Raw genomic sequence first — 57,516 nt, 5'->3', positions numbered from 1 at the left:
GGCATTGGGGTTGGTGCTACAGCGATCTATCTGTCGCCGAGCGCATTTTCGGCCGCGATAGCATGCGCACGCAGCAGCGTCTGCTTCTATGAAATGGGTGTGATGCTGGCGGACGCTGCGGCCGGTGAAGCTATCGGCGGAGCCAGCTTCGGTGTCAGTCTTGCGGTCGCGTCCGGGCAACTCGTCCTTCGCAAGGGTGATCAGATCATCGGCGTAATCGATCAGGCGACCGGGCGCCCCATTCAACTCACCGAGGATGGTCTTCAGGCACTGCGCGCGAAGCTCCCACCGGTGGGAGGGGAACTCACTGGGACCCGCACAGCGATACCGCCTCGTTCCGATGCAGCAACGAGACGCTCGCTGATAAGAGAGAACGAGAGCGCGGAGCTATTGGCGCAAAACGGATTTAAAGTTGAACAAAACCCAGTCATCGCCGGTCCTAAAGAACCAGATTACCGAATTAACGGAGAGATATTTGACAACTATGCGCCCTCTACCAGCAATGCTCGGAATATAGCATCTGAAATTGCGAGAAAAATAACGAACGGCCAAACGGAAAGGGTTGTCGTCAATCTGGCTGACAGTTCTGTATCACCCGCTGCACTGGAAGCTCAACTAACTGCCTACGCGATCCCAGGGCTTAAACAGGCTATCATCATTGACCGTTCAGGTGGCTTTAAGATTATAAAATTCGGGGAGTAGCGTGATATGGCAATCGATCTTTTTTGTTATGTGGCCGAGCCGTGTGAAGTTGCGAAGCACGTTGTTACTCAGCTTTTGCTACGGCACCCCGGACTGTTTGAATCCCGGTTCTTGATTTCTAAGGTCGATGCCACGAACGAAATTGAGAATGAAATTGCCGGCGAGTATGGCTTTGCCGCCCGCAGCATCTTTTTGGTCAGCCTCAATGACAAGAGTTATGCAGATATTTTACCCGCGGTGGAGGACGTGGTGAAGTATGCATTCGGTTCGGGCAAAGTACTCATATTGTTCAATAATGAAATCTTGCGCTAGAGACAATAAACGCGACGCGTGCCGCCTCGTTTATAGATTAGATAGGAACTGCGGTGGGTCCGTGTTCTCGCACCAGTACGGGGATTTCGACGGCCGCTTGATATTACTGCGGTAGTTGGGTTCAAAGACAGACACCGGATATGTCCGGTCATAATCTCATATGCGTGCAGCATACGCAGATTGGTTAGGCTGCCGTTCGCTCCCGCATTAGTAATCATTTCGGCGGCCATCGCCTATAGCAACCCTGAATAGCCCCGAGATTTGTAGACGCCTTCTTCATGAGCAAATCGACAGTGAAGACTTTAAGCGTGACGCAGTGCGCCAGGTAACGGAGCGAGGCTATCCGGTTGCGGAGGTTTCGCAGCGTCTCGGCGTCAGCCAGCATTCGCTTTACGAAAGGAGGAAGAAGTTTGCTGCGTCGAACTCCAAGGGCAACGACGAGGCCGAGGAGATCAGACGGCTGAAGAAGGAACTGGCTCGCGTCACCGAGGAGCGAGACATCCTAAAAAAGCGGCCGCGTATTTCGCCAGGGATGCAAAGTGAAGTACGCGTTCAGGTAGGGGATCAGACCTTTTCGTGGTTGGGGCCGTAGCGCACTTTTCGAGCCAAACTTCGGTGGCTTGCCTTCCGAAGCCATTGGAAAAGAAGTAGCGTGACTAAAACTGCAGCGAAGCGCTCACGAAAAATAGATCCCACGTCGTCGTGTCGGCTGTGCTATTTCGTTTCCAATCTGCGGGCGACTGACTTCCAATTGTCATGCCCCATAGTTCCAATCGTCAGAGAATCGGAAACAGGCATGTACGAGAGGCTCATCAAGCATCGGGTGGTGGAAGCCCTTTCAGACACCCCGGTGGTCCTGATCGTGGGACCACGCCGGGCGGTCTGCTAAACCTTAAAGGTAGCCAAACGCTTCTTCTGACATAAGAGTGGCTGCCAAATTGCGCCTATAAATTACAATTTATAGTTGCAAATCGCATAAGTTTCATGGATGTTTCGAGTCTGGAGACTGAAGAGAAATTCCCACGCGCTAACGCCACAACGCCGAAATTGGTACGGCGGACAGGCGTTCCCCGAACGGGACCACCTTGTCATGGTCGTACAGGACAATGCCTGAAACAAACCGCTCCCCACATGCTTCGGCCAACATTCGCAATCCGGTAAAATCGGAAGTTGAGACGGATGCTGCCGCTTTTATCTCGATACCGACGACCCTCCCTCTTCTGTCTTCGATGACAATATCGACTTCGTTCTGCTGCTTGTCACGAAAGTGCGAAAACTCAAAGCGGGTTTGTCCGCTGCTTGCGAGTTTAAGGATCTCGCCAAAAACGAAAGTCTCCAGCAGCGCTCCGAACGCCCCCCTGTCATCCCGGAGTCTCTCGAGAGAGAGGTCACGAAGGGAGGCGAGAAGACCAGAATCGAGGAAATGTATTTTGGGGGTCTTGGTCAGGCGCTTCAGTTTGTTGGAAAACCAGGGTTGGATCGTTCTGGCGAGGAATAGGCTCTCGAATATGCCAACGTATTTTTGCGTTGTGATGTGGTTCATCCCGATGACGGAGCCAATTCCGGAATAGTTCACGAGTTGTCCCGAATGTTCTGCTAGAATGCGTAGCAGACGCGGCATCTGCGCGATCTGCTCGATTTGCGCAACATCGCGAACGTCGCGTTGAACGATCGCTTGGATATAATCCGCATACCAGTCCTGTCTGCGGTTTAAGTTTTTGCGACCTAGTGCCTCGGGATACCCACCTGCCAGAACTGCAGCCATCAGGTCGCCGCCGATGATTGGTTCTCCGGCTTTAGCTTCGTTTCGGAAGGCGTCGACCAAAAAGCTTCCAGCGGCCGTTCGAATTTCGCTTTGAGCGAGCGGCAGCAATCGGACGACTTCCATGCGCCCTGCGAGCGAGTCTGCCACGCGTGGCAGCGTCATGAGATTGGCTGAGCCGGTCAGGAGGAAACGCCCTGGACGCTCGTCGGTATCCACGCTTTCCTTGATCGCCAACAACAGCTCGGGAGCGCGCTGAATTTCGTCGAGAATGGCGCGATCCATTCCTCTTACAAAGCCAACTGGATCCCGTCGCGCGGCGTTGAGCGTCGTCGCATTGTCCAGCGTGTAATACTCCATCCCCTCGTTGGCCATCTTCTTGGCCAGCGTCGTTTTTCCGGATTGGCGAGGACCCACGATCAGCACGACCCGCGTATCTAACATGGCGTTGGCAATGCGTTGCTCAACGAGCCTTGGATACAGCGGCATAGCTTCATTCCTTTGATGACCGTTTGAAACTATGATAATGACCGATTGAAAGTCAAGGAATGACCAATTGAAATCAACATGGCGACTGATTGAAACCTGAGCCCAATAAAGGTGGCACGTCAGGTTGCGGCACGAGGGCGGCGAGAGGCCACGTGGGCACTGCTGAACCTTCGCTGATTGGTCACCGGAACCGATCTAGCTGATCCTCACGGAGGGATATCCCCAGAGCGAAGCGAAAGCAAATTGTGCATATCTTTCTCACGCCGCCAAGCCGGCCAGCTTCTAACAACCGGAGGGAATGCAGATCTTGCGATAAACTCTCCGAGCGCGACCTCTGGAACGAGACATGACGGACCTGTTTCAGGAGCCTGAGGACGCAGCACCCCTTGAACCGCAAGAGCGAGAGGGACTGCTTCAGACATGGATCACGCACCGCCGTGATCTCAACGAGGCGGAGCAGGAAAACATCGTCGAGGGTGCGGCCTGGGCGCGCGGTCGCCGGCGCGTATCGCTTGAGCGAATGCTCAGCGAGGACTTCATGCGAACACTGCACAAGCGGATGTTTGGCGACGTCTGGGAATGGGCCGGCACCTTCCGAACGACGGAGCGCAACATCGGCGTCCAAGCCTACTGTATCGGAGTGGAGCTCGCGAGCGTGTTAAGAGACGTCGGCTATTGGGTTGAACATGAGACATTTCCGTCGGACGAGATAGCGATCAGGTTCCACCATCGCCTGGTCGCAATACACCCCTTTCCAAACGGAAATGGTCGTCACGCTCGCTTGGCAGCTGACCTTCTGGTCGAACGTCTTGGCGGCGAGCGTTTCAGTTGGGGCGGTGGAACGCTCGCCGACGTTGGTGAATTGCGCACTCGCTACGTTACAGTCCTTCGCGCAGCCGACAACCATGATATCGCGCCGCTGCTAGAATTCGCGCGCACCTGAGAGGCGGCGCCGTTCGCCTTGAACGGATGTGAACCTGAAATCTCGAGACAAGAAAAGGAAATCATTGAATTTCTGGTGTTTTCAACCTCCACCCAGGGTACTGTGTCATTAGTTAGCACATGTGCTTTGAAAGCCGATCATAGAGCCAACGTCAAATGTATCTTGGACCAATTATGACTCACGGCTTTGCCGGTTTGATGTGATGTGGAATTGGGCAGACATATGCCCTTCCCTCGGCTTTCTCGGCCCATTCGTGTTTCGCCGCAGCCAGTAGCTCAGATGATTCAATCAGAGATAGCCCCGTCGCGGCCAGCGTCTTGGCGGCGTGTGCCATCGCCTTGTGAGCCGCAGGGCTCTTGCCTTGTGCAACAACCTGCCATGTGTGCGGATTGGTGCCGATCGCCCAGGCCGGCGTCCAACATTGCGCCGTCGGCACAACCCAGCTGACATCGCCGACATCGGTCGAACCTGCGCGAAAATGCGACTGCCTTTCGAAATCCCTGAGGCCGAGATGCAGCGGGGTGGAGCCATCGACCCTGGCGTTGGAAAAGGCATCGCCCTTGATCTGGTAAAGCCGGATGCTGCTCTTGATCGCCTCGTCGGTAAACGTGTCCTGGATCGACTGGGCAAAAGCGATATCGGCCTCGTCGAAACGGATCGGGCCAAGCAAAACCATGTTTTCATGCATGGCCGTCTCAAGGGCGATATTGGGCAGGAGATTGGTCGCTGCCGTATCGAAGACGATCTCGACCTCGGTCTCGGTCATCATCGCGGCACCGCGTGCCACCTTGTGGACACGTTCGACGAGATCCAATGCCTGCGGCATTTCCGGTGCGCGGATCAAGTAAAGCACTTCCGCCTTTGCCTGAACCACATTCGCAGCCTTGCCGCCGGCATCGGTGATCGCATAATGGACCCGGCAATCCTGCGGCATGTGCTCACGCAGGAAATTGACCCCGACATTCATCAGTTCGACGGCATCCAGCGCCGAACGGCCGAGATGAGCAGCATTCGACGCATGCGCCGCCATACCCTTGAAACGGTAATAGTATTCGATGACCGCGAGATTGTTCGTAGAGCGGACGCCGTTGAAGGGGGCCGGATGCCAGGTGAGCGCGGTATCGACATCATCGAAAAGGCCGGCGCGCACCATGAAGGTCTTGCCGGAACCACCCTCTTCTCCGGGGCAACCATAATAACGCACGGTGCCGCGGAGACCGTTTTCCTTCAGGTGCTGCGCCAATGCGATTGCCGCCATCAGGGATCCGACGCCGAGAAGATTATGGCCGCAACCATGGCCCGTGCCATCCTCGTCAAGCGGCTGGGCCTTTGCGAGGCCCGCGACCTGGCTCATGCCGGCCAGCGCATCGAACTCGCCGAGAAAGGCAACCACCGGCTTGCCTGAGCCGATCTCGCCGATGAATGCCGTTTCCATCTCGGCAACGCCGCGGCACACCGAGAAGCCGTTTGCCTCCAGAACCTCGGCCAGAACCGCCGAAGAGCGCTGCTCCTCGAACTTCAACTCGGCGAAATCCCATATCCTGTCGCTCAGCCGGGCAAAGTCGGGCTTCATCTCTTCGATCCGGGCGGCAATCGCCTTCACGGCGTCGTGGCTCATGGCATTTCCTCAAATGAAGCCCTGAAACGGGCACAGGTTCTCTCTCAGAGGCGATGCCGCCGCTGCTGGTTGTGGCAATAAGAAAAAAAGCCGCGCCATCGTTTGCCGATGGCACGGACATGCGGTCAGTCGACAGAGACTTCCCAGAGTCGGGCGTTGGACTGCCAGACAGGCTGCCCCTTAAGCGTCTTCGCCGCGCCCCAGACGTCGACCATGTCATAGAGGAAGATGCCCGGCATTTCCTTCAGCATCAGTTCGTGGAATTCGTCGAACAGCTTTTGCCGCTTGGCCTGATCGGCCTCGACATAGGCGGCCTTCATCAGTTCGACGGCCTTCGGATCGTCCCACATCAGCGAGGCGTTCTTGTCCTTGTCGCCGACATAGAAGGAATACATCAGTGCCGGGTCGAGGCGCGGCGCAACGGACTGTGAGATGACCTGGTAATTGCCGGAACGGCGGCGATCCACCTGCGTCGCATAGTCCAGAACCTCGATCTGGATGTTGAGCCCGGCCTGCTGCATCATGGCCTGCGCCATCACGGCTGCCGGGAAGCTCGGCACGTTGCCGCGCTTGTTGGCGATGATCGAGATCGGCTCGCCCTTGTAGCCGGCAGCAGCCAGTTCCTTCTTCGCCGCCTCGATATCGTAAGGCAGGCGCTTCTTCTGGGTTTCGTCGAAATAGACGCTGTCCTGCGAAACCATGGAGCCGTTCGCCTCGCCGGTGCCGTTCGAAGCGGCGGCGACGAGCTCGTCCAGATCGAGCGCCATTGCCATCGCGCGGCGGATATGCGGATTGCTCAGAACCTTGTCGCGCGTCTGGATATAGAAGAGGTTCTTGCCGTTGTTGCGCGCCACAATGAGCTGCATTTTCGGGTTCGTCTTGATTTCCGGGATCAGGTCCGGCGAAACTTCGGCCGTGTCGAGCACGCCCGATTCAAGGCCCGCCTTGATGGTCGACGGATCAGGAATGACCATGAACTTGATGCCATCGGCGAGCGGCCGCTTCGAGCCGACCATTCCGTCCGGCTTGCCCTCATTTTCCGGCGAGACATAGTCGGCGAATTTTTTCAGGTGGATATATTCGCCCTTCTTCCACTCGTCCCACATGAAGGGGCCGGTGCCGATCGGCTTGGCAAAGCTGCCATCGGCGGCAACACTTTCCGGCGAGATCATGCCGGTATAACCGCATTCCGGGCGTGACATCAGGCCGAGGAAGACGGCGGAAGGCTTTTCGAGCGTGATGGTGACGGTCGAGGCATCGGTCGCCTTCACATCGGCCACAGCCGCGGCGCCGCCCTTGGCGAAATCGCTGAGGCAGGTCCATTTCGTGTCCGGCTTCAGGTACCGGTTCCAGTTCCACACCACGTCGTCGGCCGTCATCGTCTTGCCATTGTGGAATTTGACGTCGGTTCGCAGCTTAAACGTATAGGTCAGCCCGTCAGCCGACATGTCGACGCTTTTTGCGAGCAGCGGCTTCACCTCGCCGCTGTTGTTGTAGCCGACGAGGCCCTCGACGATGTGCAGGATGACACCATCGGTATTGCCGTCGCGGTTGACGCCCGGATTGGCGCTGCGCAGATCCGAACTCTGGGCGACGATGATATCGCGCGCTGCCGCGACATCGGCCAGAGCAAGCAGGGCAACGCCCGCCATAAGAAGCTTTTTCAATGTTCTACCCTCTTTTTGATTGTTGATCGTCACTTTGAAAATCCATCCCAGCAGGCACGCGACAGCCTGCCGATCGTCTCCAGCGACATCGTGTAGCCCGGCGTGCCATCGGCCATGGCCTGGGGCACTTCGTCGGTGAAAGCGGAGATGATGTAAAACGGCGCGCCCTCGCGATAAACGATGCCGGTATTCATGCGCCCCCGCTTACCGGTGCCGCCCTTGTGCGCCACGACGGTGCCGAACGGCAGGCGCGAGGGGATGGCATAACGCAGGATCTGGTTCTTCAATGTCTGCAGCGCATAGGCTGCCAGCTCACCGGAGATGCCGAGTTTCTGGCGCGTGTCTTCCGATGTCTGTGCATCGAGGATCATCTGCAGCAGTGCGGTCTGGTCGCTTGCCGTCGTCGTCGTCACGGATTTCAGCGTATGGTCCGGCGACAATGCCAGCGGCGGGATGAGGAAGCGGTGATGGGTGCCGGAAAGTCCGATCGACTTGCAATAGGCATCCACCTCTTCCAGCGTCAACCGCTCGAACACCATCTTGGTGCAGACATTGTCGCTCAAGACCATCATGCCGGTGATCGCGTCGCGCAGCGAAATGACGATACCCGGCGTCAGGTAGCGGAACATGCCACTTGCCACTTCCTCGGCAAAGCGCGCCTCGTAGGTGATCGCCTCGTTAAGATCGAGACGACCGTCCTCAACAGCCTTCAGGGCCGCCATCATGATCGAGGTTTTTCGCGTGCTGGCAGACGGCGTCTCCTCGTCTGCACCGCGTTCGATCGTCTCGCCGGTCAGAAGGTTGCGGACCGAAAACCGCGTCACGAACGGCTGTGCGTCGCAGATTTCCGCCAGCATCCCGGCGACCGGTTTGGCACTGGATATCGTATCCATCTCAGCTCGCATCTCAGTTCTCCAGGCGCCATTTCAGTGTCACGCCGCCCTTGTCGTTCTGATCGAGGGCGGGAATGGCCGAGAGAAGCCGGCGCGTATAGGCCTCTTTCGGCTGGTCGAAGATCGTATCGCGGTCGCCCTCCTCGATGATCCGGCCGTCCTGCATGACGACGACCCGATCGGCCACCTGTTCGACGACGCCGAGATCGTGGCTGATGAACAGGCAGGAAAAGCCGTAGCGCTTCTGCAGGTCGGAGAAGAGGTCGAGAACCTGTGCCCGCACCGTGACATCAAGGGCAGACACCGGCTCGTCGGCGATCAAGAAGCGGGGCCGGCGCGCGACGGCGCGGGCAATCGCCACACGCTGGCGCTGGCCGCCCGAAAGTTCGTGCGGATAACGCTGGGCGTAATCGGCACCGAGCCCGACTTCTTCCAGCGTCTCCAGTGCGCGCTTACGCTTGGCAGCCGCGTCGAGGCCCGGCACCAGCCGCAGGGCTTCCTCGACGAGGGCCAGAATGGTCATGCGCGGATCGAGCGAGGAATAGGGATCCTGAAACACCATCTGGCAGTTCAGACGGTAATCGGTCCAGTCCGCGTCGCGGGTGCGGCCCTGGAAGCGGATCTCGCCTTCGCTTTCCCGGACGAGGCCGGCAATCGTGCGTCCAAGCGTGGTCTTCCCGGAACCGGACCCCCCGACCAGCGCCACGACCTCGCCTTCATGGATCTCGATGCTGACGCCATGCAGGGCGCGCTTCGGCTTTGCCGTCTTGAACAGCGATTTGCGGCCCGGGTAATCGACGACGATATTCTGCGCCGAGATCATCGGCGCCTTTGCCGTTTCGATCACACGCGCAGCACCGCGGAAGGGCAGCGAAGAGAGGAGCTTTTTCGTATAGGGATGTTGCGGCGCATCGAGCAGATCCTCGGTGCGGCCCTGTTCGACGATCGTGCCCTTTTCCATGACGACGATACGGCTCGTGTAACGTGCGACCATTGGCAAGTCGTGGCTGATCAGAAGCACGGCCGTGCCTTCGGCCCGCGTCAGCTCGACCATCAGTTCCATGACATCGCGCTGGATGACGGCATCAAGCGCTGTCGTCGGTTCGTCGGCGATCAGCAGCGCCGGTTTGAGCAGCATGACGGAGGCAAGCATGATGCGCTGGCGCATGCCGCCGGAAAATTCGTGCGGATAGGCGGTAAGCGCGCCCTCGGGATCGCGGATGCCGACACGCCGGAGCATGTCGAGAATGCGGGTCCGGCGCTCTTCCGGCGAAAGCTTCGCGTGAAGGACAAGCCCCTCCTCCAGCTGCCGGCCGATCGTCATCGACGGATTGAGCGAAGTCATCGGCTCCTGGAAGACGACGCCGATCTCGGCACCACGCAGGCGGCGCAGCGCCCGATCCGGCATGGACATGACATCCTTGCCTTTGTAGGTGACCGACCCGCCGGTGACGCGGATCGCCGGTGGCAGGAGCGAGATCAGGGCGCGGGTCGCCAGCGTCTTGCCCGAGCCGCTTTCACCGACAATGCCGAAGATCTCGCCGGGAGCGATGTCGAAGCTGATGCCTTTGACCACCTGATGGCCTGTCCCTGCGACTTCGAGCGACAGGTCGCGAACGGTGATGAGCGGTTCGTTGGTCATTTCAGGCCCCTCATGCGCGGGTCGAGCTTGTCGCGGAGCGCGTCGCCCAGAAGATTGATGCCGAGCAGCGTCAGCGCGATGCAGAGGCCGGGGAAAAGGCCGAGCCACACAGCCTGCTGGATGAGCGGGCGGCCCGCCGCCAGCATATTGCCCCAGGTCGGCGCCGGTGGCGGAACTCCGAGGCCGAGGAAGGACAGCGCGCTTTCCGAGAGGATGGCCCAGCCGAACATGGAGGTGGCGAGCACGGTGATCGGCGCAAGGCAGTTGGGCAGGACATGCCGGAACATCGTATAGAGCTCGCCATTGCCCATGACCCGCGAGGCTTCGATGAATTCCCGCTCGCGCACGGACAGGACCGCTCCACGCACGACACGCGCCATGGAGGGCGTATAGGCAATGCCGAGCGCGAAGATGATGCCGTACTGATTGGCACCGAACACCGCGAGCAGTCCGAGCGCCAGAAGGATGCCGGGAAAGGCGAGAAGCGCGTTGTTGACCGCCATGATCACGCCATCCACCCAGCCGCGGGCATAACCGCTGACGAGGCCGATCAGCGTGCCGAAGAGCGTGGCGAAGAACACCGTCAGGGCGCCGATCCAGACGCTGGCGCGGGCGCCGATCATCAGGCGGCTCAGCACGTCACGGCCGAATTCGTCGGTGCCGAGCAAGTGCTGGGCACTCGGCGCGGCAAGGCGCGCCGTGAAGGAGAGTTTCATCGGATCGAAGGGCGTCCAGACGAGACCGATCGCGGCGGTGATGAGCAGGACCGCGACGAGAATGCCGCCGATCAGCCCGTTGAGAGCAAACTTTTTCATTCGGCCACCACGCGCGGATCGAACAGGGGATAGAGCAGGTCGATGACGAGATTGACCAAGACATAGGACAGCGACACGAACAGCAGGCATCCCTGGATCACCGGGTAATCGCGCGCAAAAATGCTGTCGACCATCAGCCGGCCGAGGCCTGGAATGGTGAACACCGTCTCGATGACCGCAATGCCGCCGAGCAGGTTGCCGAGGATCAGGCCGATCATCGTCCAGGTCGGGCCAAAGGCATTCTTGAACGTGTGACGCCAGAGGACAGCGCCTTCGGAAAGCCCCTTGGCACGGGCATGGGTGATATAGTCGAGACGCAGCACTTCCAGCGTCGAGGCCCGCGCCATGCGGATCAGCACACCCATTTCGTGGATGACGAGCGTCATCACCGGCAACACGAGATAGAGAAGGCCACCCGCTAGATTGTCGCCGATCGAGACATAACCGAGGACCGGCAGCCAGCCGAGCGAAAGGCCGAAAAACAGGAGCAGCAGCAGGCCGAGCCAGAAGGTCGGGATCGACAGAAGCACCGTTGCCGTGCCGACCAGCGCAAGATCGGTCAGGCTGTTCTGCTTCCAGGCGGCGATGACACCGGCCGGCACTGCAATCAGGCTCGCCAGCAGAACCGCAAACACAACAATCTCGGCGCTGACAAGAAAGCGCGATGCGACGAGCGGCAAAACCGCCTCACCATTGACGATCGACTTGCCGAAATCCCCCTGCAGGACATTGCCAGCCCAGATGACAAATTGCTGCGGCAGGGACTGGTCGAGGCCGAGCTCGGTGCGCATGGCGGCGATCTGGTCGGGCTGCGCCATGTCGCCAAGCATCAGCGCTGCGGGATCACCGGGAATGAAGCGGATCAGCGCAAAGACCGTCACGGAGACGAGCGCGATCGTCGGAAGCGCCATCAGAAGACGGCTCAGGATGAATCTCAGCATTTTATCCCCACGATTGGCGCCCGCTTTTCCCTCGGACACCATCGGTTTCGTTGAATGAGACTATGATGGTTTGAAGAAAGGCGCGCAATATTATGCAGTTTCGTCATATCTCTATGCAGAGTCCGCAGCCGTGACGGGCAAGCCCCGTACCGTCAATCAGGACACCATAGTCATGTTATCAAACGGCTTTTTGCGAAAGCAGTATCTGCTTTTTCAAGGCATCGCTGAGCCCCTGCGCGGCAATGGACAAGGGAACGCCGCTTGCACGCGCCAAGCCGAATTCCTGTTTCGAACGGGGCAGGAAGGGCCGCTGCACGACCGGCAGGTCGCGGTAGAGATTGGCATAAAAGCTGCTGATGATCGTCACGCCGAGACCATGGGCGACATAGGAACAGGCCGAGCTGTTCGTATGGGTCTCGATCTTGACCATCTGTTTGACGCCCGCACGCTTGAACGCCTGATCCAGCGCCATGCGGTTCGGCCGCTGGCGGCCGATCAGGATCAGCGGCACGTTGCGCAAATCCTTGACGGTGATTTCTTCGAGTTCGGCCAGCGGATGATCCTGCGGTACGACGCAGACACTTTCCCCGGTCGCCACCCTGTCGATTTCGATGCCCGGCCCGCTTTCACCCTCCATGCGCAAAAAGCCGATATCGATGACGCGCTCCTCGACCAGCCGGTTGATCGCCGTCGTCGTTTCGAAAAATGTCTCGATGCGGACGCCGGGAAAATCGCGGATGTAATCGATCAGCATGGCGGGCGCGAAATTTTCCCACATGCTGCTCGGCAGGCCGATCCGGACGATTTCCGGCCCCAGTGCGCCGTTGCGCAAATCCTCGGCGTGACCGGCCATGCGCTCGACGGCGAGCAGTACGTTGTCTGCATCCCGCGCCAGAACCGCCGCTTCCGGCGTCGCGATCAGCCGTCCCCGGTCGCGCACGAAAAGCGAGATCGAAAGATCGCTTTCCAGCTGTTGCAGCATGCGGCTGACGCCGGACTGGCTGAGCCCCATCGCCTTTGCAGTCGCGATCGTCGAGCCGGTCGCAAGAAGCGTGCGCAGGACTTCCAGCTGCCTGATGTTCATTGCCCGCTCGCCCCCATTTCAAATCTCGCCCTCATGACCAGCCGGCGATGTTTTCGAGAAACAGGGCAGCGGTCTTCGAGAGCGGGTGTTTTTCGCCACTGATCAGGCAATAGGTCACCGGCAGATCGGGCTCAAGCGCCAAGAAGCGCAGCGGCTTGTGGGCATATTCCCGTGCGATCAGTTCGCCGACCAGTGCGATCCCCAGTCCTTCCGCGGCCAGGGCGCAGGCGCTCGCCACCGAATGGGCTTCCAGCAAGGGTCGCTGCCGGATTCCATGCTGATAGAATAGCGCCTCGATCTGGTGACGAACCGGCCTTTCGCGGTTGAGCACGATGAGATCGTGGCCCTTCAGCTCGGCGATCGTCAGCGACGGGCGACCGGCAAGGGGGTGATCTTCATGCAGGGCGCAGACGATCCGTGACGGCAAGAGCCGCTCCTGCTTCAGGCCAGGCGTGGCAAGCGGCAGGCGCGCAAAACCGATATCGGCCTCGCCATCGGCCACCATGCGCTCGATCGCAAGATAGCTTCCCGAGGCAAGTTCGACGCGAACCGGACCGTTCGCGACCAGAAAATCGCGGATCATCTTTGGCGCCCGCGTGGATGACAGGCTGCCCGGAAATGCGATCCTCAGAAGCATGTCGCGCGACCGGCCGTTCTCCAGCTCGATCGCCGTCGTCTTCAAGGCCCGCAGACGTGGCGCGGATTTCCGGCCCGAGCTGCAGGCCCTCGCGGGTGGCGGCAAGACGGTTCTTGTCGCGCTCGAAAAGGCGAACCCCGAGATAATCTTCCAGCTGCTGCAGGAGTCGACTTGCATTCGACTGGGAAATGCCGAGTTCGAGCGCGGCCGCGACCGTGGAGCCAGTGGCAGCGATCGCGTCATATGCCTCGATATGCTTCAGGCTAATCGCCGCGCTTGTCGCTTTCACCATGGACTGCATCACCTTCGCTAGACCTATCCGGAAACCGCATAAGATTGCGGTTCGATCCGGCTTCGAACATTTTGCGCTCAAGCAATCGCAGCGAGAGACATTCGTCAATGACCGGCATTCTTCTTAATATCGCAGGCGCGCTTTCCCGGCGGGCAACATTTTCGACTTCGGCGCGGAAGAAGGCCGCAGATGCCGTTATCGATACACTCGGATGCATGATCGCCGGCGCCGAGGACAACAGCGTTATTGCGGTGACCAAGGCATTTCCAAGTGCAGGTGCAGGAGGGAGTAGCGTGCTGGTGACTGGAGGGCATTCAACGCCTTCGATCGCCGCATTGGTCAACGGGACAGCCGCCCATGCACTTGATTTCGACGACAATTTCCACCCGGCGCGGGCGCATGCATCTGCCGTTCTGGTTCCCGCGCTCATGGCCGTGACGACCGCCGACCGCGCTGTCAGCGGCATTCAATTCCTCGACGCCTATTTGGTCGGGCTGGAGGCCCAGGCCGCTGTCGGCTACGGCGTCAATCCATCCCATTACAACAGGGGCTGGCACGGCACGTCGACCGTCGGCGCGATCGGCGCGGCTGCGGGCGTGGCGCATCTTCTCGGGGCTGGCATCGATGAAATGGCGCAGGCGATGAGCCTTGCGACATCGATGGCGGGCGGGCCGAAAGGTCAGTTCGGAACACTCGCCAAACCGATCCATGCAGGCCTCGCCGCCCGCAACGCGGTCGAGGCGGCGATGCTGGCGCTATCGGGAGTCGCGGGCCGTCTCGACATTCTGGAACGGCCACAAGGCTTTCTCGACCTATTCGGCGGTGACGAGGCACGGGGCTGGTCGGATTGGCAGCCTGACGAGACGCCTGTCATAGAAAGCCGCGGCCTCGTCACGAAACTTCATCCGTGCTGCGCCTCGACACATCGGGCGATCGATGCGCTTCTAGATCTCGTCCAGGAGCACGCGCTTGACCCTGAGGACATCGCGGCGATCGACACCAAGGTCGGCATTTCAGCCGTGAAAAACCTTGCCTACCCCTCTCCTGCAGATTCGATGCAGGCGCGTTTCTCGATGCAATATTGCCTAGCGACCGCGCTGGAGAAAGGCTCACTTTCGCTTGCGGATTTCACAGCGGCTGCACTCGAAAATCCCGGCCGTCAGGCCCTGATGCAGAGGATCAGCATGCACGCCTACACGGCCGAAGAGGAGCGTGGGCACGAACGTCTTCCACACATCGTCACCCTGTCGTTAAGAAATGGCGACGTGCTTCAGAAGACACGGCTGCATGCCAATGGCGCGATGGAGATGCCGCTCACTTCCGAGCAGAAGCGAATAAAATTCGCCAACTGCCTGTCATGGCGGCAGATGAGCTATAAACATGCGGGATTTGATCAATTTGGTGACCTCTCTCGGGTCGATTCAGTCGACTCATTATTAAGCGTCTGCTTCTCCGCGACAGCAACTGATTAGGCGCTATTCAGATCGCTGCTCTTGAAGGGGCTCGAACCGCCGACCCGCTCGTTCCCGTCTCGGAAATCACTTCTTGAGGTCCTCGAACCGGAGATCGAAACGCGCGAGATACTTCGACAAGCGATCTGCATCATTGCTGCTCTTCTTCTCCAGGCGCGAGTTTGCGAATAGGGCTCTGCCGGCAGCGCTTGCCGTTGGGTGTTCTCGACAGGTGCGAAGGACAGTCGCAAGTTGCGCTGCGTCAAAACGATCGAGGCGAGCGGCAACTTCGGCACCCAGCAATTCAACGATGATTGCGTCGGCTGCTTGATCGTCATTTGCTGTGCGCCAAAGGGCTTTCAGTCTCCGGACTTCGTCATCAACAACGTCGGTCGTGATGCGCCCATGCGGCGCGAGTGTCGCCATACGCGTCACCGAGGCCGACAGATCACGGAAGTCGGCGCTCTAGGTGGCTTGCGGGCCAGTCGCAAAGGCAAGATAGCGTTCGCGCGCTTCCTTGTTGAAGGTGACGTTTTCGCCTTTCCGCGTCCGCGAATGTCGGGGACCAGTTGGCGGGTCGAAACCCTGTCCGCTTCTGGACTACTGACGACTTCGACGCCATTGATTTTGAGGGTTTGGACTGGCAACCCATGCCGGAGTTCAGCGCCGGAGAAGCAGCAACGCTGGAAGGCCCCGGCCTCACGATCGCACAAGCGAAAACAGGATTAAGCCTGACGTTCGGCGTCGACCCCTCGGCCATCGAGATCATCATTCGCGCCTGACCCAAGGACAAAATAGATGCAGACGAGATAGCTGCGGCTTGTTTGCCGCAGGAAAAGGCCGCCCTTGCGGCACGAATTTTGAACCAAGTCTGGGAGGCTGCTTAGAAAACTGCGTTGATAGGTTCACTTGCGAAGTGTCAGAAACTTGCATATATTTCTGACAGGAGAAAACCTATGCAACGACTGACATCTCAAATTCTTGCATATGCTGAGCAATCGCCGGAGGGTACCGCCCTGTCCGCAAAAAGCCTGCTGCATCTCGGTAATCGTGCCGCAGTAGACCAGGCTCTGTCACGCCTGCATGAGCGTGGAGAACTGGTCAGAGCTGGGCGTGGTATCTATATGAAGGCTATCAAAAGCCGGTTCGGAAGCAGGCCGCCGACTGTCGAGCAAGCGGTCGAGGCAGTCGCACATCAACGTGGCGAGGTCATCGTTTCGAATGGAGCGGCCGCGGCCAACGCCCTTGGGCTCACGACGCAGGTTCCGGTTCGCTCCATCTATCTGACCTCTGGCCGCAGCCGGACAATGAGTGTCGGAAGCCAAAAGGTCGAGCTCAAGCACGTGCCTCGTTGGCAGTTGTCGCTCGCCAGCCGGCCGGCCGGCGTCGCTGTGCGCGCGCTCGCCTGGCTGGGGCCGGAGCGAGCGGAGGAGGCTCTTTTGAGTATCAAGCGGAAACTGCCGCCTGAGGCGTTCAACGAGCTTGTTGCTGCAGCACCTCAGTTTCCGACCTGGCTCGCACGAAGCGTCGGAAAGGCAGCGCATGGCTGATCACTTCCTCCAGCTCTCGATCGACGACAAGCGCGAGGTTCTCGCCATTGCGTCAGACCGATCGAAGCGTTCAGTTCACTTGCTTGAAAAGGACGTCTGGGTCGTCTGGGCGCTTCGAACACTCTACGCCACGGCGCTTGGCGAGAGCCTTGTTTTCAAGGGCGGGACTTCGCTATCGAAGGCCTACGGCGCCATCCGACGGTTTTCGGAAGATGTCGACCTCACCTACGACATCCGTGCGCTTGCCCCTGATCTTGTCGGGGACAACGAAGAAGCTCTCCCGAAAACCCGTAGCGAGGAAAAGCGCTGGTCGAGCGAGGTGCGGAGACGACTACCGATCTGGGTGACCGACACGGTTGGGCCGATCATAGCCGACGAACTCGAGAGGCAGTCACTTCCCGCAGAGACCCGTATCGAAGCCGACAGGCTCTACATCGACTATCAAGCCATCGGTTCGGGATCTGGTTATGTCGCGCCCAGCGTCATGCTGGAATTCGGAGCCCGGTCTACGGGCGAGCCGGCCAGCCTTCGAGACATCATATGCGATGCCGCCGGCCTCGTTGACGGAGTCGACTTTCCGACGGCGGCCCCGAAAGTGATGCACGCCGAACGGACGTTCTGGGAAAAAGCAACAGCGATTCATGTCTTCTGCCTGCAGGAGCGGCTCCGGGGCGACCGCTTTTCGCGTCATTGGCACGACATCGTGCGCCTTGACGACATTAGCCTCGCAGATAGCGCAATCTCCGATCGCGAACTCGCAAATGCGGTCGCCAAGCATAAGTCGATGTTCTTCTCGGAAAAAGCCGCCAACCGATCGCCAATCGACTACGAGACAGCGGTAAACGGCAACCTGATGCTGACGCCGGTCGGCGGGGGACTGAAAGCCCTCAAGGAAGATTACGCCAGGATGGTGGAGGACGGTCTTCTTTTCGATGACGCTGAAACGTTCGACAAGCTGCTCGAACGATGTGCTGCCATCTGTGAGAAGGCGAACGCTGCAGCCTGAGAACTGCTTGAGGGTTTTCGAATGGCAAAGCGCGATATGTCGAGAGAAGAGCTCTTCGCATTGGTATGGGAACGCCCGACCAGCGAGATCGCCAACGAACTCGGCATCTCCGACGTTGCAGTCGGAAAGCTTTGCGAGAAATTGCAGGTTCCCAAGCCTCCGCGGGGATATTGGGCGCGTGTGGAAGCCGGTCAGACGCCGCGGCGCCCGGCTTTGAAAGTATTTCGAGAAGAGTTGGAAGAAAAACGCAAAAGTAGAATACAAGCCCGTACCGCCGGACATTTCACTGAACTTCAATCGAAATTCCTGAATGCCGACCTCGATGAACTTCGTAAGCGAGGCGTTGAACAGACCGATACTTCGCGCCTGAAACATATTTCGAGCCTCGATCAAGATGTCGCCGCGCAGGTGTTGCTTTTGATCCAAGAGCAAGCACAAAAGTGGGCGGAGAGTGGTCGGGTTGCCGTCAACTGGGGGACGTCGGTCAGGGCAAGCATCGGAAAACTCGTCGAGCGATTGATGCCGCTTGCCCGTCCGCAGTTGCTGGCTTTCGAGACGGAAGGCAAGCGCCATTCGTTCTCGGCTGCAGGTCCGATTGTATTCGTCAGGTGGACGACAGAACCTCAGACCAGAATAGCAACTCTTGCGGGGATCGCACGGAATCAAAATCTTAGCCACGTGGTGCAACCGCTGTCGGCTGCGGACCATGCATGGTCGGGAAACCATCTCTATCAGCCGGAATCAGATTTCATTCTGAATAGCTACCTATGCATATCGCCGGAGGTTGCCTGGATAGAATGGTACCGGCGATCGTGGCGCGAGGAAAACCCACCGGAACAGCACTCAACGAACAAGATCAAATTGCGTGACGTCATGCCGATCGATTTTCTCGATGGAGAAGAAGACAAGGTTCTGTCTCCGGCCATTTCCGAAGCGAAGGTCAAAGGCGTCAAACCAGAGACCTTCCTAACGTGGAGCTCAAAAGGATAATTGCTGCGTTAGCGTACGTGAGTTCTCGCAGCGACTGCATAGCGGGGTGATCGTGTATTCTACCCCTACCGGAGTTGTTGTCGTAAGCACCTCTCGCCGAATGAGACCGTTGCGCTCGAGGGCGCAAGCAACTTCACCACCTGTTCTTCGGACATGTTCGATGGTGGTCCATGAAGACTGTAATGGCTCCGAGAAACGCCGGATCAACTCCTGGGCACGCTGACAATTGGCGCTCCAACGCCCAACGCGGGCGAGCTCAAGATAGTGAGTTCGGCGGCTGGCGCAACACGTATGAGACTATGGCGGCCCTGCGCCCGATATTGAGCTTAGCGAAGATTCGCCGGATATGCTCTCGCACGGTATAGCCGCTGATACCCAGTCGTCGCGCGATTTCCTTGTCGGAATTGCCTTCCCCGATCAGCGAGGCGATCTGCAATTCGCGGCGGGTGAGGATCTCGGCGGCGGTCGGTGTCGGGAGGGTGTTGTTCTTTGTGGGGTAATCGGCATCGAAGATCAGATACTGCGCGCCTGCGCATTGCAGCCAGCCGATGACCGCCACTTCCCCAGCATCGCTGCCATTGTCGTCGAAGCTTTGTTCGCACTCGGTATAGGCGACCGCGACGAAGGGATGTCCATCTACAGCGAAGAAGGCTGCGCGCGGGAAGTCCTCGTCATCGACCTTTGCCACAATGTCGGGATCAGCCGACAACCGTTCTGCTTGCATGGCCATATCAAGGCGCTCCTGCGCTCAGGAATTTAAGAAGACTGCCTGGCAACCCAAGCCAAAACCAAGCGCGACTTGCCAGTCAACGGATAGTTGTTTTCTTGCGAACTGTAGCATCAATTAGGTTGCAGCACCTCAAAAAAAGTCGGAACCCTGTCAATCCGATTTTACACGCGAGCGCCGAAGCCGGCGCCAATATTTTGGCGAAGGTCAGGCGTCAGCCTAACACCGCGATTGAATAACCCCGCCGGCGCCATCGGCACGCCCGGCCGGCAGCCCCAGGCGCCGCTCGCATGCGGCTGCGGACCTGCAGTGTGGACGGCGATGACCTGCGGCGGCTCACTGTAGCGCCGTTGTACCCAAACCGGCGCGCCACTGTGTCCTGGACAAGTATCGACGCTGTAGAACAATTGGCGCTGAGCCACCCGGTCGAGGCGCTCCGAGTGCTCCCATTGCGTGCCCGTCGGCTTGTCTGCCGGATAGCCCGAAATGTGCACCAGGCGTCGCGAGCGCAGCCAATCTAATTCGGATGAGGACGGCGCCCAGAGGCGAAAGAAGCCCGGAGATGGCGCGAAGGGGCGCGCTAGAAAAATCAGACCGACATCGGTGTCCCCCGAAGGGCGCCGACGATAGCCGGGATGCACCCGCCAGTTACTGGCCCATTGCGAGCCGAACGGATTGACACTGGCCGAGGCTCGGCCCGGCGTGACGCGAATGCGAACGGCCTGACTGGGCAATCGCAGGCGTGCGCGGATTGGGCTCATAATGCAGTGGGCCGCTGTCAGCAATATGGTGGGAGCGATCAGGAAGGCCGTGCAGCCCGTCAGCGTACCGTCGCCGAAATCGCGCTCGATATGGCAGACGGCACTGTAGGGGAAGCGGTTGGTGTGGGTCACCCGCGTGCGACCATCCGTCGGACCGAGCAAGGCATAGTCCGTTTCGTCCGTGAAGCGGTCCAGGGCGAAAGGGACTGTTTCGACCAGCAGCTTACTCATGACGGCGGCCTTGGAACTGAGGTTGCTGGAGTTGTCGCCGCATCTGGTGCGGCTTCTGTTTGCGCCTCGCCTAGCCGCAATTGACTGTCTGCCCTCTCCGAATCCGATCTCATGGTCAGGCCGAGCTCTCCGGTCATCGTCTCGATGAGGCGCAGCGGATCCTCCCGCTGGCGAAGATAAGCTATGGCCAGTGCCAAGAATTCGTCCTCGGTATAGATTGCCGGGACGTCTTGCGGTCGCGCTCCGGCCGCTGCGACTGCGTTGACCTCCTCGAGCACCAGGGCATCAAGATCGGTCCAGGCAGCGTGGGACAGCGCCATCCGTTCACGGTGCATCGTAGCCTCCTGTGCGGTCATAGTGGCGGTTCAAGCCCGCCTCGTCGAATGTCGTACTGTTGGGATCGTAGAGCAGTGGCCGTTCACGATCTTGCAGCCATCCCTCGTAGGTTCTGACGCGCCGCGGATGGATGCCGGCGCGCGACAGGATCGCCGCCTGTACGAGAATCTGCCCGGGCTGCAAATTGCGGATCGCCGCATGCACGTTTGGATCGCCGTTGCTCGGTTGGCGGTAGTGCTCGATCATTCGTTCTGCGATGGACTTGACGTTCTTGGTCATGCCGATATTGAGCGGCCGATCGCGATCGATACCGGCGCGGCTGATCCGGTAAACCTGAGGGCCGGGCGCCAGGAAAGGGCGCAGGGCAGCCGCTACCGGAAGGCCGCGTTGGGCGGCACTCCGGGCGTCGAGGACGGCGCGCAGCGACACGGCGGGTGTCCAGCCGCCCCAGCCTGGTAGTTGCGATCCGCGAGCCCTAGGCGAGGTCTGCCTACGGGCCGGACGTGCCGCGCGCCGGGGGGTGGTCTCGTCGCTGGCATAAGATCCCCCACATCCGCAACCGCAGCCACCTGTATGGCTCCCTGCTCGGCGGCACCCCGGGCAATTGCATTGCGGTGAATGAGCGATCGTTGACGACACCTGCGTCGCAAGCCGATCCAGCACATCTTCGAGATAGGACATGGCCTCCTCCGTGTTCACGCAAATAAGCTTTGGCGCAGCCGCGCCACGGTGCGTTCGTGCTGTTCCCTGGTTGGCAGCGGATATGTCGCGCGCGGCGCGCTGGCCGGCCGGATATCGAGCAAACCGGCTATATTGGCATCCGCACTGACCTCCAGTTGCAGTAACGACGCCGGCGCGGACAACAGAGAGACAACGCCCGGACCGTGGCCGGCGACCATACTATCGCTGTGTACCACGACACCGACCGAGATCCTGCCTTCGAGCCTTGAGCGACCATAGCGGTTGTCGGCATCGAGAATGCCTACGATGTCACCGAAACGTAGCGTTCCAAGGCGATAACGGCGAACCATGTGCGGATCGGACATCTGAATGTCGTAATCACCCCGCAGCACGTTGTTACGTCCCAATCCTGAACCCATTAGTCGAGCCGGTACACTGTGGGTGACGCGCACTCTCAGCTTGCCATCACGTTCAACCGGGCGCCACCGCGCAAGAAATTCGGGCGAGCAGTTCCAGATCGCGACCTCCGGGAAGTCGGTGAGCCGCAAGCCGAGACCATAGGCCCACACCTGGATGCGGTCGCCGATCGCCATCCGCCGCATGGCCCGCAGCGGAAAATCAATGATCACCGTATCGACCCCGCCATGCTTGCCGGTCACGATCCCGCCAGCGCCGATCGCGCGTCCTGACGTCACGATTGCCTGGTTGCCGACGCAGGCATAGGTTTGCAGGGCCTGGTTGGCACCGTCTGCACCGCCGATGATCGAGCGGGTCTCGCTACGAATAGAGACACCGGGCTCGACGTGATCGCCGGCAAGGCCGACACAACCGTCGCCCACACGGCGATTGAGAACTACTCCGCCCGATCCGGGCAGGGAACGAACCTTGCCGTCATAACCGATACGCCAGGGCGTTCCGCGCTCGATGGGCGGAGCGATTTGGCCGGCAACGCTGATCATCACCAGATCGCCGGCGTTGGTGCGCAATGGACGGCTCATGCAGCAACCTCCGCCCAACCGGCCAATGGGCGCCACAGTGCACAGGCATTGCGCCAAGGGTCCTCAGCGCTGTTGATCGCAGGATCGTCATCGAGCGCCCATTCGCTTTCTTCCCATCCATCCGGCATCGCTAGGATGACGGGAGCGACAATCTGAACCACCGCGGCCTGCTGGCCGCTCGCCGCCATCGGCGCAAGCGCGGGCCCAAGCGCCGTCAGGGCACCATCGGCAATCCCCGGCGGGCGCCGCCGGATGGCAAAGCCGAGCCGCTCGAGATAGACGCAGAGCGGCGGCATGTCATCCGCATCTGCCGCTGCGGTCAGAATATAGGCGCTGTTTGGCTGTAGAGCGGCAGCAAGCGCCACCACATCGCGCGCGCATTCGTCCAACGGTGCCGCCGGCGCACCGAAGTCGCTCAATCGCGCATCCAGCGCCGCGCAGCAGCCTTCGAACCGAGGCAACAAGCTGTTGTCCTCGCGGATAGGGAACGCGCTCTCGTAGGGCGCGTCTCCCACCCAATGCACCCGTGATGACAGGCGACCGTTCTGCCAGGCACGCCGCCATGGCTCCAACTCCCCGACGAGCGTTTCGGCCAGGCCGGTCTGCTCTTCCGGCAACAGCCAGCTGCCGCCGATCTGCTCCGGCCGCAGCCGATAGTGCGCGTCGTTGTCCAGCAGCGTATAAAGCCCGCGCGGCAGCCAGACGTTGGCAGAGCGTGACAGCGCCATGGTAACAAGCAGCCCTACCGGCGACAGCGCAAAGGTGGCGTCGATGATGACACCTGGCGGATAGCCTCCCAAACGAACTAGGAACGGTAGCTGAACGTCCATCGGCTTCGCCTCCTCGTCCGCCTAGGCTGCGATGCGTGATGCTGTGCGCCAGTCCAACCCATGTGACCACTGCACGCGATCGCCATCTAGGCCAGGGAAGCGGCGACCCTCACGGGTGAGACGATAGGCGGCCAGCCAGGCATCCGCCTGGGCGCCGACCTTGCGCGCGTCGGAATCGAAAGTCGCTGGGTCAATGGACGTGCGGAAATCGTTCTCGGTGATGTACTGGAGCACGCGCCGGCCGGAATCCGCCATCTTGGCCCGCTGCGACATCTCGGCTGCACCACCCAGGTGCCGGTTCGCCACGGCTTCGATGACGTCCCACTTCGTGTTGGCGTCGAACGATTTTTTGATGTCGGGCGTGTCGAGCAACTCGAACACCTGCTGAACGTATTGGCCCGTTTCCTTCGTCAGCGCCAATATGTTGCCGTAGCTCGCGCGGTCGAGATGATAGCGCAGGTCGGTGCCGACGCGCTGCACCGTGGCGAGCGCCGCGAACGGCCTGTCGTTGATCGTATTGCTGCCGCGAATGACCTGGCCGATGGTCAAGTCTTGGAAATATTGCGACAGCGCGTTCATGAACGCGACCAGCATGAAGTGAAAGTTGCGATTGACGATCGCCCCGGATGGCACGGGCGCGCGTCCGTAATTGAAGACGCGGCGATAGGCCAGCAGGCGATCCCGCGCCTTGTAGCGGATCGGCCGCCACTTCTCCAGGATATACAGGCCCCGCGCACCCGGACCGCGCTGGATACGGATCTGGCCGTTTTGGAACAGCCGACGCAAAACGTTGACCACCTGGAAGAGCTTCATCCGGTCCATCTGGTAGATGAAATAGAGTTCGGCCGCCGCCAGCAGCTGCGGCGGAATGACAGACTCGTCAAAGTCGTTGCGCAAGAGCGCGGTCTGCAGGTCTTCGAACGGCTTGACCGGTCCGTCTCCGAACCCGACGAGATCGGAGAAACTAGGCGGCGTAGCGCTTGCCGAGCGCTGCATCAATTCGCCGAACCGATCCTCGAACTCGCTTTCGAACGCTGCCCGATCAGCAGTGGAAAGGCCCGTCAGTTCTTCACGGAAGAAGCGCTGGAACAAGCGCTGGATGACCTCGTTGGATTCGATTGCCATGATCAGACCTCATCTTGCTCGTCTTGTCCGGCTTGCGGGCTGTTGCTTTCAATGATCGCTTCTAGGATGACGGGCGCGAGATCGAAGAAGCGTCCGATCTGCTCTCGGCTCAACCTCTGTGGCAGCCCCTGAAAATCGGCGGCGACACCCACAGCAGCGTTGATGAAGCTCTCCCGCCGCTTCTTGCCTTCCATCCCTTCCTCCCATTCGACAATATCGCGCAGGTGCTTGCCACCGGTTTCTGAAGTAGCTTCGCGCAGCCACTTCCCCGCGGCATGTACGCTGAAACCGCCCTTTGGGCCGATGGCGACGGCATAGAGCGCGACGACCAGGTCGTCTTCGAAAAGACCGGGCTCCGTAGGCTCACCTGGCTCCTGACCGCCACTGGAATCACCATCCGGACCCGAACCGTTGCCGGGATCTGGGTCGGGGCCGGGGCCGGGGCGCTTAATCACGTGCTCCTCGATATTTTCAATGGAATCGGCGATCCGAGGCAATGCCCCATATACGGTTCTCGCCAGGGTCGGCATGAGCGGCATCCGGCCCACAATGTCGATAACGGCGACTTCAAGTCGAACGCGTGCGGTCTCAGCAAGCATTGATCTGACAAGCGACCGCGAGGAGCGCTCGCCGTTGGTGGACCCGCCTGGTAGGCGCACCTCGTCGGCGGCCAGGTTGAACAGTCGCGAATGCGCCCCTGGCGAGAGCGATCGAACGAGATTTTCACCACGCTCTTCGGCGGCCGACCCGTTGACCAGTTCCTGCACCAGATAGGGAATGACATCCGCCTCCCACGCCTTTGGACGGAATGGCACGATTAAGGTGTCCCGGACATATTTCAGCACATCCGTTAGTTCCTTGGAGAAAGCGAAATAGGGCTTGGCGTCCTTGTCCACGATTAACGGAGCATTCTCGAAAATCAGACCGACGGCGGCTGCACGCTTTTCTGCTTTGCCACGGCCGTTTATATCCGTTCCGGCGGCCGTAAGATCGATGGCCCGGTCGAGCTGGAACAGAAGATAGTCCAGCATCACTTCGGATGCCGCAGCGTTGAAATCGCAGCCACAGCCCGCAAGCTCCTCGATCTGGGCGACCAGAGCGCCGCGCGCGCTGGCAAGCGCCTGCAGACGAGTTGCTCCCTCACTGCCGGCGATGTCATAAAGGCCACCCGAAAGGATCGCCGGTCTTGCGATGTGCAATATCCTTGAACTGTCCCGTCCGATGAATGCGCCGACAAAGAGCTCGAGCGAGGTGACAAAATTCTGCAGCGGCGGAGAGTCGATGCCGTGCATCGGATCGTTCATGATATCGTTGGAAATGCCGATGATGTCCTGGAAATTACCGACTGGAGACGCCGAGATGCTGGCGAGCTCGCGCAAGCCTTCCACGCTGCCGCTTGTCGAGAACTCGACCAGCCTGTCCATTGCCGCAGCGAGCGTATTTTCCTCCAGCAGGGTGCTGAGTTCGGGCCGCCCGTCGAGGGCAGTCAGAAGCTGGCCATAGGCCGCGATGCCGCGCGGCAGGCCATCGGCGCTCTCCGACGTGCCGATCAGCCCGCTCAGCGCCCGCAGCACTGCCTCGCGCCGGGCATGCAGCTCGCTGGCGGCCACGCGGACTATTTTCGTGCTGCGCGTGATCCCATTGGCTGCAAGCCCCTCACCGATCGCCACGAGGATCAATCCGGCCAAGGAATCACAGCTGCGGGCGAAGCGGCGGAAGTAGAGCGCACTGCCCTCCGTCAGCGTTCCGACATAGCGTGACAACCGACCGTACTCAGCCAATTTCCGCCTGGCCGTCATGGCCCGATCCTGGTTCACAGTATCGAGCGACAGCTTTGCGGCCGCAAGACCGTCGGTGGAGATCTGCCGGATCGCGCGCCCCCAGCCGATCATCTCAACGCGGATGGACTTTAGCTGCGAGGCCGTCGTCAGGGTCTGCAGGTCGCGCTCCATGTCGTCGAGCGCCTGCGCTATCTCTGTCGACTAGGCCCCTGCCCCGACGATCACCGGTGCGATTTCCGGCATATTCGAATAAGGAAGCCCCGCCCGTTCGCGTCGGTCGCGCTCGGCCTCTTCGGGATAGCGGGCTAAAAGCGCGTTGGCGATCTGCAGAGGATCGCGCGGATCGCTGACCCGCAGGGACTTGCGCAGGAAATTGTCGACGGCGACCGTAGCTGCTGAGCGCGGTCTGCTGATCATCGTGCTGCCATAGGACAATGGGACGCTCATGACTTCACCTCATGCTACGAGTGCGCTCGGGGATGGCTGGTTAGGCCGGTTGCGGCGGCTCTGTCGATGGGCCAGGTGCCCGAAGACAAGGTTCGAGATCTTTCGCGGGTCGGCACCGCCTTCCAGGGCAAAGCGGCTGGCGGAGACGAAAAAGCGTGGCGGCAGTTCGGGCACGCGGCCTGCGGCAATCTCCATGCCGCCGCTGCGGATACGCGCCTCGTCGGCCCGTGTGAACGGGATGGCATCGGCGAGCGCATGCTGGCCAAGCCCATGACGCGGTTGGTAGGCGATCTCGTCGACGATGGCCGGGATCACCCGCGGCGTGGCCGCCAGTAGGATCGGCGGAAGCCTGTGCCCGCGGCGTGGATCGTAGAGCTGGCGCCAAACCTTGTCGGCCTTTGCGGCCTCCTCAGGAAATCCCATGCGGCGCAGCATTTCGGTGAGGATCAGCACCCTCACCCAGCCGGTCGGATGCGCGCCCCCCGGCCGATAGGTCAGCGCTCTGGCCGCCGGATGAGCGAGGAATTCCATCATGCCCCATACGGAGGCTGTGCCGCCCAGAAGCAGAGCCGCCAGATCTGCAAAGATCTCCTTGTGCCAGCGGCGGTAAATGGTGACGACGAGAGGATCGAAGCGCATTCGCGCGAGCCTGTTCGCCACAGCCTCGGCATTTTCCTGCCACAGACCCATGTCTGCCTGAAGGTTGTGAGCGACCTCGTGCAGGAACACGGGCTGCCATGAATTGTCGCGATCCCACGGGACGCGAATGACCGGAAACGGGTTTGTGTCGCCGAGAAGCCTCGCCAATGCTACGCCCCGGCGCTGCGTTGCCGGCGAATAGCCGTGTTCCATATAGGTGAGCGGCTTGAGCAGGGGTCCTGGGAATACGCCCGGAAGCGCTACTCGCACCACGGCATAACAGTCCAGTGCAATCGCGTCATGGGCGGCAAGAGCTGGTGCGAAGCCGGAGCCGCGCTGCGACATGACCTCGAAGAACATCCCGAAGGTCCGCCTCAGGCGATCGACCTTGCGGTCGAGCATGGCCATGCGAGTCAAGGCCTCCTGGGTCGTGGCCGGCGGCCAACTGTGTTCGATCCTGCCGATCTCCTGCTCTATGGCCCGGCTGATGCCGGCAAGCCGCTTGTTGGCCGCATGGAAATGGGATCGCGACGGCGCGTAGGGCAGGTCTTCCGGCCTTAGGCCGATCCGTCTGGGTGTCAAGTGGGTCAAACGCTGGGCTCGGGCCTTGAGCGCCTTGAACTTGGTATCCAGAAACCGCCTGATGGAAGAATGCGCACGCATCGTCGCGATCCTTTCCCTGCGATCGGTCTAGCGCCGGAAACTGAGTGTGACCGGACCGCGGATGATGATCCGTCGCCCGCCGCCGCCGAAACCGCCAACTGCGCCACCTAGGCCGCGCGCGATCGTGCCGCCTAGATTGCGGGCTGGGGAAGCTCCCGAGCGAACAGCTGCTGCCGTGCGCTGGATGATGCGGCGACCTGCCGGCAAGGGCCGGGTGAGTTGCCGGCGCAAGCCATGCTGGCGACCGGTGACCCGGCTGGCGGTGCCCGCTAGAACCCGCGGCCGCATCGAAGGCGGCGTGCGGCGGGCCACCGCAGTACGGCGCACGCTGTTGGCGATGCGCGGCAGAGCGCGAATGGCAGTGGGCCCGCCGCGGGCGACGAGTTGATTGGCGGCGCGCCGGACGGTGCGAACCGCCTGGAGGCGCGCAGCCTGAGGCATCCTGGCCGCGGCCCGTCCGAGCACGCGGCGGGCAGCCATGCCGGCTACCAGAGGAATGGCGGCCCGATTGCGCACGGCCAGTTCGGCAAAGGCGGCGAGGCTTTCCTCCTCGGACGCTTCATCTGCCATCAGCTGCCCGACGACATTGGCCACACGACCGATCGCAGTGCCATACCCCGGGATCAGGCTTGCCACTGGCGCTACAGCCCGGGCAATGCGCCCAATTGTGGGAGCAGCGCGGCGTACCGCTGTTGCGACGCGGCGGACGCCGCGGGCGACGCGGCGGATGAATTCGTCAGTGTCTTCAGCGCCCAAGGCGTAAGCCATAGCCTCGTCCCAAGCTTCTTCCTCACCTTCATCGAAGCCATCGCCTTCATATTCGTCGACTTCGTCCATCTCGTCGCCGCCGTCCATCTCGTCGTAGCTGGAGGCTTCGTATTCGTCGCCTTCGTCGGCCTCTTCGAATTCGTCGCCTTCATCGGCGTCATCGTATTCGTCACCCTCGTCGGCTTCGTCATAACCGTCATAGCTGTCGGCGGCGCCCTCCGCCTCATCGAAGGCGAGGTCGTCGAACATCGATTCCTCATACCTGTCCATGTTGAGATCTCCTTTTGCGCGATCGATCTGCCCGCGAAACTCTGGGCTCCTGGCGATTAGCGCCAGTCACGACGCTCCACCAAACGGGCCGCCCGCTCAAGTCGACAGGATGAGGTAGCCGATATCGGGTCACCAGAAATGGCGACTAGACTAGCCCAGGGGCGCCTTGTATCGATCAAGTTGGGCAGCATCCGAGCGCGATAGGAATCGCGGGAGGATGGTCCAAAAAGCGCCCGACCCCTGAGGAGACTTCGGGAATCGCCTGCGCCCCTACGGAGCTTCACTCATTACTACTGAGGCGACCGGCAGCGCCATTTTGGGTACGATCCAAAGCCCTGCGCTTTCGGGCAGTTCGAAGCAGACCTGCCCGCAGCCAGCGCGGGCTTCGATTCCCAGCGCGTCTTCCACGGCAAGGCCGAACACTTTTTGGAGTGCAAGAGCGACTTCGTCGGGAAGTGCATTCCATTCGCGTGGCGGTGCGAAGTTAGGCATTTCCGCGGGTGGCGATAAGGTCGCGACACGAGGAAAACACCCTCATTGGTCGCATGGCAGACAGTCGAAATGCGACCTGCATCTAACAGACCAGCCGCGATTATGCATGCCTGGGCATGGTAAAAGGAGCTTCCACTGCGTCTTTGCGCTTGACCACTCAGGGAGGGACTAAATCATGGGCGTTCTTAGAGACACACAATACTGGAACAGCGTCGTGCAGCAGATGGTTCCGTTTCGGCCTGCTCCCGGCGAAGCGCCTTCGGAAGACGATGTCGAACGTCTGCTCAGGATTTCGTGCAGCGCCTTCACTCAATTGGTGAATGATCCGGAACTGCCAGGTGACCTCGAAGTATTGGTTCAATCCGCGAAGCAAGCTGTGGACAAACTTCCAAATGAGACCGAAGCTCTGGGGGGATATCTCAAGGCATTCCGCGAAGTTGAAGGTGAGATCCTTAGACGCGCTAACGTGCCGGAGGATGCCTTCTGCGAGTTGGATCGAGCAATCGCTGAACTTATAGCCACTAAAGGCAAAGTCGATCAGGACGACTACAAGGGCATCGAGAAAACGTTGAACAACATCCAAAAGAAGGTCTGTACTTTCGCGCGCAGTGGGAATTGGAGGGGGGATGATTCACCAGTACTCGGCAAGCTCCTTGTCGGCGCCGCAGCCGGAACACTCGTTGGCGCGGCCGACATGACGGTCATCATGGGGTCGGCAGCGGTCGCCGCAATTGCGGTGCCCGCTACGGCGGGGCTGGCTGCAATCGGGGCCGCGGCCGCGACCGGGGCCGGACTGGGAGCAGTGGCAGGCTTTTCTTTAAACGTCCCCGTGCGGTCGTGGGGAAAACTATGGAAGAATTTGTCGTGTTGATTGTTGATCAAAGGACTGCATTTCTGGCTTTGGCAAGTCGATGACGCCTTGCGGAAGCAAGGCCTTGAAGGGTTACTGGTCGCCATAAAAGTCTTTTTCGGGGGCGGGCTTGCAACTTGTGATACCGTCTTCAGCGATAGACTTGGAATTCCGCAAAATCGGGTTCGGGATTGCAGTCGAATTGCGGAAAACCGCCTCGTCCGCGAACGGAAATACAATGTACTTAGAGGCGTCCGGTCGACCTGGAGACATGGCATGTCAGCGGACAATGGGAACGATCGCCTCACCACTTCCGGCGACGTGCTGCTCGATTTTGGCAGTGCAGCATCGCTTGACCTTCTGCGCAACCTGTCGGGTGCTGCGACCTGCGGGAACTTCATGTGGACGGTGTCCGATGAAGGACGCTCGCTCGAATGTCTCAAGCTGGAGGAGGACGTCTACAGGCTCATCAAGCACCATATCCTGGACGATCTCATCGAAAATATACCGGGCGCAGAGAGCGATGACGAGCTTGATCTGGAGGCGATTGCTTGTGAGGGTGACAACCTTTGGATCTGCGGCTCCCACTGCAGGGTCAGGAAGAAGCCCGAACCGGGCATCTCCCTGAACTGGGAGTTCAAAAACCGTAAAAGCAGGCGATTGCTGGCACGTTTCAAGCTCCGCGATGCGGGCGGTCACATTTCGAAGGCGGACTGGCTCCCGTTCGAGGGCCCGGGCAGTTTGCGCGAGACCCTCGAACGGGATATCTTCATCGCGCCTTTCTGCGCGTTGCCCAGCAAGGAGAACGGCATCGACATCGAAGGGCTCGCAGTACGCGGCAACCGCGTCTTCATCGGCCTGAGGGGTCCGACGATCGACAGTCACGCGATGATTTTCGAACTGAGGATGACCGACGGATTTCGAATAGGATCGGAGAACCGGTTCTTTCTGGACCTCGGCGGCCTTGGCATTCGCGACCTGACCTGGATGGACGACCGCCTGCTCATTCTGGCCGGCCCGGTCGGCGATGCGTCGGGTCCTTTCCGGATTTATCTCAATCAGCCGGAAAGCACCTCGGTAAGCGTGCTGCATACGTGGCACGGCATTCATGAAAAGCCCGAGGGCCTGTGTTGGCTCCAATCGGATGCGCAAACGGACCTGATGGTCATTTATGACAGTCCCGACGATTCCCGTATTTCATCGACGACATATCGAGCCGATCGCTTCGCTTTGAGCGACGCCTAGCTAGCTGACATTGCACATCCCAGTGAAGGTTTTAGTAAAGGGTGATTATTCGGGACCAGTGGGCGGACGGAGGACGACAATGACGATTGATGTTGGCAGGTGTGTTTGAACGCGCTCCAATCGCGCAGCGTCAGGCATGGCAGGGCCAATCTGTCGGCTTCAGTCGCTAATGCAATTCTACCTGAGGCCGATTCCGGATCGCAGATAGTTGGTTCGCTGTCCACCTCCGTGAAGTCGACATGCAGACCGAGCGACCGGATGATCGCACGGCTTTGCGACCGGAATTTAAAGCCAGACCTTCCACGTAGGACAATATTGCGGATGAAAGTCATGGTCGTTCGACAGCGTCCCTGCGCAGCCCTAGCAACGTTGTATTAATTATTTCACTCGCCATTTGCGCGAAAACATGGCATTTAAAGTATCGGGGACATCTGAAATTCCAGTTGCATGCAATAGCGACAGTAACACTTCCTCGCATCGAGGATTCGTGACCTGAAAATACTGCAATTTCTGATCCGGGGGGAGACAGATGGTGGATTCGACACAAGACGCCAATCGTTCGCGTGAAGAGCAAATGGCAGTGGAGCGGCTGCAGGGCGCTTCAGCGCCGAAAAGCGAAGCGGACTGGGGCATCGACAATCTGGCGATAGTGCCGGGCGATGTTCAAAAGACCCGCAGCCTGCGCGATCCTCGGTTTGAGGGCCTGCCGACCGGCGCGAGCACGATGTTCGAGGAACTGTCCGTCACTCTGGAGCAGGTCGTCGATTCGAACGATCTGCGCCCGGCTTGGTGGCTGGAGGAAGGTGCGGCGCGCTCCCGTGCAGTGTGCAAGATCGATGCCTCGGGCGTTGACTACAAAGGTCGATCCGGTTCGTGGAGCGGTTCAGGCTTTCTCGTTGCGCCTGGGATCCTGTGCACAAATCATCACGTCCTCAACAGCAAGGAGGTGGCTGATCGCAGTCGGGCACTCTTCGATTTTGCCGCGCTTGCCGACGGGAGTGTACGGCAGGTTTCGACTTTCCGTCTGCGCCCCGATCTTCTGTTCTGGACCAGTCCGGTCGTCGCCTCCGGCGGCCAGGGCGGTCTCGATGTGACATTCGTTGGCGTCGATGGCGAGCCCGGTGCGACCTTCGGCAGCGTCCCGTTGCTGAGGCAGGCCTTCGTCGTTGCCGAGGACGACAAGCTCAACATCATTCAACATCCCGACGGAAAACTGAAAGAGGTGGCCATCCGCAACAACAAGGTGGTGTTCCAGAACACGCAGGTCATCCACTACGAATCCGACACACAAGCCGGCAGTTCGGGCGCACCGGTCATGAATGACGGTTGGGAACTTATCGCACTCCACCACGCAGCGAAAGACACGGCGAACGAGGGCATCAAATTCTCCGCAATCGCGGCAGCTCTTGAACTGGAGGCCCAAACCGGAAACGCCGATGCCGCCCGAATTTTTAGAATCTTCGGCGGCACCGATGAGCTCGTCGGTTTTTTCGGCACGCTCGGCCGGACAGTTAGCCAGAATGACAGCGGTATGGAACGGGTTGTCGACGCCTACAAGGGCGAAGATCAGGACCTGGATATCGGCTTCTGGAACATCGAATGGTTCAACAAGCGCTGGCAGGACAAGCTCGACTCCGTCGCCCGCGTAATCGTCGAAATGAACCTCGATGTCTGGGTCTTCGTCGAATCCAGTCTGGAAGCCACCGAGGCGCTCGCCCGTCATCTGGAAACGAATTATCGCACCAAGCGATGGGGCGTGCTCGCCAGCCAAGACGCAACCTCGGAAAAGCAGATCACGACGGTGATGTGGAATAGCGGCACCGTCACCGTGACAGCGAAAGACTGGCCGGCGAAAGTCGAACGCTGGCTCCAGGTCGATAGCCGTCAATTTGATGATCTCGGTCTTGAGGCCGTCCACGGCAGGGTCTTCGATCGCTATCCGGCGCTGTATGAGGTCAAGGCAAAGATCCGCGACACGGATACGACCTTCAACCTTGTCCCCATCCATTTGAAGGCGATGGGCGAGGGCAGCCTGCGCCGGCAGATGGCGGCGCGCCTGCTTGCCGAAGCGGTTGCCGAACTCGCCAAGGATGAAAGCTTCGACACCGACTGGATCATCGGAGGAGACGCCAATGCGACCCTGGCATCCGGCGATCTCGACCCCTTGACCTCCGCCGGTCTGACCGCACTGACCGCGCAGGATGCTGCACAGGAGCAAATCACCTATGTGAAGGCGCCTTTCAAATCACTGATCGATCATGTCTTCATATCGCCCAACCTGGTGCCAGACGGACGCGATTTCATGATCGTTGCCCTCGACCGCAACATCGATCGCTTCCAGGAAGTCTCAGATCACCGTCCCATTCTTCTACGCCTGGCAGCCACCGGAACGGCCCATTCCGAGCCAGCCGCCGGCCAACCGCTGAGCGAGGACGAATTGCGCCGCCTGTCACAAGGTCTGCGCCGCCGCAACGACCCGCCGGCCGGCACGCTGTCGCTCGAGGAAGCGCGAACACGCCTTGCCGACCGGGGCACCTACTATGACGGAACGGCCGATGCTATCGTGCGTGGCGCTTACTGGAACGGGGTTTCGGCCGGCACTGCCGGTTTCGCTTCGGCCGTGGCCGGCATACTGAAGCGAACCCACGCCAAACCCTTGAGCTATGAGCCGTCGGCGCATGTCTATCCCTGGGTCGATGTCCGTGAGAACGGAAAGGTGCAGAGCATCTATTCCGGCTTCGAAGCCACGTCGGAATACTTCATCCAGGCCGATCGCGAAGTGGAGCGGCTTAGGACGAAGGCGCGTTCGGCTCTGTTGGAGAGCGGTGTTCTGGAATCGACGGACCTGGAATCGATGCTGGAGGCACAGTTCCAGTACAATTGCGAGCACGTGGTGCCGCAAAGCTGGTTCAACAAGAATGAGCCGATGCGCGGCGATCTCCATCACCTGTTCTCGTGCGAACCACGGTGCAACAGTTTTCGGTCGAACCATCCACTGGTTCAGCATGAGTTCGAACGGACGATGCAGGATTGCGGGCGGGTAGAGGACGAGACGTTCGAGCCCAAGGGCGGAAAAGGCGCCGTGGCGCGGGCGACGCTCTACTTCATGCTGCGTTATCCCGGTGTCGTCGGCAGGCGCTATGTCGGCCAGAGACTGAAAACTCTGCTAGCCTGGCACGAGCAATACGCGCCCGACGAATGGGAAAGACATCGCAATGCCGCGATCTACACCCTTCAGGGCAATCGAAACCCGCTGATCGATTTTCCCGAATGGGCCTTGCGTCTGCAGTTCGAGGGCTGACGGGCATTGCCGATTGCGCAGGCAGGCGGGCGGTAAATCCAAATCGCCCTCCTCTGCTCTCCATCCCCCACCGTAACGCAAGGGTTTCCTTTCTGCCGGCAGGGGATCGAATGCGCGAGCGATACGGCTGAGGCAATGGCAAAACTCGTCATATAAGTGTAGTATCCGGGTGGTGCAATTGCCGTCGCGGCCATGCGATCCTGAACGAGCCAACGTCTAAGGACAGCCATGGCCTGTTTTGTCGGGGGGTACCATATGAAAGTGTTTGTTGTCGCAGCCGCTCTGTTCAGTGCCGGATGTGGCCAGGCGTTCGCCTGGGGTCAGGAAGGCCACGCAATCGTCGCCGAAATTGCGCAACGACGGCTCTCGGCGACGGCACTCATCGAGGTCAAGCGTATCCTTGGCGGCGAGGTCTCGATGGCTTCGGTCGCCAGCTGGGCCGACGATGCGCGCTCCGGCCCGCATCCCGAAGGCTATAACTGGCATTTCGTCGATATTCCACTCGCCGACAATAGTTACGATCCGATCTCGCAATGCGCAGCAAGCCCGAAAGGCGATTGCGCGATTGCCGAAATCGACCGGGCCGAGCACGAGATTACCTGCGCGGCCGATGCGGCGCAGCGTCGCGACAGCCTGCGTTACCTCATCCATTTCGTCGGAGATCTGCATCAGCCGTTTCATACAGTGGCTGACGAAAACGGCGCCAACGGCATCAAGGTCACCGTGAAATTCGCCGGTCTGATCAATTCGCCGCCGAAGGCCCCGGACGACAATCTCCACGCGGTGTGGGACAGCACGATCATCCGGCAGACGACCTATGCCTGGGGCTCCTATGTCGATCGGCTCGAGGGCGATTGGCTGCTCAAACATCCGGAGGCCTCCGAGACGCTCGATCCGGTCGCCTGGACGCTGGAAGCGCATAAATTGGCGCGGGATATGGCCGCGGGCATCTCAAGCGGCGCGACACTCGACAAGGCCTATTATGATAAGGCACTTCCTGTCGTCGATGAGCAGCTCGGCCGTGCCGGATTACGGCTCGCCGCCGTCTTGAACCGATGGCTCGCGACCGCTCCGGCTTGTTCGTTGCCCTGAGGCACGATCGCATTTTCCGGCCTGAGCGCGCGCAAACCGGCCCGCGATACCGCATCCGCGATCCGAATTTGTGGTTGCGACTGCTCCGGTTGCCTGAGGCAGCGGCCATCAAGGCACCGCCGATGTCAAACCAAACATTGTCGCAAGGATGAGCGATCACCGATAACGGGTAAGGTGGCGACCCGACTTGACGATCGGTTCGCATCGCATCGCCGTTCTCGCCTGCTAGGTCGCTCGGGCGATCGGACCAAATGGATGATGTCTCCGTGACGGTTGGCGTGGACAACAAATGACCTTCTCGGCGACCACCAGCAGATAGCGCAAACGGGTTACCGCGGTTGCATTTCCTCTGAATGTGCCCAATAGTTGAATAGCTCTAAGCGTAGAGGCATTGCCGCATCCAGCACCTGGCCCCTTCTCCACAATCGGTTTGGGAGTCCGGACAATGTTGACTGGGATCGCAGCGATCGGCGCCCTGAGTGCGTCACGGGCAACGCGACGATCACATTTCCAAGCGCCGGGAGGGGACAATGGCGGATAGGGAGCTGAAAATACTAGGGGTGCACGGACTTGGCGACCAAAGGGCATCAGGGTGGGCGCAGACATGGACTGACGCTCTGGAAACCGCTTTTCCCAAAGTGCCCGGCCTATCGATCAGACCCGAATTCATGACCTATGACGACATATTCGAGAAGACGGAAATCAGCTTTGCAGAAAGCGTTTCGGCCATCTGGAAGCTTGCAAAGAGCGGCGCTACCGAAACGTTCAGGCGAGAACGCGGCATCGTCTCGGATATCTCCGACAGGATCAAATGGACCGCAGGATATGTGGTTGCCTGGGTGGAGGACGAGACTTTCAAACGAAAGACGCGCAAGCGCGTCTACGACGCAATTCTGGAACACAAGCCGGATGTCATTCTCGCCCACAGCCTCGGCTCTCTGATTACATATAACGCGTTCGCTCACAGCGATGCGAAATCCCAAGAGTTGGCCGACATCCTTGGCCGCGCACACTATGTCACGTTCGGCTCGCAAATCGGCAATCCATTCGTCATTCGCAACCTGACCAATGGCCGGATCCAGCTCCTTGACGTGAAATTCTGGTACCACCTCTACAACGTTCACGACGATGTCTTCACAGCTCCGATCAGGCTTCCAGACGCCCGCAACTTCAGCCAGACCGACACGCGTTTTGATGATGCAGGTGTCGCAGATCACTCGGCGGCCGGCTATTTGACACATCCGGCCACAGTTTCAAACGTATGGCGCTCCATCGCGGCCGAAACGACGAATGCGCGGGTCTTCGCGCCGTCGATGGTGGCTCAGACCCGGTCGTTCGAAGGCAAGGATCGCAAACGTCAGAAGGCTCTACTGGTCGGCATAAACGACTATCCAGATCCGGCAAACCGGCTCGAAGGCTGCATCAACGACGTCTTCATGATGAGCTCCGTGCTCCAGGATTGCGGATTGCCGCCGGAAGCCATCCGCACATGCCTCGATAAACGCGCGACGGCCGAGGGCATCAAGTCGCGCCTGCAATGGCTGCTGGACGATCCCAAGCCTGGCGACGAGTTGGTCTTCTACTATAGTGGCCACGGAGCAAGGGCTCCGGAATACGGTGACAATTTCGAACCTGACCACTATGTCGAAACGCTTGTACCATGGGACTTCAACTGGTCCCCGGAGACCTATGTCGCCGACGACCAGATATATGAGCTCTACAGCCAGCTGCCCTATGACACCCGGTTGATCATGATATTCGATTGCTGCCATTCGGGTGGCATTCATCGCGATGGCGGCGCACGGCCCCGCGGGATCACGCCACCGGACGACATCAGGCACCGAGAACTGAAATGGGATAGCAAAACCCAGATGTGGGTGAGCCGCGATTTCCAAAGGATTGTCGATGAATTCAGTCCCAAAAAAGACGTCGAAGTAAGGTATTTCGGGAATTCTGGCGCAAGCGAGAGGATCGGCCGTGCCTCTATGCTCCGCGGGATCTCGTCACGGGAATATAACCGTCTCAAGAAGCAGGACCCGGCGATAGCGGCAGGACCATACCTTCCCCTCATCATAGAGGCATGCGGCGAGGACCAATTGTCCTATGAATACCGGCACGGGGCAACGAGCTACGGCGCTTTCACCTACAGTCTTGCCAGCATTCTGCGAAGTGCCGGTAAGATTACTTTCAACGACCTCGTCGCGAAGACAAGCACGCGGTTGGAAGAGCTGCAATACAACCAGATACCTCAGATCCTCGGGCCGACCGCGATCCTTGAGTCCGAGGTGCCGTGGAGAGCCGCGTCGTCGTAGCGACCAAGGAATAGCCGCAGCGCGGCACATGCGCCCGAAAGCGGAAATTCGCGCCATGCGTGGGCGCGAAAGGTGCGGCCGCAGTAGCAGCGGAACCGACTGCCCGTACACTCGCTTTCGGCACTATGCGACTTCATTTGCCTGGATCTATGAGCGATCCACGTAAGCTGGGAAACATCCCTTCCTGATAGCGTCGCTGAGCCACGTTTGTGGATCTTTGTACCGTGGATCAGAGATCCAATCATTGGCTTCTGTCGTCAGCATTCTGGCAATGTAGTATTGCTTGTAGATCGGGTTTTTGGGGTCGCTTCCGCGCCGGCTTTGAACCACCGGTAATCTCGCCTTGATACGGTCGTTCCCAACCCTTGCAATGCGAATGCTTGCTGAGTTTTTGTCCGATACTGAATAGGTCGGATAGTCCAATAAAAAATCACCTGGATAGGGGTCTCGCAAAGCTCCCGAACACAATTGCTTTCCCGGCTCCCGTCGGCCCGGTCCGTAGCGACTGACAACGCGATCGTACACGTCCGACATGCCGTCGGCGAATATGACCTTTGTTTTCCCACCAGAAATATGGCAGGTATCGACGATACGTCCCCTTTGATAGTGGACGTTAGGAAGCCCCATCATCACATGCGTCAGCCAGACGTTGTAGGGGGACATGTTCCGGGTGAAGGGTGTCGGAGTCAGGCCGTTCATGGTGATTTCCACGTTGGGGCGAAGCCTCTTGTGAATTTCGCTTACATTGAGCAGGTTTGCCACGCTTACAGGCTCCACCAGTGCAGCAATCTCCAAGCTGAGGGTGTCGTCGATTGTTGAGCTTATAGCAACGCGCAAATCCAGCTGCTCTTCCAGAGACAAGGACAAGACGAACGTTTCCCGTTCATCTTCAGTGATGGATTCCGACTTTCGGCCCGGAAAGGCCGCGCTTATCCGCTCCGCGAGTTGCACTTCGATTGCGGTAAATATTGGGTTTGGTAAACCCGCTCTCCGATCCTTGCAGTAGCGCAGAATACGCCATTCTCCGAGCCACCAACATAGTTCCGATATTACCTGGCCTTCAAAGTCCACTATCTCCTCACTGCGGATCACCGAGTTTATGTGCTCTAATCCCAGGTCCAGTGTAGCCTCCAGGTTTTGACGGGCAGGCCAGAAATATTTGATCATCTCGTGTTGGAAGTCGCCGAACGCATAGTGCATCAGTTCGATCACTCCGCTATCCCCGCAGCCGGAGATCAAGACATTGCTTTCAGGGGACAGGTGATCGTAGATGAGGCGATGCCCGCCTTCCCAGTAGCTATAATCGGCAAGCTTGAGTGGGTTCGCTTCCTCACCAAACCCGGTCGCGTCGATCAGCAGGTCGACGACAAGCGGCCTGAGCTCTACCTCCGCGGATGACTGGAGCTGAACGATGACTTTGTCGTTCGTCTCCGAAATGGCACCTGGCTTCACCTCGCAGCTTTCGATCGTAAAGATTGGCAGCTTGGAAGCGTGTCGATCGAATTCCCGCATCCATGCACCTGCAACGTCGCTCGCAACACCGGCCTCCCAATCAAAAATGGGTGGCCGATCCATGGGGGCAGCAAAAGACGGGTCGAACTTCTTGCGCAGATCGCGTGTATTGAGATTTTGGGAAAGGAAACGGTGGCTTTTGTCCAAAAAGCGATTGAGAAGCCGATAATCCTTCTCAATGACGTACACGATGATGTCGTCGGCAATTGCAAGTGAGCAGGCCAGCATGATCCCCGAAAAAGCCCCTCCAACGATGGCAACGACGTCAGCTTTTCTGACCTTTGCTCTTCGTCTGAGGGCCCACGCGAGGTTCGTGCAACGAGTCTGCTGATGGGCGATGGAAATGTTCTGCTGAGAAAAACCGGTCGCCGAATACACCCTGGCATGCCCGATAGCTCGCGCTTCGCCGAGCATATCTTCCGCAATTCTATTCAACCGCTTGCGCTCACGAGCGTCCATTCGAAACCTCCCCCAACCTATTCCTTTCTAACCCATTTGCGACTGTGAAGGGTCGCATTATCCAGCTGAACGTCAGATCGGCCTCACGCTCGTGCAAAGTGCGACGCCAGACGAACTAGCGGATCGGGTTGAAGGAATAGCGCCTGACGCTTGCGGATAGTCGCTTGCAGTCTTGCGACGAAACTGGCACGCCTCCCCTTTGTGCTGTCGCTGCCTGAAACGCTGCGCCGATTGGATCGGGTCTGACCTGTCCCATGTCCAGGATCGGTGTCTGATTAAGCTGGGCATAGAAGGCCGATGCAATCTCACTCGACTGACCGGTCTCGATGGCGATCAATGCGCAGACGATTGGATATTCTGCCGGGGCGTCACCTTCGCCGAGAAACGATCGCCGTGCCTCTTCATCAAGGCGTGCGCGAATGATCCGATAGATGTTGATGAAACGCTTGACCGTGCGAGGCTCGTCGCCGGCAAGCCGACCGATCGCGTCATTGGCGAGGAAATCAATCTCGCCGATCGTCATCTGGACCGTAGACAATGCATCATCGAGACCGGAGGTCTCAAACTCGACCGAAATTGCGTCCTGATTTGGCGAGTTCGTATCGCCCGCCGTCTGCCCGATGCTGTTCTGCTCGTACGATCGTTCGGCATTCGGCTCGAATGCAGGCCGGTCGATGGTAAGCGGACTGGCGACCTGGCTTGCCAAATTGCCCTCAAGCATCAGCCGGACAAATCTTGCATATGATCCGCCGTCAGAACCATCGGTTGAAAGCCGTTGCAACCAAAACGGCAACTGGAAGATCTTCTCAAGATAGCGGATGGCGAGACCATCGCTCCATTCGGGCGATGCACCAGATGGGCCGAACTCCTTTGACAGCGAATGTTCAACCCAGGCAACGTCGACACCAACGACCACGACGAAGAGCCGGAAAGCAAGCAGGAGATGAACGGCTTGCAGCACCGCATACACCTGCGAAGGCGTGCAGCGATCAAGATCGTCGATGTAGATGACGATCCGGTCCGGGACGTCAGGATCCCTGCCCTCTTCCTCTCCAGTTGCCCTGGTCGGCTTGCGCTTTTCTTCGCTCACGATCTCATCAACCGCCTGGAACAGGCGACGGATCCGGCTGATTAGGCCGATTTCCTTTTCCAGAGCCCTGGTGTCCGGGTCATCCTCAAGCATATAGCGCAGCAGCCGCGGCGGATTCGATGTGCCGGCCTTGGGGTCAATGTAGCGTGAGAGAGCCTTTGCCGCTCGATCAGCCGCCGCCTTGCGGGCTTGGGCTTCGGTGGCGGCGCGTAGGACTGCTTCGTCCGCCTTCGCTACCGCTTTGATCTCCTCGGTAGTCAGATCGTCGAGCTCCTTGGCGAAACCCGCTGTCGATTTGGCGAGCCCACCAATGAGCTTGACGCCGGGGAGGATCGTGCGGGCAAGGCCTCCTAAGCTTGCGATAAATCCGAATACGCCGAGAGCATTGAGCTGGACAGCACCACTCTCGATGTCTTTTGGCCATATCCAGGCCGTGAAGAACACCAACAGGGCAAAACTCACAATCGCAACAGCTGCCCGGGCGCCACGGGCAAAAATGTAGGAGCGAAGGGTTTTGATTTGCCCTGGCAGTGACTGCACGCTCTTTGCCAGCTTCACAAAGTCTTCAATATCTTCCTTGGGGTGGTCTGCATAAGTCCGATGCCCCATTTCGATGAGATCGGCCTTGTGTTCATTGAATGATGTGGTAACGGCATCGGCAAGCGTCTGGCCAATCTTCCGGCTCTTCTCACTCTTTGCCTCAGCAACAGCGCTATCGCGCTCCTTCTGTCGCTTCTGGAGAGCTTTCTCACTTTCCGCCAGAGCTTGGCGGGCGGTTGCGGCTTCGGAAGTGAGGGCGTGGACATGATCGTTCACGCGCTCGACCAAGCGTCGATGTATGGCCTTCCCGGATCCTTCATAGCCGCCGGCCCGAAGCTGGTCGAAGAATTCCGCCGTCAAACTTGCCCAGAGGTTTGCGTCGGCAAAATGCCATGCGTTGAAACGTATCTGGACGACGTTCGTGATAAAGCGGGGCTCACCTACGAGACCTTCTGCCGAAACTTGCTCCTCTTCCCTTCGCTTTTTCTGTCCCTTGGCGAGCTGGGCGACCGCTTGCTCCAGCAGTTGCATGAAGGTGGATTTGCCGGAACCCCAGCCACCAAAGACACCGATCGACATTGGCGGTTCCGCCTCTTCAAGGCATATAAGCCGTGCAAAGGCCTTGACGTCTGTTTTAAGATCGAGGGGATCACGAGAGGGATCGCTCTTTGAACTTGAAAGAACGTCAGCCCCGGAAATAACGAAGGGGGCGCTCGCCTGGTCGGATGCGAAGCCTGGGACCTCATCGCGAAACGTGCCCAGGGGCAGGTCTTCCCAAAGTATGTGTTGCCAAGCCGTCAGATCTTCGTTTGCCTCCGGCTTGATTGCGATGCGCTTGAGAAGCCGACGTTTCAAACGCACCAGATCTCCGACGGTTGCCCGCCAGCCAAGCTCGGCAAAATCGGCTTGGCATGCCTGTTTGTCTTCAAGAAACGCCGCAACATGGTGGCGAAGATCGGCGGGTGATCGATGGACCGTAGTTTCAGCAATCTCGATCGCCCTTTTGCCAATTGCCTCCATCCGCTGGGAGGCAACAACCTGTGCACCACTTCGATGTGCTTCAATAACCGAATCGGCGCTGACCAACCGCGACTTCACGATCTGCGACACGTCGCCAGTGGCCCGCTGCCGCACGAACTCGGCCATCCACGTTGCTGTGTTGCCAAATTGCGCCGAAGGTTCGTCAAGACCCCCGATGGATAGGACCCCGAGCAGAAATTGAATCCGGTCGATTACAATAGACTTGGTTGACGGATCGGCTTGAGCGTAGTGGACCGCGCGTTGAAGCGCTCCGACCAAACCGGGCGCGAGCCTATTGGCGGAGATTTGGAACGCGCGGATGCTTGCTTCTTCCAATGCAGCCCAGGGATTATATGGGCCGACGGTGGCTTCAACTGCACGAGATTCAAACTGACCGTCCGCAACGCTCACACCCGCTCTCCTCGAAATATAAGAATGGTCAGCATCACGCCGGTTCGGACGTGCAACCGAAAAAGCAACCCCAAGGTGAGTTAAGCATTATTTGCTCGGGTTGAACAGTATGTCCCTTCGCCATCGCGGTTTGCGGTATGACGAATTGGGTAACAAATTAAGACGGCGAAGCGATGCTAGCTTTGATTGACTGAAACGATATCGGATGCCGCCAATCGAACCGCAACGATCTCAGCCAATATTGTATTAGCCCTTCTTGAAGAGTTTATCTGCGAAGTCGCATCGATGGCTTTGCTTGTCGCGCCGGGCTTTTTTTACTGCGGTTAAAACTGTCCCAGATTGCAGGTCGGGACGGCTCCCTCACCTACCCGGCCGCACCAGCGATCGGGCGATATCGATGATGTCGTCACGCGAGGCGGTCGGATCTTCCCTGTTCCATGCGACACCGAGCCCGATCTTGAAATCAACGCCCCTCACCTTCTTCAGTTCAAAGCCGCGGTTCGGCAGATCCTGCGTCCATTCCGGCACGAAGCCGATGCCAAGACCGGCGGAGACGAGTGATACCAGCGAAAAGGTGTCGTCGCATGTGTATGCGACATTGTCGGTCAGATCGTGTTCCTCGAACTTTTCCGCGAAATACCGCTCGCTGTAGGAGAGGTTCTGACGGGAAAAGGAGATGATCTTCTCACTACGCAGATCCTCGAGATTGATCTCGCTCTTGGCAGACAGCGGGCTCTCCTTGGCAACCGCCAGCAGATAACGTTCGTGAGCAATCGAGAAGAAGCGCAAGGAGCCGATATTCTCCACCGGCCGGATGAAGCCGAGATTGATGCGGCCTGCCTCGATATGGCGGATGATGTCATCGGTGGTGCCGCTTTCGATATGCAGGCGGATATCGGGATATTTGCGGGCAATGCGCGACAGGAAGGACGGCAGCACGCCGATGGTGGCGGGATAGACGGTGCCGATCGCAATCCTCTTCGCCGTCTTGCCGGCCACCGATCGGGCAATTTCGGTCGACAGGTCGACTTCGCTGAGGATCCTCACCGAACGTTCGTAGAAGGCCGCCCCTGCCCTTGTCAGTTCCACCCGCCGTGTCGAGCGGATGAAGAGCTGCACGCCGAGTTCCTTCTCAAGTGCCATCACCTGATTAGACAGCGCCGGCTGAGCGATATGCACCTTGGCTGCCGCCCTGCCGAAATGCAGCTCCTCGGCCACCGCGATGAAGTAGGATAGCTGGCGCAATTCCATGTGACCACCGGAGCAAAAGAACGAGAATGCGCTTCCGCACGTGAGAACGGCGGATTCGAGACGGATTTCAGGTGCAGAAAGGCGTGCTTCCTCTGGCTAAATCGCCACACAATGCCTACAAGCGTATTCATAGATGCTTGGCGAATGCTGGTCAAGCACTTTTCGCTACACCTGTATTCATTTTTTTGGTCGACTTAAATGGCAGCACTCACTCCGGAGGCAAACAGGGCAGCCCGCGCTATCCTTAAATGGTCGGTAAGAGAGCTCGCTGACCATGCCGGAGTTGCTTTCTCTACGGTGCATCGATTTGAAGCTACAGGACTCGCGACCGAAACGACGAAAGACAAAATCAAGGCGGCGTACGCTTTGTACGGTGTCGAGATAACCAACGGGGACTACACCGGCGCGCGTCTGCTGCTCAAACGAAAATCGGAACTGGAGTAGCCTATTGGCTCCGGTTCACCAGGCGCTTCGTGAAGCTGTGCGGGTGGTCGTAGACGCAATGGTCGCCTTGATGAGAATCGAACCCACCCGCCTCTGATTATTCACTAAATCATTGAAAACACATGTCTGAGGCATAACGTTAATTTATGGAACACGATGGGTGCCGTGACACCTTGGTTCGGATCAGGCCTTATTGGGAGCCGAAACATATGTTCCAGACCGGGAATAGCCGAGCACGGATGTCTGCGGGACAGGGCAAGCTCGACGGCACTTCGATCTGCGTTCCAACCCGATGTTTTATCGTCGACTTCAAGTTCGTTGCCAAGAGGCCCCCTCCGTCATCGACGACAGCACTCCTCGATCTTTGCAATCGACCGTGTCGCCAAGGTTGTCGATGGCCCGGTAGAGATACGTCCAACGCCCGCGCGCCTTGACATATGTCTCGTCGACGTGCCACCTGCCAGTGACGGCTCGCTTGCACCGCTTGAACCGCTCCAGCAATTCGGGCGAAGCGCACAATCCATCTTTGAACGGTCGCGTGATCAACGGAGATCCCTCGCTCGGCCATCATCTCCTCCAGATTTCGGAGGCTGAGGTTGTAAGCCACATACCACCGGACGCAGAGCAGGATCACCGACCGGTCAAAATGCCTGCCTTTGAACATCGTGTCCTCCACTCGTGTGATCAACGTCCCAGGAGCTGAAACTCTGAAACAAAAAGTTTGCGACGGATCCCACAAATTCCGCTGATTTTCGGATCTGACCGCGCAATTGTGCCAGACGGCGGTGTACTCCAGCAACAAACGGTCACATTGCGAGAGCGTTCAAGTTTCCTCTATTACCCTCACTGGATTTAACACTCGGCAGCCACGATGACGAAACGAAAGACAACGATAGCAATCAACGGGTTAGGGAGAATTGGTCGCTCCATCCTCCGGATACTATTGCAACAGAACCACGATCTGGACCTAGTCTTAATTAACGACGTCGCGGTGTTGGAAAGCTGTGCGTATCTCTTTCAGTATGACAGCATCTTTGGTCCTTGGAAGGAAGAAGTGACCGGTACACGATGGTTCTGGGAGCCAACGAGGAGATCTTCGATGGACAAAAGGTTATCTCCAACGCGTCGTGCACTACAAATGCATTGGCGCCAATCCTTAAGGTGATCGACGGCGCTTTCGAGGTCGTTGGCGGCCAAATGACAACAATTCACTGTTATACCAGTAGCCAACCAACCGTCGATCAACCACGTAACGATTTCGCGCGAAGCAGAGCTGCCGCTCTGTCCATGGTTCCGACGAGCACGAGCGCTCATAAGCTCCTGAGTAATGTTTTGCCGAGGCTGGCAGGAAAGATCGAGGCTCGGGCGATCCGTGTTCCGACTGCGAGCGTCTCCGCCATTGACCTCACGGTGCTGGTTACAGAAGCGAAATCGCTCAGCCATACTGTTGAACAGTTGAGGGAGACCACTATGGCTTCATCGGTTCTGGGCTGGATCGAAAAGCCGCTTGTCTCAGTCGACATGCGCGCCCGAAGCGAGTCCCTGGTGATCTCCCGTCCCGAAATTTCTATTTCACCGGGTGGTCTCTTGCGGGTTTTCGGCTGGTACGACAACGAGTGGGGTTTTGCAAATCGAATGCTCGACGTCGCTTTGCACGTTAGTAGGTTCGCTAACTCGTAAGATCTTCGAAAATCAAGACGGGCAGTCTGCCCGGCGTCGATCCGTACATACTGGCCCGTGCCAAGACGTCGGCAAGCCTTTGAAAGCGAGTAGACGAAACGTAGAGCGCTCGCGTAACCTCTGGTGATTGAATTCATCTCTACATTGCTCTCCGGTCAGCGGGTGCCCATGCGCCGGATCGGCAATCTGGGGCGCGGCAAACACAGCAGGGTCGTTGGGTCGAGTCGCCGGCAAAGTGATCCTGCGACGAGGGACCGGCGCCTGGTCCCGGCGCGAGCGGGACAGCTCGCCAATTGCCGTGGGACTAACGGAAGGCGCCATTTGCAAAAACATTGAATTATTTCCGTATCGAAAATTATTGACACAAATGGAAATGTTCTATTTCTTGGCCTTGCCACGGCAGAAGACCGCCTCGCATCAAGGGGAACACAAATGAAATTTTTGATACCGCTTACGCTATCGCTCGCATTTGCTGCCGCGTCGGGGCCCGCCAAGGCTGACCGGCTGGACGACATAATTGCCAACGGCACCCTTCGTTGCGCGGTAATGCTCGATTTCCCGCCCATGGGAGCACGAGACGAGGCACAGCAACCAATCGGGTTCGACGTCGACACCTGTAATGATCTGGCCAAGGTGCTTGGCGTAAAAGCTGAGATTGTCGAGACACCTTTGCCGGACCGTATCCCTGCGCTGATGTCCGGACGTGCAGACATTGCCATCGCCTCAGCTTCGGACACCCTCGAACGCGCTAAGACGGTGGGCTTCACCATTCCCTACTTCGCCTTCAAGTCGGTGGTGCTCGTTCGCAAGGACAGCGGCATAGATAATTACGATGGGTTGAAGGGGAAGGACGTGGGCACCCCGGCGGGTTCGACAGAGGGAATTGCGCTGGAAGCTGACGTTAAGAAATGGGGTGGCGGTGACTATAAGGCATTTCAAACCCAAGCAGATGTACTCCTGGCTCTAAGCCAGGGACAAATCGCTGGAACCGTACTCCCCTCGACAGTCGCCGCGACTGTCTTGAAATCCGGTAAGTTTCCCGATCTGGCTGAAGCTGGCGATGCCCCATATGTCGTGGATTACGTCGCCTTCATGGTCCCGAGGGAAGAATTTGGGGTCATCAACTATCTCAATCTCTTCATCAACCAGCAATCGCGGACAGGGCGTTACGCAGAGCTATACAAAAAGTGGATCGGCGATAACCCAGCTAATCTCACAGTAACCGATGTCTATCGCTGATCACAAAGATCCTGGTCGGATAACTGAGCGATGAATTACACCTTCCATTGGCGCCCGGCATTCCGGGCGCTTCCCGAGATGCTATACGGATGCGTGACAACGCTGCAGATAGCTCTGATTGCTATGGTCGTCGGCAGCTGTATCGCTGTTGTTTTGGCCGTGATGTCAGATTCACGATTAAGCATTTTTCGTGCCTTTAGTGCTCTTTGGGTTGAGGTCGCGCGCAATACCCCGGCCCTCTTTCAGATCTATGTAGTCTACTTCGGCCTCGGCCAGTTTGATTTACATGTAAGCAGTATCAGTGCTTTGACGGCAGGAATTGCGTTCAATAACGCGGGCTATCTCGCTGAGACATTTCGAGGTGGTTTGGTCGCGATACCTCAAACACAGACAAAAGCCGCTCGCTCCCTTGGTTTCGGTGCGACTGCCACGTTCAGACTGTTCATTCTGCCGCAATTGCTGCGGGTCGTCTACGGACCTCTGACGAACCAGCTGGTATGGTCGATCCTGATGACTTCCCTGGGTGTCGTTGTAGGTCTCAGCTCAGATCTAACGGGCGTAACTCAGCAGCTTAATGTCAAGACGTTCAGGACCTTCGAGTACTTCATCATCGCCGCGGCGCTTTATTATGCCATGGCTAAGCTCGTGATGATGGGGATGCGGGCGATGTCTTGGCGACTTTTCAGGTACTAAGGAAAGAAATAGATGATCGCAACGGATCTAACGCGCGGCGATCTCGCCTTTATGCTCTATGGCGCTGGTACGACCGCGGGGATCACGCTTCTCGCTGTTGCGGCCGGCACACTGCTCGGAGTTCTCTTTGGCATTGTTCGCTCAGTTCTGCCGAAGTGGCCAGCTGTGGCGCTCGATGCCATTCTTGACGTGTTTCGGTGTGTACCTCTTCTTATACAGCTTATTCTGATCAATGCCGCACAGGTTGTTGTGGGCACGCGATATTCCGGCTTCACTGTAGGGGTCGTGGTGTTGTCCCTTTATACCTCCGCCTATTGTTCCCAAATTGTGGATAGTGGGATACGGGCCGTGCCCGCTGGACTGCGACGCGCCTTCAGGTCCCTCGGCGGAACCTGGCGCCAAGACATGCAATTTGTGGCCTTTCCGATTTCAGTCAGGGTGATGCTGCCGACATGGTTAGGCCTATCGCTAGGTCTCTTGAAAGACAGCGCGCTTGTCAGTTGGCTTGGGGTGATCGAATTGTTGAAGGCTTCGCAAATCGTGATTACGCGAATTCAGGAACCGTTCTTTGTACTTTCCATAACCGGCCTGATCTACTTCATTGTCAGCTTTCCGCTGGCGAGGATAGGCCGTTTCCTTGAAAAAGGGTGGCTGCAGAATGATTAAGATTGACCAGGTCAGCAAATCTTTCGGATCATTGACCGTTCTCGACAATGTATCTTTAGAGGTCAATAAGGGTGAGGTGTTATCCGTGATCGGCGGTTCGGGATCGGGGAAGTCGACGATGCTTATGTGCATAAACGGACTGGAACCGATTCAAGCGGGTGCTATTACAGTGGATGGCACCGAAGTTCACTCGAAGGCAACCGACCTCAACAAGTTGCGTCAAAAAATCGGTATCGTCTTTCAGCAGTGGAACGCATTCCCGCATTTGACGGTACTTGAAAATGTGACGATCGGACCACGAAAAATTCTCGGCTTTTCACGTGCGGAGGCAGAAGCGATCGCTGCTCGGCACCTTGCGCATGTTGGTCTCACTGAAAAAACGAAGTCTTTTCCGAGCCGGCTATCGGGAGGGCAGCAACAACGACTGGCTATAGCCCGCGCGCTTGCCATGAGCCCGCAATACATGTTGTTCGACGAGGTTACCTCCGCGCTTGATCCCCAATTGGTTGGAGAGGTCCTGGACACGATGCGAATGCTTGCGAGTGAAGGCATGACAATGATTGTCGTAACGCACGAAATGAAATTCGCGCGCGAGGTGTCCGATCGCGTTGCATTCTTTAAGAGCGGAAAGATTCATGAGATCGGCACACCTCAGCAAATGTTTACTGATCCGCAAAGGCCAGAAACCTTATCCTTCTTGAGGTCCTCGCAGGAACATTAGACCCGAGGCAGGCCCGACGGCCGTGATCTGGTTGGGTTTACAGACAATCAAGGTGGATCTTTCGGCGTCGCCCAAAGTGTCAAATCGATTGAAGTGGTCTTCAGCAAAAATCAGAAGCCGAGCGATATCAACGAAGCGTGATTCCGTCCGTCTCGATTGCACGAACAGACGGACTGCCGCGCGATGCTCTACTGCCAGCGTCCATTTGCTAGTTGTGCCGATTTCCGGCGGCTGAGTGAAGAAGGCCAATGGTGAGTATAAACAAGGCGTCCGGTATCACTATGCATTCGGGCACGCTCGGCCAACATTGAACGCCATGGCCCAAACCGTATCCGAACTCGGGGATCCTATAGTCAAAATTCAGCCATGAAGGCAGTCAACCAAGTGCTCGCCGGTACCCGTATCGTAGCAATGGTGGAGGCAATGAGGTTCGGCATTACGGGCCGATATCTCTCGGCGTGTCCCCAAGCGAGGCCAGGCTTGCTCGAGATGCGTCACAGGGCTATCTATGAGACCGAAGGTGCGCGCGAATATTCGATTCGGAAACTAGAGGTAAAACTTGAATGGCGAAAACGCGAACCATGACGCATGTGGCTCCTGAAGACGGTAGCGATCCGCCTGCTATTGTTACGTCCATAGGTGGACTTTTAGCTGCTGCTCGCAAAAAGCGTGGGTGGACGTTGCACGATCTCTCCGAGGAATCAGGGGTCGCAGTTGGGACGTTGTCAAAGGTCGAAAACGGCAAGAGTGGTGCGTCGTTTGATACTGTTGCCAGGGTTTCTATGGCTCTTGAAATTAGCTTCGACGATTTGCTTGGTCCGAATAGCCCCAAGTTCGCGAGCGGCCGCAGGTCGATCGCCCGGGCGGGAGAAGGCAAAAAGTTTGGATTTTCTAGCTACGACTACGAGGTTGCCTGCAACGACTTAGTCAGCAAGGCCATGGTTCCACTGATCATGGACATAAAAGCCAAGGAAGTTTTACCCAGAAATAAGTGGGCGTCGCATCCCGGCGAGGAATTCATCTATGTTTTATCCGGCACCGTGGAGATGCACACGGAGTTCTACGGACCGGTATTATTGAACCCTGGTGACGGCGCTTACATCGACTCCATGATGGCGCACGCGTTTGTAAGTGCCGGTGAAGGGGTGGCGAAAATGCTATCGATCTGCCTTTCAAGTTCGCTTAGCGAGCTTTTCAAGGGTCGGAAGGTTTCGACCATCGGCGGTCTACCGGTGAGTTTCGACGACGACAACTGAAATAATGAAATGCCGATTTGACGGTTCAACGCCCACTCTATCGCCTCCCCTTAATCAAAGGAATGCCTGTTGCTAGCTCGCATCAGAACTCTTGATGGAAGCTATGCTGTCACATACGCCGCCGCAGCCGTGGTCACGAACAAACGTTCTCCAGATATGCCACCGAATGCTAAGTTCGATGTGGGCGTCGGGGTTGACAATACACCTGCAACACTCCCGTCTACGGCCACGCAGACAACCCCTTCTCCAGTTCCAATCCACACGAAACCGTCTGGATGGACCCGCAGGCCATCTGCGATTCCTTCACGTGCCGAATAGAATAGCCGCCCCTCGCCTGTTACGTGGCCGTGAGACGAAATGTCAAATACTAGAACGTCGCGGGGACGGGACGGATCGAAGCCAATGTCCGGTCCCATGTCAGCCGCACTATCGACCAAGTATATCGACTGGCCATTGGGCGCGAAGGCGAGTCCGTTAGGCATGGAAAGCGAGTCGACCTCAGCCGTCACTCGGCCATCGGATCCGACGCGGTACACTCTATTCTTTTCTTGCTCGGGCGGGGCTTTACGTCCTTCCAAATCGCTGAGGATTCCGTAGGTCGGATCAGAAAACCAGATGGATCCATCAGGTGCGACTACCACATCGTTCGGCGAGTTGAGCCGCCTGCCCTCGAAATGTGAACAGATTAGCGTAGTCCTACCATGCAGGTCGGTGCGTGTGACACTTCGGCTTAGATGTTCACAGCTGAGAAAGCCACCACCCGGCATGGGAAAGTGCCCGTTGGGATAATTTGCGGGGTGCTGTGCGACTCGTGTACCCTGCTTATCGGAATACTCCAGCAGGCGGTCGTTTGGGATGTCCGAAAATATCCAGGAATCGGTTTCCCGCAGATAGGCGGGTCCCTCGCCGAATCCCAAATTCCTGGCTACCGCTTTGACCTGCCCGGCTTCCACCAGCATTTCAATGTCTTTTCCGAGAAGAAGGTCCCGTAGAGTTGCACTCATGTTTGATCCTCAGCGGTCAAGGAGAGAGAGGGTGGATAAGTCGCTCGTGACGCAGCTCAGCCCACAGATCCTCTGGAATGAATATAGTAGTCTGAGCGGCGTTTTCCGCCGCCTGATCAGCCGACGCAGCGCCAGAGATAACGCTCGCGACTATGCTGTGGCGCAATGGAAACTGATAGGCTGCGGCCTTCAACGGAACACCGTAGTTCCGGCAGATCGCATCGATCCGTCGCGTTTTGGCGATGATTTCGGGGGTGGCCGGCAAATAGTTGTAGAACGGCTGCTGCGTTCCTTCCACCCCGGCCGCGAGAATGCCTGACGCGTAGGGGGAACCGATGACGACGCCGACGCCACGCTGTTCGCAGAGCGGAAACTCCTCATCCAGCACCTCCTGATCCAACAAGGTGTACGGCATAGCGACTAGAAAAAAGTCTAGGTCGAACCGCTCGAGGAATTGTGGAATGGTTCCAAGGATGTTTACGCCGGCGCCGATTGCTTTGATTTCACCGTAGTGGCGAAGGCTCTCGAGCGCCCGCCAACCAGAACGCTCTAAATCCAAGAAATGAGCAGCGACAACGTCATCGGAACCGATTTCGGCCACGTCGAGGTCGTGGACTAGGAGCATGTCGATTGTATTGAGGCCCAGGCGCATCATGCTTTGCTCGTAGGACCGCATGATGCCATCATAGGTGTAGTCAAAGCGATGTTCGAAGCCAAGGCCGCCTGTCCAAAAGGAACCCTTAAAATTCCGAGGATCATTGGGCCTGTGAAATGTCCGGCCGATCTTAGTTGATAGAACAAATTCATCGCGCGGTTTGCCACGCAGTAGGTTTCCGAACCGAAGTTCGCTAAGGCCGCGGCCATACCAAGGTGAAGTATCGTAGTAGCGGATGCCGCTATTCCAAGCTGTTTCGAGAGTCTCTCTTGCTGTGACCTCCGGGATCGTTTCATAGACTTCGCCAAGGGGAACTCCACCGATGCCGACGGGAGATAACGACACGCCGGTTTTGCCGAGAGGGCGGAGTGCTTTTTTCATGTATTTGTTCCTTGCGGGGCGGAGATTAGGGGCGGCGAATGCTGCGGTTCAGCACCACTAGGAGTATCGACGCCATGATGAGGCACAAGCTGATCACTATAACGACCAACGCATTGATTGATGGCGTAAAGCCGAGGCGCATCATTGCCCAAAGCCTGAGCGGTAGTGTGGTCGTCTCGCCTGCGACGAGCGCGGTAATCAAAGTCTCATCGAACGACAGCAAAGCTGAAAGAATGCCAGCAGCCAGAAATGCCGACGCCAAGTGCGGCAAGATGACGAAGCGGATCGTCTGCAGTTTAGAAGCGCCCAGGTCGGCGGACGCATTCTCGAGCGAGGCCGGCAGGTTGGCCAGACGCACTTGGATGATCTTGTAGACTATTGATACGGTGAACAGTGCATGACCGATTACTATCGTCGCCATACCGCGAGGAAAACCGCTCTCCGCCGAAGCCAGCAGCAGAGACAGCCCAACGACGATAGGAGGTAGGAAAAACGGCGCGAAGATAAACATCTCGAAGATGAACCGTGTCGCTAGCGACTTCTTGCGCAAAAAAGCTGCGTAGAACCCCGCCGCAAGCAGAGACAAGGCGGTGGAGCTCACAGCAGCGACTACGCTATTCAGCAACGCCTCTACCACTGACGCGTTTGCGAGCAGGGCTAAGAAGAACTGGAAAGTCGGTTCCGTAAAATCGACTTTGCCGGCAACTGAAGGAAAAAATGCCGCAATTCCAACGGCCGCTATCGGCACATACGATACGATCAGCGTAGCCAAGAAGACAATGCCGCACAGAAAGTTTACTGATCGAGCGTTCATATCGACCTCACCGTGGTGAGCTTGGCAGCAACGCCCGCTGCGGCCAGTGCAATCAATGTCACACCCAGCAGCAGTAGCCCAAGTGCTGCGCCGAGAGGATAGTTGAAGGCAAGGCCAAATTGCGACCAGACGATACGTCCGAAAGTCATGCCGTTGGGGCCACCAACCATCTGGGGCGTGATGAAGTCACCAAGCGCCAGAATGAATGAGAACAAAGCAGCCGAGACAATGCCGGGTGTCGCGAGTGGCAGTACGACATCGCGCAAGGTTTGACCGTATGATGCTCCAAGGTCGCGGGCAGCAAGAGCCAAACTGGCTGGAATTCGTTCAAGAGACAGATAGATGGGCAGCGTTGCAAATGGAATATAGAGGACCACGAACGTTGCAAGGATTGCGCCGCGGTTGAACAGTAGCAGGGTCGATGGCTCGTGGAGAATGCCTGTTCCAACCAAGAGCTGATTGAAAAATCCATTGAGCCCAAGCAGCGAGCGCATAGTGTAGATTTTAACAATATAGCTCATGAACATCGGCAATATTATGAGGATGAGTACGATCGCCAGGTAACGCGGGGAACGGCTCCATGCGAACAGTGAAACAGGCAGCGCGACAGCCACACTCACTACTGCCGTGCCAGCGCACAGTCCGAGCGTTGAAAACAGCGCAGTCAAATATACTGGATTGGTAAGTGCCTCTATCAATGTTCCAAGACCCAGCGTACCTCTATCACCACCGACGGCAGCAACAAGCAGCATGGAAAGCGGATAACCGACGAAGGCAAGAAGAGGCGTCGCCGCGACGGCAATGACGACTTTCTGTCTCATGCGTCACCCACCACGCGCACGTTCTCGGGCCTGAAATGGAGATCGACCTCCGCGCCGATCGGCATCGGCTCTCCAGCTTCGACAGGCGTGGTGCATTCTAGCAAAACCATGTCTCCAACTCGAACCTGGTAGCTGAGATGCGATCCTACAAAAATGACATCCTCGACACGACCGGTCGCCAGATTAAGGTCGTTGTCAGTTAGAGCCGCGGCGCGCGGCGTCACGACTATCGCCTCTGGTCGCACAGCTAGGCGGATCTCATTTTCGGGCCTGGATATCATCGGTGAAGTGGACCTTATCCTTCCAATTGGGGTGTCAAAAAAGCCCCCAGTAACCTCGTATCTACCCTGAATAAGGTTATTGCGCCCTATGAAGGTCGCTACGAAGCTCGAGGCCGGCACGTTGTAGATGTCGGCTGGACTGCCGATCTGGACGATATGCCCGAAATTCATTACTACGATCCTGTCGGACATCGACAAGGCTTCCTGCTGATCATGGGTAACGAATACGAAGGTCGTGCCGAGCTTTCGTTGGATCGACTTTAGAAAAAGTTGCATCTGGTGACGAAGGCCCGCATCGAGCGCCGATAGAGGCTCATCAAGCAAGATCACCGATGGTTTAGCTACGATGGCGCGGGCCAATGCAACTCGCTGCTGCTGACCGCCCGAAAGTTGACTTACGCGACGGCGGGCAAACCCCTCAAGGCCAACAAGCTTAAGCGCTTTCTCGGCTTCAGCAGCCCTCGCATCGCGCTGAATGCCCTTCAATCGCAGGCTGTAGCCGACATTGTCGCCCACAGTCATGTTAGGGAATAAGGCATAGTCTTGGAATACTGTGTTAAACGGCCGTTTCTCCGGAGGGAGGGCGGTGATATCCGTGTCGTCGAATACAATCTTGCCGGAACTCGGCTTCAAGAACCCTCCTAGAAGCTTGAGAATTGTCGTCTTACCTGAGCCAGAAGGACCAAGGATAGTCAGAAACTCACCGGCCTTGATGGTCAGGCTTGTTGGCTCGAGGACTTGGTGTGATCCGTAGGCTACAGTCACCTGGTCGAGAGTGACTTGCGATTTCATCATGTGCAGTATTCCAGCGGCCTAGCGGCGGTTATGAGATGGGCGACGGCGAAACCGCCGTCGCACGGCAAAAGGCTGTGCTCTACGATGCCTTAACTTCATTCCAAAGCTTGGCACGCTTCTCGTAGCTTTCCGGTTGCGCGAGATAGATAAGACGATCAGCATAGGTCATGCCAATCGTCTCATTCCAACCTGCGTCAATGACGTTTCCATAGCCGATCTTCCCGGACATGATTTCCGCAACAGACTTATCGAGGCACGCGTTGATCCACTTGTGCGCAAGCACGGGGTCACGCGCACCTACGGTGATCGACTGGCAATCAATCCAGCCGATACCGCCTTCCTTTGGAATGGCAACCCCGACATCGATGCCTCGCTTAATCAAGCTCTTGGCCTGTGGCTCGCCCATCGAGAACATAAGCTTGGCGCCATTGTCGGCAAAGATGCCAACCCCTTCGTCATAGCCAGCAAAATACGTGAGTAGATTCGCCTTGAGCTCAATCAACTTGGCCTTGGCAGCTTCGAGTTGCGCGTCGGTAAGATTATACGGGTCCTTGTAACCGAGAAGGATCGCAGCGAGCGCGGTATTGTGGTTCGCGTCGTCTAGGCAGATAACTTGTTGCGCGAACTTTGGATCGAACATCACCGTCCAACTGTCCGGCGCCGTTGGGAATGCCGACTTGAGATAAATCAAGGGCAGCGAACCCCAAGCGTGAGGCACCGCCCAGAGCTTGCCATTATTTTCTATTGAAGCTTGCTTGGAGAAGATTTCGATCAGGTTGCTACGGTTTGGAAGTAGGCTCAGATCTAGTGGCAGCACGAGCTTGTTTTCGAGGTAGCGTCCCGCAGAACCCGTGTCGAATGACACGACATCAAAATCAGCGCCGCGAGAGCCCTGCACTTTGGCAAACATCTCGTCCACTGAGCCAGTATAGGTGATCTTGACCGAGCATTTGTTCTCAGCTTCGAACTTAGAGACGAATTCGGGCTCTGCATAACCTTCCCAAGTGTAAACACGCAGGACGGCTTGCTCGGCTCTTACAACACCGGGCGCTGCCAGAAGAACAGATGCCCCGAGTAATCCAGTAAATTGGCGTCTGTTAAGCGAAGTCATGTGTACCCTCCTAGGCATTTGAACACTGTTGCTGATGCAACGCGTGATTGGCTTTCACTGTAATGAGCGCAACTGCAGCACTGGCTCTCCAGGTGTTAGAGACGAGGCTCCCATCTATTCGGTCGCCCAGCCGTTTCTGGATCGAAACCCGGCCCAAAATTCAGCGCTACGCGACTGCAACCTCTCACCGCTACCAGGCGACAGAGCATCGAAAAACATCTTCAAGTACCTTTCCGGCATTTTGGCACCAAGAGCGTAAGGATCAGAAAACAGTATTTTCGAAACGTGTCAATAGTTTCGTTTTAGAAACTTTTTGGGGGCGAATTCTG

50 protein-coding genes and 5 pseudogenes (1 of these 55 cut by a window edge) are annotated in these 57,516 nt (G+C 58.1%); 22 read left to right on the top strand and 33 right to left on the bottom strand.

From position 1 onward, the window contains the following. The 3 genes and pseudogenes from AB8B33_RS35405 to AB8B33_RS35395 form a co-directional block, all read left to right on the top strand. Positions 1 to 702, top strand: partial view of a hemagglutinin repeat-containing protein gene (locus AB8B33_RS35405; RefSeq protein WP_439019053.1) — the 3' portion only. 8,328 nt of this gene lie to the left of the window's left edge; 702 of the gene's 9,030 nt are visible here — the last part of the coding sequence; the start codon falls outside the window, past its left edge; its stop codon occupies positions 700 to 702. Between the two features lie 6 nt (positions 703 to 708). Beyond that, positions 709 to 1,014, top strand: a complete 306-nt coding sequence (locus AB8B33_RS35400; RefSeq protein ID WP_439019052.1) for a hypothetical protein — start codon at positions 709 to 711, stop codon at positions 1,012 to 1,014. Between the two features lie 286 nt (positions 1,015 to 1,300). Beyond that, positions 1,301 to 1,568: pseudogene (locus AB8B33_RS35395) on the top strand (transposase); the annotation flags it as partial. Between the two features lie 473 nt (positions 1,569 to 2,041). Here the strand turns inward: AB8B33_RS35395 and AB8B33_RS35390 are convergent. After that, positions 2,042 to 3,265: an ATP-binding protein gene (locus AB8B33_RS35390; RefSeq protein ID WP_439019051.1), complete on the bottom strand. Its 1,224-nt coding sequence runs from the start codon at positions 3,263 to 3,265 to the stop codon at positions 2,042 to 2,044. A gap of 346 nt (positions 3,266 to 3,611) precedes the next feature. On the opposite strand from AB8B33_RS35390, the gene AB8B33_RS35385 reads away from it, so the two are divergent. Beyond that, positions 3,612 to 4,208 (top strand): mobile mystery protein B, encoded by a 597-nt coding sequence (locus tag AB8B33_RS35385; RefSeq protein WP_439019050.1) that lies wholly within the window; start codon positions 3,612 to 3,614, stop codon positions 4,206 to 4,208. A 178-nt stretch (positions 4,209 to 4,386) separates the two neighbouring features. Here the strand turns inward: AB8B33_RS35385 and AB8B33_RS35380 are convergent, their stop codons facing one another. The 9 genes and pseudogenes from AB8B33_RS35380 to AB8B33_RS35340 form a co-directional block, all read right to left on the bottom strand. Further along, positions 4,387 to 5,826, bottom strand: coding sequence for a M20 family metallopeptidase (locus AB8B33_RS35380; protein WP_439019049.1), 1,440 nt, complete (start codon positions 5,824 to 5,826; stop codon positions 4,387 to 4,389). A gap of 125 nt (positions 5,827 to 5,951) precedes the next feature. Further along, positions 5,952 to 7,493: an ABC transporter substrate-binding protein gene (locus AB8B33_RS35375; RefSeq protein WP_439019048.1), complete on the bottom strand. Its 1,542-nt coding sequence runs from the start codon at positions 7,491 to 7,493 to the stop codon at positions 5,952 to 5,954. A gap of 29 nt (positions 7,494 to 7,522) precedes the next feature. After that, positions 7,523 to 8,386, bottom strand: coding sequence for a serine hydrolase (locus tag AB8B33_RS35370; protein ID WP_439019310.1), 864 nt, complete (start codon positions 8,384 to 8,386; stop codon positions 7,523 to 7,525). A 13-nt stretch (positions 8,387 to 8,399) separates the two neighbouring features. Next, complete coding sequence (locus tag AB8B33_RS35365; RefSeq protein ID WP_439019047.1) at positions 8,400 to 10,028, bottom strand: ABC transporter ATP-binding protein; 1,629 nt, start codon at positions 10,026 to 10,028, stop codon at positions 8,400 to 8,402. After that, positions 10,025 to 10,843 carry an ABC transporter permease gene (locus AB8B33_RS35360; RefSeq protein ID WP_439019046.1) on the bottom strand — a complete coding sequence of 273 codons (819 nt, stop codon included), beginning with the start codon at positions 10,841 to 10,843 and terminating at the stop codon, positions 10,025 to 10,027. The genes AB8B33_RS35365 and AB8B33_RS35360 overlap by 4 nt, the downstream gene beginning before the upstream one ends. Then, positions 10,840 to 11,784 (bottom strand): ABC transporter permease, encoded by a 945-nt coding sequence (locus AB8B33_RS35355; RefSeq protein ID WP_310384008.1) that lies wholly within the window; start codon positions 11,782 to 11,784, stop codon positions 10,840 to 10,842. Before AB8B33_RS35355 ends, AB8B33_RS35360 begins: the two co-directional genes overlap by 4 nt. 178 nt (positions 11,785 to 11,962) lie before the next feature. Next, positions 11,963 to 12,868, bottom strand: coding sequence for a LysR family transcriptional regulator (locus tag AB8B33_RS35350; RefSeq protein WP_439019045.1), 906 nt, complete (start codon positions 12,866 to 12,868; stop codon positions 11,963 to 11,965). Between the two features lie 31 nt (positions 12,869 to 12,899). Continuing rightward, positions 12,900 to 13,451 (bottom strand): LysR substrate-binding domain-containing protein, encoded by a 552-nt coding sequence (locus AB8B33_RS35345; protein WP_439019044.1) that lies wholly within the window; start codon positions 13,449 to 13,451, stop codon positions 12,900 to 12,902. 199 nt (positions 13,452 to 13,650) lie between these two features. After that, positions 13,651 to 13,797, bottom strand: a pseudogene (locus AB8B33_RS35340) (helix-turn-helix domain-containing protein); the annotation flags it as partial. Between the two features lie 107 nt (positions 13,798 to 13,904). On the opposite strand from AB8B33_RS35340, the gene AB8B33_RS35335 reads away from it, so the two are divergent. Next, a complete protein-coding gene (locus tag AB8B33_RS35335; RefSeq protein WP_439019043.1) occupies positions 13,905 to 15,269 on the top strand; it encodes an MmgE/PrpD family protein in 1,365 nt (454 codons plus the stop codon). A gap of 66 nt (positions 15,270 to 15,335) precedes the next feature. Here the strand turns inward: AB8B33_RS35335 and AB8B33_RS35330 are convergent. Continuing rightward, a pseudogene (locus AB8B33_RS35330) lies at positions 15,336 to 15,794 on the bottom strand (sigma 54-dependent transcriptional regulator); the annotation flags it as partial. Positions 15,795 to 15,817: 23 nt separating this feature from the next. Between AB8B33_RS35330 and AB8B33_RS35325 the strand changes: the two are divergent. The 4 genes from AB8B33_RS35325 (at position 15,818) to AB8B33_RS35310 (ending at position 18,794) form a co-directional block, all read left to right on the top strand. Continuing rightward, on the top strand, positions 15,818 to 16,030 hold the full coding sequence (locus AB8B33_RS35325; protein WP_439019042.1) for a hypothetical protein: 213 nt from the start codon (positions 15,818 to 15,820) through the stop codon (positions 16,028 to 16,030). Between the two features lie 174 nt (positions 16,031 to 16,204). Beyond that, positions 16,205 to 16,798: a DUF6088 family protein gene (locus AB8B33_RS35320; protein WP_439019041.1), complete on the top strand. Its 594-nt coding sequence runs from the start codon at positions 16,205 to 16,207 to the stop codon at positions 16,796 to 16,798. Beyond that, positions 16,791 to 17,804 (top strand): nucleotidyl transferase AbiEii/AbiGii toxin family protein, encoded by a 1,014-nt coding sequence (locus AB8B33_RS35315; RefSeq protein ID WP_439019040.1) that lies wholly within the window; start codon positions 16,791 to 16,793, stop codon positions 17,802 to 17,804. Before AB8B33_RS35320 ends, AB8B33_RS35315 begins: the two co-directional genes overlap by 8 nt. 21 nt (positions 17,805 to 17,825) lie before the next feature. After that, positions 17,826 to 18,794: a hypothetical protein gene (locus tag AB8B33_RS35310; protein ID WP_439019039.1), complete on the top strand. Its 969-nt coding sequence runs from the start codon at positions 17,826 to 17,828 to the stop codon at positions 18,792 to 18,794. Between the two features lie 39 nt (positions 18,795 to 18,833). Here AB8B33_RS35310 and AB8B33_RS35305 read toward each other — a convergent pair. From AB8B33_RS35305 to AB8B33_RS35250, 12 genes and pseudogenes are all read right to left on the bottom strand, one after another. Next, positions 18,834 to 18,914, bottom strand: a pseudogene (locus tag AB8B33_RS35305) (winged helix-turn-helix transcriptional regulator); the annotation flags it as partial. Between the two features lie 136 nt (positions 18,915 to 19,050). Continuing rightward, entirely contained in the window at positions 19,051 to 19,524 is a 474-nt protein-coding gene (locus tag AB8B33_RS35300; RefSeq protein ID WP_439019038.1) for a response regulator transcription factor, read from the bottom strand. A gap of 161 nt (positions 19,525 to 19,685) precedes the next feature. Next, complete coding sequence (locus tag AB8B33_RS35295) at positions 19,686 to 20,513, bottom strand: trypsin-like serine peptidase (protein WP_439019037.1); 828 nt, start codon at positions 20,511 to 20,513, stop codon at positions 19,686 to 19,688. Then, positions 20,510 to 20,848, bottom strand: coding sequence for a hypothetical protein (locus tag AB8B33_RS35290; protein ID WP_439019036.1), 339 nt, complete (start codon positions 20,846 to 20,848; stop codon positions 20,510 to 20,512). Before AB8B33_RS35290 ends, AB8B33_RS35295 begins: the two co-directional genes overlap by 4 nt. After that, the gene (locus tag AB8B33_RS35285; protein WP_439019035.1) at positions 20,838 to 21,278 is read right to left on the bottom strand and encodes a hypothetical protein; all 441 of its coding nucleotides are present in this window, start codon (positions 21,276 to 21,278) and stop codon (positions 20,838 to 20,840) included. The genes AB8B33_RS35290 and AB8B33_RS35285 overlap by 11 nt, the downstream gene beginning before the upstream one ends. Before the next feature lie 266 nt (positions 21,279 to 21,544). Then, the gene (locus AB8B33_RS35280; RefSeq protein ID WP_439019034.1) at positions 21,545 to 22,528 is read right to left on the bottom strand and encodes a DUF4438 domain-containing protein; all 984 of its coding nucleotides are present in this window, start codon (positions 22,526 to 22,528) and stop codon (positions 21,545 to 21,547) included. Continuing rightward, positions 22,525 to 23,358: a hypothetical protein gene (locus tag AB8B33_RS35275; protein WP_439019033.1), complete on the bottom strand. Its 834-nt coding sequence runs from the start codon at positions 23,356 to 23,358 to the stop codon at positions 22,525 to 22,527. The genes AB8B33_RS35280 and AB8B33_RS35275 overlap by 4 nt, the downstream gene beginning before the upstream one ends. Positions 23,359 to 23,379: 21 nt before the next feature. Continuing rightward, a complete protein-coding gene (locus AB8B33_RS35270; protein WP_439019032.1) occupies positions 23,380 to 24,450 on the bottom strand; it encodes a hypothetical protein in 1,071 nt (356 codons plus the stop codon). 35 nt (positions 24,451 to 24,485) lie between these two features. Next, complete coding sequence (locus tag AB8B33_RS35265; protein WP_439019031.1) at positions 24,486 to 26,435, bottom strand: hypothetical protein; 1,950 nt, start codon at positions 26,433 to 26,435, stop codon at positions 24,486 to 24,488. Between the two features lie 30 nt (positions 26,436 to 26,465). After that, entirely contained in the window at positions 26,466 to 26,711 is a 246-nt protein-coding gene (locus AB8B33_RS35260) for a hypothetical protein (protein WP_439019030.1), read from the bottom strand. A gap of 9 nt (positions 26,712 to 26,720) precedes the next feature. After that, positions 26,721 to 28,013, bottom strand: a complete 1,293-nt coding sequence (locus AB8B33_RS35255) for a hypothetical protein (RefSeq protein ID WP_439019029.1) — start codon at positions 28,011 to 28,013, stop codon at positions 26,721 to 26,723. A gap of 27 nt (positions 28,014 to 28,040) precedes the next feature. Then, positions 28,041 to 29,051 carry a hypothetical protein gene (locus AB8B33_RS35250; protein ID WP_439019028.1) on the bottom strand — a complete coding sequence of 337 codons (1,011 nt, stop codon included), beginning with the start codon at positions 29,049 to 29,051 and terminating at the stop codon, positions 28,041 to 28,043. Positions 29,052 to 29,718: 667 nt separating this feature from the next. Between AB8B33_RS35250 and AB8B33_RS35245 the strand changes: the two genes are divergently transcribed. The 5 genes from AB8B33_RS35245 (at position 29,719) to AB8B33_RS35225 (ending at position 38,343) form a co-directional block, all read left to right on the top strand. Continuing rightward, entirely contained in the window at positions 29,719 to 30,414 is a 696-nt protein-coding gene (locus AB8B33_RS35245; protein WP_439019027.1) for a hypothetical protein, read from the top strand. Positions 30,415 to 30,669: 255 nt separating this feature from the next. Further along, positions 30,670 to 31,638 carry a DUF3616 domain-containing protein gene (locus AB8B33_RS35240; RefSeq protein ID WP_439019026.1) on the top strand — a complete coding sequence of 323 codons (969 nt, stop codon included), beginning with the start codon at positions 30,670 to 30,672 and terminating at the stop codon, positions 31,636 to 31,638. A gap of 532 nt (positions 31,639 to 32,170) precedes the next feature. After that, positions 32,171 to 34,939, top strand: a complete 2,769-nt coding sequence (locus AB8B33_RS35235) for an endonuclease (protein ID WP_439019025.1) — start codon at positions 32,171 to 32,173, stop codon at positions 34,937 to 34,939. A gap of 255 nt (positions 34,940 to 35,194) precedes the next feature. Beyond that, positions 35,195 to 36,031 (top strand): S1/P1 nuclease, encoded by an 837-nt coding sequence (locus tag AB8B33_RS35230; RefSeq protein ID WP_439019024.1) that lies wholly within the window; start codon positions 35,195 to 35,197, stop codon positions 36,029 to 36,031. A 530-nt stretch (positions 36,032 to 36,561) separates the two neighbouring features. Continuing rightward, positions 36,562 to 38,343 carry a caspase family protein gene (locus AB8B33_RS35225; RefSeq protein ID WP_439019023.1) on the top strand — a complete coding sequence of 594 codons (1,782 nt, stop codon included), beginning with the start codon at positions 36,562 to 36,564 and terminating at the stop codon, positions 38,341 to 38,343. Positions 38,344 to 38,490: 147 nt separating this feature from the next. Here the strand turns inward: AB8B33_RS35225 and AB8B33_RS35220 are convergent, their stop codons facing one another. The 3 genes from AB8B33_RS35220 to AB8B33_RS35210 all read right to left on the bottom strand — a co-directional run bounded on the left by AB8B33_RS35220 (position 38,491) and on the right by AB8B33_RS35210 (position 44,626). Further along, on the bottom strand, positions 38,491 to 40,314 hold the full coding sequence (locus AB8B33_RS35220; protein ID WP_439019022.1) for a hypothetical protein: 1,824 nt from the start codon (positions 40,312 to 40,314) through the stop codon (positions 38,491 to 38,493). Positions 40,315 to 40,429: 115 nt separating this feature from the next. Further along, positions 40,430 to 43,375 carry a P-loop NTPase fold protein gene (locus AB8B33_RS35215; protein ID WP_439019021.1) on the bottom strand — a complete coding sequence of 982 codons (2,946 nt, stop codon included), beginning with the start codon at positions 43,373 to 43,375 and terminating at the stop codon, positions 40,430 to 40,432. 360 nt (positions 43,376 to 43,735) lie between these two features. Next, complete coding sequence (locus tag AB8B33_RS35210; protein ID WP_439019020.1) at positions 43,736 to 44,626, bottom strand: LysR family transcriptional regulator; 891 nt, start codon at positions 44,624 to 44,626, stop codon at positions 43,736 to 43,738. A 198-nt stretch (positions 44,627 to 44,824) separates the two neighbouring features. Here AB8B33_RS35210 and AB8B33_RS35205 point away from each other — a divergent pair, with 198 nt between their 5' ends. Continuing rightward, on the top strand, positions 44,825 to 45,070 hold the full coding sequence (locus AB8B33_RS35205; RefSeq protein ID WP_439019019.1) for a transcriptional regulator: 246 nt from the start codon (positions 44,825 to 44,827) through the stop codon (positions 45,068 to 45,070). A 369-nt stretch (positions 45,071 to 45,439) separates the two neighbouring features. On the opposite strand, the pseudogene AB8B33_RS35200 reads toward AB8B33_RS35205, so the two are convergent. Then, positions 45,440 to 45,734: pseudogene (locus tag AB8B33_RS35200) on the bottom strand (IS6 family transposase); the annotation flags it as partial. Positions 45,735 to 45,941: 207 nt separating this feature from the next. Between AB8B33_RS35200 and AB8B33_RS35195 the strand changes: the two are divergent. The 7 genes from AB8B33_RS35195 (at position 45,942) to AB8B33_RS35165 (ending at position 51,325) form a co-directional block, all read left to right on the top strand. Beyond that, entirely contained in the window at positions 45,942 to 46,235 is a 294-nt protein-coding gene (locus AB8B33_RS35195) for a glyceraldehyde 3-phosphate dehydrogenase NAD-binding domain-containing protein (RefSeq protein ID WP_439019018.1), read from the top strand. Beyond that, positions 46,139 to 46,750 (top strand): hypothetical protein, encoded by a 612-nt coding sequence (locus AB8B33_RS35190; protein ID WP_439019017.1) that lies wholly within the window; start codon positions 46,139 to 46,141, stop codon positions 46,748 to 46,750. The genes AB8B33_RS35195 and AB8B33_RS35190 overlap by 97 nt, the downstream gene beginning before the upstream one ends. A 432-nt stretch (positions 46,751 to 47,182) precedes the next feature. Then, positions 47,183 to 47,989: an ABC transporter substrate-binding protein gene (locus AB8B33_RS35185; RefSeq protein WP_439019016.1), complete on the top strand. Its 807-nt coding sequence runs from the start codon at positions 47,183 to 47,185 to the stop codon at positions 47,987 to 47,989. Positions 47,990 to 48,019: 30 nt separating this feature from the next. Further along, entirely contained in the window at positions 48,020 to 48,682 is a 663-nt protein-coding gene (locus AB8B33_RS35180) for an amino acid ABC transporter permease (protein WP_439019015.1), read from the top strand. A gap of 12 nt (positions 48,683 to 48,694) precedes the next feature. Then, complete coding sequence (locus tag AB8B33_RS35175; RefSeq protein WP_439019014.1) at positions 48,695 to 49,348, top strand: amino acid ABC transporter permease; 654 nt, start codon at positions 48,695 to 48,697, stop codon at positions 49,346 to 49,348. Further along, entirely contained in the window at positions 49,341 to 50,069 is a 729-nt protein-coding gene (locus AB8B33_RS35170) for an amino acid ABC transporter ATP-binding protein (protein WP_439019013.1), read from the top strand. Before AB8B33_RS35175 ends, AB8B33_RS35170 begins: the two co-directional genes overlap by 8 nt. Before the next feature lie 563 nt (positions 50,070 to 50,632). Next, entirely contained in the window at positions 50,633 to 51,325 is a 693-nt protein-coding gene (locus AB8B33_RS35165; RefSeq protein WP_439019012.1) for a helix-turn-helix domain-containing protein, read from the top strand. 101 nt (positions 51,326 to 51,426) lie between these two features. On the opposite strand, the gene AB8B33_RS35160 is transcribed toward AB8B33_RS35165, so the two are convergent. From AB8B33_RS35160 to AB8B33_RS35135, 6 genes are all read right to left on the bottom strand, one after another. After that, the gene (locus tag AB8B33_RS35160; RefSeq protein WP_439019011.1) at positions 51,427 to 52,329 is read right to left on the bottom strand and encodes an SMP-30/gluconolactonase/LRE family protein; all 903 of its coding nucleotides are present in this window, start codon (positions 52,327 to 52,329) and stop codon (positions 51,427 to 51,429) included. 16 nt (positions 52,330 to 52,345) lie between these two features. Further along, positions 52,346 to 53,365, bottom strand: coding sequence for an aldo/keto reductase (locus AB8B33_RS35155; protein WP_439019010.1), 1,020 nt, complete (start codon positions 53,363 to 53,365; stop codon positions 52,346 to 52,348). A gap of 25 nt (positions 53,366 to 53,390) precedes the next feature. After that, positions 53,391 to 54,179, bottom strand: a complete 789-nt coding sequence (locus tag AB8B33_RS35150; protein ID WP_439019009.1) for an ABC transporter permease — start codon at positions 54,177 to 54,179, stop codon at positions 53,391 to 53,393. Then, a complete protein-coding gene (locus AB8B33_RS35145; protein WP_439019008.1) occupies positions 54,176 to 55,000 on the bottom strand; it encodes an ABC transporter permease in 825 nt (274 codons plus the stop codon). The genes AB8B33_RS35150 and AB8B33_RS35145 overlap by 4 nt, the downstream gene beginning before the upstream one ends. Continuing rightward, on the bottom strand, positions 54,997 to 56,076 hold the full coding sequence (locus AB8B33_RS35140) for an ABC transporter ATP-binding protein (protein WP_439019007.1): 1,080 nt from the start codon (positions 56,074 to 56,076) through the stop codon (positions 54,997 to 54,999). The genes AB8B33_RS35145 and AB8B33_RS35140 overlap by 4 nt, the downstream gene beginning before the upstream one ends. 79 nt (positions 56,077 to 56,155) lie before the next feature. After that, entirely contained in the window at positions 56,156 to 57,187 is a 1,032-nt protein-coding gene (locus tag AB8B33_RS35135) for an ABC transporter substrate-binding protein (protein WP_439019006.1), read from the bottom strand. Positions 57,188 to 57,516: the final 329 nt, after the last annotated feature.

Source organism: Rhizobium sp. 768_B6_N1_8, from assembly GCF_051811225.1.
In the GTDB taxonomy this organism is placed as follows: Bacteria; Pseudomonadota; Alphaproteobacteria; order Rhizobiales; family Rhizobiaceae; genus Rhizobium.
This window is presented reverse-complemented; position numbering and strand designations above follow the sequence as displayed.

Coding starts and splice junctions, on each gene's coding strand:
- AB8B33_RS35245 (WP_439019027.1), top strand. CDS start 29,719: ATGGGCGTTCTTAGAGACACACAATACTGGAACAGCGTCGTGCAGCAG.
- AB8B33_RS35185 (WP_439019016.1), top strand. CDS start 47,183: ATGAAATTTTTGATACCGCTTACGCTATCGCTCGCATTTGCTGCCGCG.
- AB8B33_RS35190 (WP_439019017.1), top strand. CDS start 46,139: ATGGTTCTGGGAGCCAACGAGGAGATCTTCGATGGACAAAAGGTTATC.
- AB8B33_RS35265 (WP_439019031.1), bottom strand. CDS start 26,435: ATGGAGCGCGACCTGCAGACCCTGACGACGGCCTCGCAGCTAAAGTCC.
- AB8B33_RS35295 (WP_439019037.1), bottom strand. CDS start 20,513: ATGAGTAAGCTGCTGGTCGAAACAGTCCCTTTCGCCCTGGACCGCTTC.
- AB8B33_RS35335 (WP_439019043.1), top strand. CDS start 13,905: ATGACCGGCATTCTTCTTAATATCGCAGGCGCGCTTTCCCGGCGGGCA.
- AB8B33_RS35315 (WP_439019040.1), top strand. CDS start 16,791: ATGGCTGATCACTTCCTCCAGCTCTCGATCGACGACAAGCGCGAGGTT.
- AB8B33_RS35280 (WP_439019034.1), bottom strand. CDS start 22,528: ATGAGCCGTCCATTGCGCACCAACGCCGGCGATCTGGTGATGATCAGC.
- AB8B33_RS35170 (WP_439019013.1), top strand. CDS start 49,341: ATGATTAAGATTGACCAGGTCAGCAAATCTTTCGGATCATTGACCGTT.
- AB8B33_RS35205 (WP_439019019.1), top strand. CDS start 44,825: ATGGCAGCACTCACTCCGGAGGCAAACAGGGCAGCCCGCGCTATCCTT.
- AB8B33_RS35160 (WP_439019011.1), bottom strand. CDS start 52,329: ATGAGTGCAACTCTACGGGACCTTCTTCTCGGAAAAGACATTGAAATG.
- AB8B33_RS35290 (WP_439019036.1), bottom strand. CDS start 20,848: ATGCACCGTGAACGGATGGCGCTGTCCCACGCTGCCTGGACCGATCTT.
- AB8B33_RS35365 (WP_439019047.1), bottom strand. CDS start 10,028: ATGACCAACGAACCGCTCATCACCGTTCGCGACCTGTCGCTCGAAGTC.
- AB8B33_RS35310 (WP_439019039.1), top strand. CDS start 17,826: ATGGCAAAGCGCGATATGTCGAGAGAAGAGCTCTTCGCATTGGTATGG.
- AB8B33_RS35250 (WP_439019028.1), bottom strand. CDS start 29,051: ATGGACAGGTATGAGGAATCGATGTTCGACGACCTCGCCTTCGATGAG.
- AB8B33_RS35400 (WP_439019052.1), top strand. CDS start 709: ATGGCAATCGATCTTTTTTGTTATGTGGCCGAGCCGTGTGAAGTTGCG.
- AB8B33_RS35385 (WP_439019050.1), top strand. CDS start 3,612: ATGACGGACCTGTTTCAGGAGCCTGAGGACGCAGCACCCCTTGAACCG.
- AB8B33_RS35210 (WP_439019020.1), bottom strand. CDS start 44,626: ATGGAATTGCGCCAGCTATCCTACTTCATCGCGGTGGCCGAGGAGCTG.
- AB8B33_RS35350 (WP_439019045.1), bottom strand. CDS start 12,868: ATGAACATCAGGCAGCTGGAAGTCCTGCGCACGCTTCTTGCGACCGGC.
- AB8B33_RS35165 (WP_439019012.1), top strand. CDS start 50,633: ATGGCGAAAACGCGAACCATGACGCATGTGGCTCCTGAAGACGGTAGC.
- AB8B33_RS35390 (WP_439019051.1), bottom strand. CDS start 3,265: ATGCCGCTGTATCCAAGGCTCGTTGAGCAACGCATTGCCAACGCCATG.
- AB8B33_RS35360 (WP_439019046.1), bottom strand. CDS start 10,843: ATGAAAAAGTTTGCTCTCAACGGGCTGATCGGCGGCATTCTCGTCGCG.
- AB8B33_RS35345 (WP_439019044.1), bottom strand. CDS start 13,451: ATGATCCGCGATTTTCTGGTCGCGAACGGTCCGGTTCGCGTCGAACTT.
- AB8B33_RS35225 (WP_439019023.1), top strand. CDS start 36,562: ATGGCGGATAGGGAGCTGAAAATACTAGGGGTGCACGGACTTGGCGAC.
- AB8B33_RS35150 (WP_439019009.1), bottom strand. CDS start 54,179: ATGAACGCTCGATCAGTAAACTTTCTGTGCGGCATTGTCTTCTTGGCT.
- AB8B33_RS35180 (WP_439019015.1), top strand. CDS start 48,020: ATGAATTACACCTTCCATTGGCGCCCGGCATTCCGGGCGCTTCCCGAG.
- AB8B33_RS35275 (WP_439019033.1), bottom strand. CDS start 23,358: ATGGACGTTCAGCTACCGTTCCTAGTTCGTTTGGGAGGCTATCCGCCA.
- AB8B33_RS35260 (WP_439019030.1), bottom strand. CDS start 26,711: ATGAGCGTCCCATTGTCCTATGGCAGCACGATGATCAGCAGACCGCGC.
- AB8B33_RS35370 (WP_439019310.1), bottom strand. CDS start 8,386: ATGGATACGATATCCAGTGCCAAACCGGTCGCCGGGATGCTGGCGGAA.
- AB8B33_RS35230 (WP_439019024.1), top strand. CDS start 35,195: ATGAAAGTGTTTGTTGTCGCAGCCGCTCTGTTCAGTGCCGGATGTGGC.
- AB8B33_RS35380 (WP_439019049.1), bottom strand. CDS start 5,826: ATGAGCCACGACGCCGTGAAGGCGATTGCCGCCCGGATCGAAGAGATG.
- AB8B33_RS35220 (WP_439019022.1), bottom strand. CDS start 40,314: ATGGACGCTCGTGAGCGCAAGCGGTTGAATAGAATTGCGGAAGATATG.
- AB8B33_RS35155 (WP_439019010.1), bottom strand. CDS start 53,365: ATGAAAAAAGCACTCCGCCCTCTCGGCAAAACCGGCGTGTCGTTATCT.
- AB8B33_RS35195 (WP_439019018.1), top strand. CDS start 45,942: ATGACGAAACGAAAGACAACGATAGCAATCAACGGGTTAGGGAGAATT.
- AB8B33_RS35135 (WP_439019006.1), bottom strand. CDS start 57,187: ATGACTTCGCTTAACAGACGCCAATTTACTGGATTACTCGGGGCATCT.
- AB8B33_RS35320 (WP_439019041.1), top strand. CDS start 16,205: ATGCAACGACTGACATCTCAAATTCTTGCATATGCTGAGCAATCGCCG.
- AB8B33_RS35300 (WP_439019038.1), bottom strand. CDS start 19,524: ATGGCCATGCAAGCAGAACGGTTGTCGGCTGATCCCGACATTGTGGCA.
- AB8B33_RS35175 (WP_439019014.1), top strand. CDS start 48,695: ATGATCGCAACGGATCTAACGCGCGGCGATCTCGCCTTTATGCTCTAT.
- AB8B33_RS35140 (WP_439019007.1), bottom strand. CDS start 56,076: ATGATGAAATCGCAAGTCACTCTCGACCAGGTGACTGTAGCCTACGGA.
- AB8B33_RS35145 (WP_439019008.1), bottom strand. CDS start 55,000: ATGAGACAGAAAGTCGTCATTGCCGTCGCGGCGACGCCTCTTCTTGCC.
- AB8B33_RS35255 (WP_439019029.1), bottom strand. CDS start 28,013: ATGCGTGCGCATTCTTCCATCAGGCGGTTTCTGGATACCAAGTTCAAG.
- AB8B33_RS35355 (WP_310384008.1), bottom strand. CDS start 11,784: ATGCTGAGATTCATCCTGAGCCGTCTTCTGATGGCGCTTCCGACGATC.
- AB8B33_RS35240 (WP_439019026.1), top strand. CDS start 30,670: ATGTCAGCGGACAATGGGAACGATCGCCTCACCACTTCCGGCGACGTG.